Origin of the sequence: Bacteroides sp. OM08-11 (genome assembly GCF_003438665.1) — a bacterium.
Lineage (GTDB): Bacteria > Bacteroidota > Bacteroidia > Bacteroidales > Bacteroidaceae > Bacteroides > Bacteroides cutis.
This window is the reverse complement of record NZ_QSTJ01000002.1, coordinates 472,397-530,067: the sequence shown is the minus strand read 5'-3', so window position 1 is coordinate 530,067 and position 57,671 is coordinate 472,397. Positions and strand designations below refer to the sequence as shown.

Annotated in this window: 50 protein-coding genes, 1 tRNA gene and 1 other RNA gene (2 of these 52 running past the window's edge); 22 read left to right on the top strand and 30 right to left on the bottom strand. The window is 40.8% G+C overall.

The genetic code is table 11. The features are described from left to right. Both DXC10_RS05955 and DXC10_RS05950 read left to right on the top strand, forming a co-directional pair. On the top strand, positions 1–373 hold the 3' portion of the coding sequence (locus DXC10_RS05955; RefSeq protein WP_117737493.1) for an SDR family oxidoreductase. The gene continues 350 nt to the left of window position 1, outside the view; only the last 373 of its 723 coding nucleotides appear in the window; its start codon lies beyond the left edge, outside the window; the stop codon is at positions 371–373. A gap of 84 nt (positions 374–457) precedes the next feature. Further along, entirely contained in the window at positions 458–1,435 is a 978-nt protein-coding gene (locus DXC10_RS05950; RefSeq protein ID WP_117737492.1) for a lytic transglycosylase domain-containing protein, read from the top strand. A 29-nt stretch (positions 1,436–1,464) separates the two neighbouring features. On the opposite strand, the gene DXC10_RS05945 is transcribed toward DXC10_RS05950, so the two are convergent. The 3 genes from DXC10_RS05945 to DXC10_RS05935 all read right to left on the bottom strand — a co-directional run bounded on the left by DXC10_RS05945 (position 1,465) and on the right by DXC10_RS05935 (position 3,942). Next, positions 1,465–2,238: a TIGR03915 family putative DNA repair protein gene (locus DXC10_RS05945; RefSeq protein WP_101543105.1), complete on the bottom strand. Its 774-nt coding sequence runs from the start codon at positions 2,236–2,238 to the stop codon at positions 1,465–1,467. Positions 2,239–2,407: 169 nt separating this feature from the next. Next, positions 2,408–3,673 carry a putative DNA modification/repair radical SAM protein gene (locus DXC10_RS05940; protein ID WP_101543104.1) on the bottom strand — a complete coding sequence of 422 codons (1,266 nt, stop codon included), beginning with the start codon at positions 3,671–3,673 and terminating at the stop codon, positions 2,408–2,410. 95 nt (positions 3,674–3,768) lie between these two features. Continuing rightward, positions 3,769–3,942 (bottom strand): histone H1, encoded by a 174-nt coding sequence (locus DXC10_RS05935; RefSeq protein ID WP_101543103.1) that lies wholly within the window; start codon positions 3,940–3,942, stop codon positions 3,769–3,771. Between the two features lie 149 nt (positions 3,943–4,091). On the opposite strand from DXC10_RS05935, the gene DXC10_RS05930 reads away from it, so the two are divergent. From DXC10_RS05930 to DXC10_RS05910, 5 genes are all read left to right on the top strand, one after another. After that, positions 4,092–4,733, top strand: a complete 642-nt coding sequence (locus DXC10_RS05930; RefSeq protein ID WP_101543102.1) for a helix-turn-helix domain-containing protein — start codon at positions 4,092–4,094, stop codon at positions 4,731–4,733. A 102-nt stretch (positions 4,734–4,835) separates the two neighbouring features. Then, entirely contained in the window at positions 4,836–5,462 is a 627-nt protein-coding gene (locus DXC10_RS05925) for a hypothetical protein (RefSeq protein ID WP_101543101.1), read from the top strand. Between the two features lie 126 nt (positions 5,463–5,588). Further along, the gene (locus DXC10_RS05920) at positions 5,589–7,685 is read left to right on the top strand and encodes a KamA family radical SAM protein (protein WP_117737491.1); all 2,097 of its coding nucleotides are present in this window, start codon (positions 5,589–5,591) and stop codon (positions 7,683–7,685) included. A 52-nt stretch (positions 7,686–7,737) separates the two neighbouring features. Further along, positions 7,738–8,313, top strand: a complete 576-nt coding sequence (locus DXC10_RS05915) for a uracil-DNA glycosylase family protein (RefSeq protein ID WP_101543099.1) — start codon at positions 7,738–7,740, stop codon at positions 8,311–8,313. Between the two features lie 75 nt (positions 8,314–8,388). After that, a tRNA-Trp gene (locus DXC10_RS05910) sits at positions 8,389–8,461 on the top strand. 39 nt (positions 8,462–8,500) lie between these two features. Here DXC10_RS05910 and DXC10_RS05905 read toward each other — a convergent pair. Together DXC10_RS05905 and queD are read right to left on the bottom strand one after the other, a co-directional pair. Beyond that, complete coding sequence (locus DXC10_RS05905; protein ID WP_101543098.1) at positions 8,501–9,046, bottom strand: radical SAM protein; 546 nt, start codon at positions 9,044–9,046, stop codon at positions 8,501–8,503. Continuing rightward, positions 9,033–9,365: a 6-carboxytetrahydropterin synthase QueD gene (gene queD, locus DXC10_RS05900; protein WP_101543097.1), complete on the bottom strand. Its 333-nt coding sequence runs from the start codon at positions 9,363–9,365 to the stop codon at positions 9,033–9,035. The genes DXC10_RS05905 and queD overlap by 14 nt, the downstream gene beginning before the upstream one ends. 187 nt (positions 9,366–9,552) lie before the next feature. On the opposite strand from queD, the gene DXC10_RS05895 reads away from it, so the two are divergent. Next, the gene (locus DXC10_RS05895; RefSeq protein WP_101543096.1) at positions 9,553–9,912 is read left to right on the top strand and encodes a YbaN family protein; all 360 of its coding nucleotides are present in this window, start codon (positions 9,553–9,555) and stop codon (positions 9,910–9,912) included. 11 nt (positions 9,913–9,923) lie between these two features. On the opposite strand, the gene DXC10_RS05890 is transcribed toward DXC10_RS05895, so the two are convergent. From DXC10_RS05890 to DXC10_RS05880, 3 genes are read right to left on the bottom strand one after another with little or no spacing between them, the layout of a single operon-like run. After that, positions 9,924–10,511 (bottom strand): nucleosidase, encoded by a 588-nt coding sequence (locus DXC10_RS05890; RefSeq protein ID WP_101543095.1) that lies wholly within the window; start codon positions 10,509–10,511, stop codon positions 9,924–9,926. A gap of 36 nt (positions 10,512–10,547) precedes the next feature. After that, positions 10,548–10,832, bottom strand: coding sequence for a transcriptional regulator (locus DXC10_RS05885; protein ID WP_101543094.1), 285 nt, complete (start codon positions 10,830–10,832; stop codon positions 10,548–10,550). A 31-nt stretch (positions 10,833–10,863) separates the two neighbouring features. Beyond that, positions 10,864–11,448, bottom strand: coding sequence for a hypothetical protein (locus tag DXC10_RS05880; protein WP_101543093.1), 585 nt, complete (start codon positions 11,446–11,448; stop codon positions 10,864–10,866). Positions 11,449–12,798: 1,350 nt separating this feature from the next. Here DXC10_RS05880 and DXC10_RS05875 point away from each other — a divergent pair. The 4 genes from DXC10_RS05875 to DXC10_RS05860 all read left to right on the top strand — a co-directional run bounded on the left by DXC10_RS05875 (position 12,799) and on the right by DXC10_RS05860 (position 15,938). After that, positions 12,799–13,092, top strand: coding sequence for a hypothetical protein (locus DXC10_RS05875; RefSeq protein ID WP_101543092.1), 294 nt, complete (start codon positions 12,799–12,801; stop codon positions 13,090–13,092). A gap of 14 nt (positions 13,093–13,106) precedes the next feature. Continuing rightward, entirely contained in the window at positions 13,107–13,394 is a 288-nt protein-coding gene (locus DXC10_RS05870; RefSeq protein WP_101543091.1) for a cell division protein ZapA, read from the top strand. A 133-nt stretch (positions 13,395–13,527) separates the two neighbouring features. Further along, on the top strand, positions 13,528–15,066 hold the full coding sequence (gene rny, locus DXC10_RS05865; RefSeq protein ID WP_101543090.1) for a ribonuclease Y: 1,539 nt from the start codon (positions 13,528–13,530) through the stop codon (positions 15,064–15,066). 119 nt (positions 15,067–15,185) lie between these two features. Beyond that, positions 15,186–15,938, top strand: coding sequence for a copper homeostasis protein CutC (locus DXC10_RS05860; RefSeq protein ID WP_101543089.1), 753 nt, complete (start codon positions 15,186–15,188; stop codon positions 15,936–15,938). Between the two features lie 33 nt (positions 15,939–15,971). On the opposite strand, the gene DXC10_RS05855 is transcribed toward DXC10_RS05860, so the two are convergent. Continuing rightward, on the bottom strand, positions 15,972–18,656 hold the full coding sequence (locus DXC10_RS05855; RefSeq protein ID WP_117737490.1) for a transglutaminase domain-containing protein: 2,685 nt from the start codon (positions 18,654–18,656) through the stop codon (positions 15,972–15,974). 357 nt (positions 18,657–19,013) lie between these two features. Between DXC10_RS05855 and DXC10_RS16395 the strand changes: the two genes are divergently transcribed. Then, positions 19,014–19,154, top strand: a complete 141-nt coding sequence (locus tag DXC10_RS16395) for a hypothetical protein (protein ID WP_180949196.1) — start codon at positions 19,014–19,016, stop codon at positions 19,152–19,154. Between the two features lie 87 nt (positions 19,155–19,241). Here DXC10_RS16395 and DXC10_RS05850 read toward each other — a convergent pair whose 3' ends face one another. From DXC10_RS05850 to DXC10_RS05830, 5 genes are all read right to left on the bottom strand, one after another. Beyond that, on the bottom strand, positions 19,242–19,616 hold the full coding sequence (locus DXC10_RS05850; RefSeq protein ID WP_101543087.1) for a YccF domain-containing protein: 375 nt from the start codon (positions 19,614–19,616) through the stop codon (positions 19,242–19,244). A 41-nt stretch (positions 19,617–19,657) separates the two neighbouring features. Beyond that, positions 19,658–21,589: a heparinase II/III family protein gene (locus DXC10_RS05845; RefSeq protein ID WP_180949195.1), complete on the bottom strand. Its 1,932-nt coding sequence runs from the start codon at positions 21,587–21,589 to the stop codon at positions 19,658–19,660. Between the two features lie 105 nt (positions 21,590–21,694). Then, entirely contained in the window at positions 21,695–22,786 is a 1,092-nt protein-coding gene (gene dinB, locus DXC10_RS05840) for a DNA polymerase IV (protein ID WP_101543085.1), read from the bottom strand. Next, positions 22,758–23,483 (bottom strand): murein L,D-transpeptidase catalytic domain family protein, encoded by a 726-nt coding sequence (locus tag DXC10_RS05835; protein WP_101543440.1) that lies wholly within the window; start codon positions 23,481–23,483, stop codon positions 22,758–22,760. The genes dinB and DXC10_RS05835 overlap by 29 nt, the downstream gene beginning before the upstream one ends. Positions 23,484–23,566: 83 nt before the next feature. Beyond that, a complete protein-coding gene (locus DXC10_RS05830; RefSeq protein ID WP_101543084.1) occupies positions 23,567–24,619 on the bottom strand; it encodes a L,D-transpeptidase in 1,053 nt (350 codons plus the stop codon). A 199-nt stretch (positions 24,620–24,818) separates the two neighbouring features. Between DXC10_RS05830 and DXC10_RS05825 the strand changes: the two genes are divergently transcribed. Both DXC10_RS05825 and DXC10_RS05820 read left to right on the top strand, forming a co-directional pair. Continuing rightward, positions 24,819–26,774 (top strand): heavy metal translocating P-type ATPase, encoded by a 1,956-nt coding sequence (locus DXC10_RS05825; protein WP_117737489.1) that lies wholly within the window; start codon positions 24,819–24,821, stop codon positions 26,772–26,774. Positions 26,775–26,785: 11 nt separating this feature from the next. Further along, entirely contained in the window at positions 26,786–27,223 is a 438-nt protein-coding gene (locus tag DXC10_RS05820; RefSeq protein ID WP_101543082.1) for a Fur family transcriptional regulator, read from the top strand. Between the two features lie 628 nt (positions 27,224–27,851). Here DXC10_RS05820 and ssrA read toward each other — a convergent pair. Then, positions 27,852–28,250: a transfer-messenger RNA gene (ssrA, locus tag DXC10_RS05815) on the bottom strand. A gap of 274 nt (positions 28,251–28,524) precedes the next feature. Between ssrA and DXC10_RS05810 the strand changes: the two genes are divergently transcribed. The 4 genes from DXC10_RS05810 (at position 28,525) to DXC10_RS05795 (ending at position 35,064) form a co-directional block, all read left to right on the top strand. Beyond that, on the top strand, positions 28,525–29,781 hold the full coding sequence (locus tag DXC10_RS05810) for an energy transducer TonB (protein WP_117737488.1): 1,257 nt from the start codon (positions 28,525–28,527) through the stop codon (positions 29,779–29,781). A gap of 100 nt (positions 29,782–29,881) precedes the next feature. Beyond that, a complete protein-coding gene (locus tag DXC10_RS05805; protein ID WP_117737547.1) occupies positions 29,882–32,716 on the top strand; it encodes a beta-glucosidase in 2,835 nt (944 codons plus the stop codon). A 71-nt stretch (positions 32,717–32,787) separates the two neighbouring features. Beyond that, the gene (locus tag DXC10_RS05800) at positions 32,788–33,909 is read left to right on the top strand and encodes a lactonase family protein (protein ID WP_117737487.1); all 1,122 of its coding nucleotides are present in this window, start codon (positions 32,788–32,790) and stop codon (positions 33,907–33,909) included. Between the two features lie 87 nt (positions 33,910–33,996). Next, entirely contained in the window at positions 33,997–35,064 is a 1,068-nt protein-coding gene (locus DXC10_RS05795) for a DUF4831 family protein (protein ID WP_117737486.1), read from the top strand. 79 nt (positions 35,065–35,143) lie between these two features. Here DXC10_RS05795 and DXC10_RS05790 read toward each other — a convergent pair whose 3' ends face one another. From DXC10_RS05790 to DXC10_RS05720, 15 genes are all read right to left on the bottom strand, one after another. Then, positions 35,144–35,494, bottom strand: a complete 351-nt coding sequence (locus tag DXC10_RS05790; protein WP_101543078.1) for a PqqD family protein — start codon at positions 35,492–35,494, stop codon at positions 35,144–35,146. Positions 35,495–35,496: 2 nt separating this feature from the next. Continuing rightward, a complete protein-coding gene (locus DXC10_RS05785; RefSeq protein ID WP_101543077.1) occupies positions 35,497–37,161 on the bottom strand; it encodes an MFS transporter in 1,665 nt (554 codons plus the stop codon). A gap of 155 nt (positions 37,162–37,316) precedes the next feature. Further along, a complete protein-coding gene (secG, locus tag DXC10_RS05780) occupies positions 37,317–37,697 on the bottom strand; it encodes a preprotein translocase subunit SecG (RefSeq protein ID WP_101543076.1) in 381 nt (126 codons plus the stop codon). A gap of 4 nt (positions 37,698–37,701) precedes the next feature. Continuing rightward, positions 37,702–38,517, bottom strand: a complete 816-nt coding sequence (locus tag DXC10_RS05775; protein WP_117737485.1) for a tetratricopeptide repeat protein — start codon at positions 38,515–38,517, stop codon at positions 37,702–37,704. Between the two features lie 9 nt (positions 38,518–38,526). Then, positions 38,527–39,051 carry an LptE family protein gene (locus tag DXC10_RS05770; RefSeq protein WP_117737484.1) on the bottom strand — a complete coding sequence of 175 codons (525 nt, stop codon included), beginning with the start codon at positions 39,049–39,051 and terminating at the stop codon, positions 38,527–38,529. Further along, positions 39,038–40,288, bottom strand: a complete 1,251-nt coding sequence (locus DXC10_RS05765; protein WP_117737483.1) for a sigma-54-dependent Fis family transcriptional regulator — start codon at positions 40,286–40,288, stop codon at positions 39,038–39,040. The genes DXC10_RS05770 and DXC10_RS05765 overlap by 14 nt, the downstream gene beginning before the upstream one ends. A gap of 1 nt (position 40,289) precedes the next feature. After that, positions 40,290–41,387, bottom strand: coding sequence for a 4-hydroxythreonine-4-phosphate dehydrogenase PdxA (gene pdxA, locus DXC10_RS05760; RefSeq protein WP_117737482.1), 1,098 nt, complete (start codon positions 41,385–41,387; stop codon positions 40,290–40,292). A gap of 2 nt (positions 41,388–41,389) precedes the next feature. Further along, positions 41,390–42,448 carry a DUF4837 family protein gene (locus DXC10_RS05755; protein WP_101543071.1) on the bottom strand — a complete coding sequence of 353 codons (1,059 nt, stop codon included), beginning with the start codon at positions 42,446–42,448 and terminating at the stop codon, positions 41,390–41,392. Between the two features lie 70 nt (positions 42,449–42,518). Beyond that, positions 42,519–43,559, bottom strand: a complete 1,041-nt coding sequence (rlmN, locus tag DXC10_RS05750) for a 23S rRNA (adenine(2503)-C(2))-methyltransferase RlmN (RefSeq protein ID WP_101543070.1) — start codon at positions 43,557–43,559, stop codon at positions 42,519–42,521. 269 nt (positions 43,560–43,828) lie between these two features. Beyond that, positions 43,829–45,967, bottom strand: coding sequence for a peptidylprolyl isomerase (locus DXC10_RS05745; RefSeq protein ID WP_117737481.1), 2,139 nt, complete (start codon positions 45,965–45,967; stop codon positions 43,829–43,831). 122 nt (positions 45,968–46,089) lie between these two features. Then, the gene (locus DXC10_RS05740; protein WP_117737480.1) at positions 46,090–47,346 is read right to left on the bottom strand and encodes a hemolysin family protein; all 1,257 of its coding nucleotides are present in this window, start codon (positions 47,344–47,346) and stop codon (positions 46,090–46,092) included. Between the two features lie 4 nt (positions 47,347–47,350). Continuing rightward, the gene (gene lptC, locus DXC10_RS05735; RefSeq protein ID WP_101543067.1) at positions 47,351–47,980 is read right to left on the bottom strand and encodes an LPS export ABC transporter periplasmic protein LptC; all 630 of its coding nucleotides are present in this window, start codon (positions 47,978–47,980) and stop codon (positions 47,351–47,353) included. A gap of 5 nt (positions 47,981–47,985) precedes the next feature. Beyond that, the gene (locus DXC10_RS05730) at positions 47,986–49,308 is read right to left on the bottom strand and encodes a lipopolysaccharide assembly protein LapB (protein ID WP_101543066.1); all 1,323 of its coding nucleotides are present in this window, start codon (positions 49,306–49,308) and stop codon (positions 47,986–47,988) included. A 38-nt stretch (positions 49,309–49,346) separates the two neighbouring features. Continuing rightward, positions 49,347–50,609, bottom strand: a complete 1,263-nt coding sequence (locus tag DXC10_RS05725; RefSeq protein WP_101543065.1) for a hypothetical protein — start codon at positions 50,607–50,609, stop codon at positions 49,347–49,349. Continuing rightward, on the bottom strand, positions 50,596–51,327 hold the full coding sequence (locus tag DXC10_RS05720; RefSeq protein WP_101543064.1) for a type III pantothenate kinase: 732 nt from the start codon (positions 51,325–51,327) through the stop codon (positions 50,596–50,598). The genes DXC10_RS05725 and DXC10_RS05720 overlap by 14 nt, the downstream gene beginning before the upstream one ends. 308 nt (positions 51,328–51,635) lie before the next feature. Between DXC10_RS05720 and DXC10_RS05715 the strand changes: the two genes are divergently transcribed. From DXC10_RS05715 to secA, 3 genes are all read left to right on the top strand, one after another. Then, positions 51,636–52,868 carry a DUF4105 domain-containing protein gene (locus DXC10_RS05715; protein ID WP_117737479.1) on the top strand — a complete coding sequence of 411 codons (1,233 nt, stop codon included), beginning with the start codon at positions 51,636–51,638 and terminating at the stop codon, positions 52,866–52,868. A gap of 18 nt (positions 52,869–52,886) precedes the next feature. Next, positions 52,887–54,455: an alkaline phosphatase family protein gene (locus tag DXC10_RS05710; protein ID WP_101543062.1), complete on the top strand. Its 1,569-nt coding sequence runs from the start codon at positions 52,887–52,889 to the stop codon at positions 54,453–54,455. A 143-nt stretch (positions 54,456–54,598) separates the two neighbouring features. Next, positions 54,599–57,671, top strand: the 5' portion of a protein-coding gene (secA, locus tag DXC10_RS05705; protein WP_101543061.1) for a preprotein translocase subunit SecA. 224 nt of this gene lie beyond the right edge of the window; 3,073 of the gene's 3,297 nt are visible here — the first part of the coding sequence; the start codon lies at positions 54,599–54,601; its stop codon lies beyond the right edge, outside the window.

The following is a 57,671-nucleotide window of genomic DNA, read 5'->3' as shown; positions in this document are numbered from 1 at the left end:
CAAGGCAAAAGGAGGAGGGCACATTGCAGTAATCAGTTCCATAGCCGGTACCAAAGGCTTAGGTATAGCCCCCGCCTATTCTGCTACCAAACGTTTCCAAAATACTTATATCGACGCCCTTGCACAACTTACTCATATGGAACATCTGAATATCCGCTTTACAGATATACGTCCCGGTTTCGTTGCTACAGATTTATTGAAGAACGGGAATTATCCGATGTTGATGCAAACAGACCGTGTAGCCCGCTACATCGTGAAAGCACTGGATAGGAAAAAACGTATAACCATCATTGACGGAAGATACCGGATACTCGTTTTTTTCTGGCGCCTCATTCCACGCTGGTTGTGGGAACGGTTTCCTATAAAGAATTAAAAGTGGCATCACCTCTCGCAACCTATTTGCACAATTAATATGAATATCGTACCTTAGACGGCAGAACCAACAAAAAACAGGATAATGAAAAAGAATTCCATCCATATATTGGCTACCGCTGCCATTGCTCTTTGTGCAGGTACTACTCTTCCATTTCTGTTGAGTAATACACAACTCAATGAGCAAGAATCCATAAAATCAGAAGTTCCCTATTGTGTTACTCCCCCTACTGTTCCCGATAAAATTTCTTTTGCTGGACAAGTAATAACCTTCAAGCGTTATGATCATCGCGAAAGAATGGACAGAGAGTTGATGTCATTTACTTATATGCACTCCACAACCATGCTTACCGTGAAACGTGCCAATCGGTATTTTCCAATAATCGAGCCCATACTGAAAGCCAACGGTGTTCCCGACGATTTCAAATATCTCGCCGTCATCGAGAGTAATCTGAATACACTTGCCCACAGTCCGGCAGGTGCAGTGGGTTTATGGCAATTTATGCCCACTACCGGAAGGGAGTTCGGATTGGAAGTCAATGCCAATATCGACGAACGCTATCACGTTGAAAAAGCCACGCTGGCTGCCTGTAAATATTTAAAACAAGCCTACACTAAATATAACAACTGGCTCTGCGTTGCCGCTGCCTATAATGGTGGACAGGGACGCATCTCTTCGGAACTGCAGAAGCAACTTGCCTCACAAGCAGTTGACCTTTGGTTGGTAGAAGAAACTTCACGTTATATGTTCCGGCTACTTGCTGCCAAAGCAGTCATCAACAACCCTCAACGATATGGATTTCTGCTGAAACGTGAACATTTATATCCACCTATTCCTTACCGAAAAGTAACGGTGACTACCGGTATCAGTAATCTTGCCGAATATGCCCGTCAACAAGGTATCACGTTTGCCCAACTGAAAGATGCCAATCCTTGGTTACGTCAACATGAACTACAGAATAAAAGCGGTCGTATGTATGAACTGAAAATACCATCGCAAGCGGGAATGTACTATGACCCGAAACAGACGGTACCCCATAACAAGAATTGGGTGATTAACTAAAAAAGGATTTTTTCTTATCAGACAATAATTTAATCCTGTTTTTCCGTCAAAAACTTCCAATAACGCACCGGCATATCCTGCCGGTGTTTTCGTGGATTAAGACGTTCTTTGATGCAAATAGCCTTGAAGTAGGTTTTCCATAACTGCTGAAAAAGCTTTTCATCCTTGTCCATCAAACTTTCATCCAACATTCCCGTTACAAAATGTCCTTCACGGGTATCTTCATCGAAAGTAACCATACGGATTTCCTTCAAGTCATAATAATAACCATATGCACGTTTGACGTCATAAATCAACCATCGTTGGTCGGCAAAACGGTTACGAAAATGTTCAACAGCAAGTGGAAGAGCATTGAATTGAGGTTCCAATGCCGCAAAAAAAGTACCGTCCGCCGCTTTCTGAAAACGAACGAACTGTAACATGCGTATCCGTTCCCAATCCACCTTTTTCCATATCTTAGAGAGTTCCAATACGTCAGGATCGGCAAAATTCGTTTCAATGGAACGGGGGGTATCAATGGCTTTACGGATGTAACGAAACAATAACATGGGTACCTCAGGCAGTTCGGAAAGCCAACTCTGCGTAAGACAGGCCAAAGCACCGGACGAAAGTTTCTTCTGTAATCCCCGCCATACTCGTCCCGCTTTCCCTTCATCGGTAATCACCGTGAAAACTTCATCATGGAACAAAGGCAGTAGCTCTCCTTCCGGCTGTAATACATCCGGGAAAATACGACGTGCATAGGCTTCGAAAACAGAAGTCAGCAAACCTTCAAACGTATTATCAAAAACAAATATCACCATACATTCATTACAAAAGAGATAAAAGCAGAAACATCGACATACCTCCATTCAATCGTATACTAAATGTCACTCATGCGTATACCCATTGTCTCTTACCCAAACGCCATTAGTTATCAGTAGCATACATATCATACATAAATTATGACAATCTTCATACCCGGCATCAGTTTTAATCCTCTCCGAAATCAAGTGTCAGTTGACGGTCGTCAGCCTTTTTCTTGGGTTTCTGTATCAACAAGTTACGTACCCCCTGTGGGGTCAATTCATTGACTGTGCACATAGGTAGCTCATTACAAGTAATGAAGTATTGCGCTTTCTTCATCACCACCCCTATTTTCTTTAACTGATAAAAACCTAATTTGGAAAAACGACGTGATGCCACTATCAGGCGGGCGGACTTCACACCGATACCCGGAATACGAAGTAACATTTCATAATCAGCCCTGTTCACATCCATCGGAAAGTGTTCGGGATGGCGCAGCGCCCACGATAGTTTAGGATCAATCTCCAAATCAAGATCAGGATAAATGTCATCAACTATCTCTTCCACCTTGAACTGGTAGAAACGCATCAACCAGTCCGCCTGATAAAGGCGATTTTCACGTACCAAAGGCGGTTGTTTCAAAGCAGGCAGACGAGTATCGTATGTATTTACCGATACATAACCGGAATAATAAACGCGCTTCATCGAAGGACCTTTATAGAGAGCGGACGAAAGAAAGAGAATATCCTTATCGGTTTCAGAGGTAGCTCCCACTATCATTTGCGTACTTTGTCCGGCAGGGGCAAAACGAGGCGCATGACGATGTTTTTTACGTTCTTCCGAACTCTCCAATACTCCTTGTTGGATATAACGCATCGGCAGATATACACTCTTATGATCTTTCTCGGGTGCAAGGCGTTTCAAGTTTTCTTCTTTCGGTATTTCCACATTGACACTGAGACGGTCAGCATATAATCCTGCTTCATTCACCAATTCACGGCTTGCGCCGGGAATACTTTTCAGATGAATATATCCATTGAAACGATGTATGGTCCGCAAGTCTTTTGCCACGCGCACCAGCCGTTCCATGGTATAATCGGGATTGCGTATCACACCGCTACTAAGAAACAAGCCTTCGATATAATTACGGCGATAAAACTCCATTGTCAAGTCTACAAGTTCACTGACCGAAAGTGTGGCACGCGGCAAGTCGTTGCTACGACGGTTGATACAATACGCACAGTCATAAATACAATAATTGGTCAACATCACCTTCAACAAAGAGATACAACGACCATCCTCGGCAAAACTGTGGCAGATTCCCCATCCACCCACGGTATTACCTACCATACCTGCCTTGTTGGAGCGCACAGTACCACTGGAAGAACAAGATACATCATACTTTGCCGACTCTGCCAGTATCTTTAGTTTATTAAGTACGTTTTCATCCATATTACTCGTGCCAAATGTAATAATAATACCAATATAAACAAAAAAAGACCGCCTATCGTGGCAGTCTTTCACAGCATTAAATCTGCGTTTTTTCTTTACTTAGCAGCAGCCAAAGATGCTTTGCGGAATTCTTTCATTGCTTTTTCGATTTCCAAAGAAGCCTTACGTGCACGAGTACCGGCTGCCTTGTTACCATTTTCCAACTGTGCATTTGCATCTTTCGCAAATGCTGCATACAATTCTGCAACTTTTTCAACTAATTCTTTCATAATCCTTTTTTAATTACTTCGTTAATAATGTCCGACAAAAATACACTCTTTCTTGAAATAAATACAGAAAAACGATATTTTTTTTGAAATATTGCCCAAATTCGGCGCAAAAAAAAGCTCTTACACGTTTTTTATCTACTTTTGCAGACATGAAAACGTTTACAGATGCCGAATACATACATGCTCTCATAGCCGAAGGAGAGCATCAGCAACAGGATTTCAAATTCGAAATATCCGATGCACGGAAGATTGCCAAAACGTTATCTGCTTTCTCAAATACTGACGGCGGACGGTTACTCATTGGAGTAAAAGATAACGGAAAAATTGCAGGTGTACGCTCAGATGAAGAACAATATATGATAGAAGCCGCCGCACAAATCTACTGCCGTCCGGAGGTCAATTACAGTATGTGTACTTATCAGGTAGAAGGGCGTAGTGTATTAGTTATACAAGTTGCCGAAAGTGACCGTAAGCCAGTATATGCTAAAGATGAAACCGGAAAGTATTTGGCCTATCTCCGTATCAAAGATGAAAATATCCTGGCTACTCCTGTACATCTACGTGTATGGCAACAAAGTAAAAGTCCTAAAGGTGAACTGATGGAATATACGGAACGTGAACAACTGTTGCTCAACTTACTGGAAGAAAACGACCAGTTATCATTGAACCGTTATTGCCGTCTTGCCCATCTTTCTCGCCGTGCGGCAGAACACCTTCTTGCAAAATTTGTCCGTTACGACATTGTGGAGACAGTATTCGAAGGACATAAGTTCCATTTCAAACTAAAGTAAATTACAAGTTACGAATTTTGGTGTAAACCAACTTATTTAGTACTTTTGCATCCGCAACTGCATGGCGGTTCGTAGTTTGTAATTCGTAAATTATAATTCATCATGGGTATATTTACCAAATTATTTAGAAAGAATACCGAAGGAGTTCCTTCAAGGAACGTGGAAGATTTCGTGTCTTTAACACGTGTTTACTTCCAGTCAGTGATAGCTGCCAATCTGGGCATCACCAATATCCGTTTTGTGCCGGATGTAGCCAATTTCAAACGTTTATTCAAAATCCCTACTCAGGGAGGACGCTTGGGACAAGCTGAAAAAACGGCTTCCCGCAAAATGTTGATGCAGGACTATGGTATCAGCGAAAACTTTTTTAAAGAAATCGATATCTCTGTAAAGAAACATTGCCGGACTCAAAATGATGTACAAGGGTATCTCTTCATGTATCAAGGATTTTCCAATGACTTAATGATGTTGATGGGTAACCTTATGCAATGGAAATTCCGTGTGCCTTCTATCTTTAAAGGTGCACTACGCAGCATGACTGCAAAAACCGTACATGATGTATGTACCAAGACTGTTTGGAAAAAAGACGATGTACACAAAACAGCAGCTACGGTACGCCAATACAAAGAACGCCTGGGATACTCCGAAGAATGGATGTCGGAATATGTATATAATGTGGTGATGTTGGCTAAAAAAGAACCGAAGAATAAAGAAATGGAAAAGAAATAATCCCTTATCTATTCTGTTAGTAAAACAAAAAGAACCATAAAGTATTCCACAAGGTAAAAGGCGAGGTAGAAAGACCTCGCCTTTTTTTATTATTTTTATAGGATAATAATAAAAAAACAACTGCTTATGAAACAAAAGAAAATGCTTGCACTCACTCTTTCACAACTGGAACAACTTTATCGGCACGAACTCCCTGAGTTGGTATGTATTGCCACCCAAAGCGACAATGCGGAAACTTTCAGAACCAGCCTTTCGAAATATATTGCCGTACATCCGGAAATGAACAGTGAGGCCGGTAAGCAAATTCGACTCTTGATTGAATTTGACGGACAAGAAGTATATGAGCTTTCTACCGAAAGACAATTGACTATATCAACTTTATCAACTCTCTATTCTTTCCTTATCGGTACTATGGAGGAAGAAACCGAAACAGATTTGTTCATTGATCTATTCCAGCTATTCAAATTCCTCCAACAACCCGCCGTTACTCTGCCCTCACCACAGAAGATCAAAACACTCACTGAACGTTGGGCAACCGGCCTGGATGAGGAAGTACAGCAAGTACGTATCAAAAACAAAGAACGCATCATGCATGCGTTGGTACAAAAGATTGAACATCGCAAAAATCCGGCTTCCCGTTTCAACTTCCCCAAAGGAATCAGTTACGAAGAGAAATTCCGATTGGTGGGTGAATGGTGGAATGATTTCCGCTTTCACCTTGCCATGGCAGTTAAAAGTCCGGCCGAACTGAATTGTTTCCTAGGCAATTCCCTTTCTGCCGAAACCATGTATTTGCTTTCGAAGGCGCGCAAGAAAGGAATGCCTTTCTTTGCCACCCCTTACTACTTATCACTATTGAATTGCAACGGTAACGGATATAACGATGATGCCTTACGTAGTTATATCCTTTATTCTCCCCAATTGGTCGAAACCTACGGACAAATACGTGCCTGGGAACGGGAAGACATCGTGGAACCTGGCAAACCTAATGCCGCAGGTTGGCTACTGCCCGACGGGCACAATATCCACCGCCGCTACCCAGAAGTGGCCATTCTTATACCTGACACCATGGGGCGTGCCTGTGGCGGTCTTTGTGCATCTTGCCAGCGCATGTACGATTTCCAAAGTAAGCGTCTCAATTTTGAATTTGATACTTTGCGACCCAAAGAAACATGGGAAAAGAAACTGCGCCGTTTGATGGCATATTTTGAAGAAGACACACAGCTACGCGACATTCTTATTACAGGAGGTGATGCCCTGATGAGCCAGAACAAGACGTTACACCATATTCTGGAAGCAGTTTATCGTATGGCTGTACGTAAACGGAAAGCTAATTTGGAACGTCCGGAAGGAGAAAAATATGCAGAACTGCAACGCATTCGCCTCGGCTCACGCTTACCGGCTTATCTGCCGATGCGCATCAATGATGAACTGGTGGAAATTCTACGAGAGTTCAAAGAAAAAGCATCAACCATCGGTATCCGGCAATTTATTATCCAAACCCATTTCCAAACGCCCTTAGAAGTAACTCCCGAGGCTGCAGAAGGAATACGTAAATTATTATCGGCAGGCTGGCTCATCGATAATCAATTAGTGTACAACGTAGCTGCGTCACGCCGGGGACACACGACACGCCTGCGTCAAGTACTCAATCAATTGGGAATAATCGGTTATTATACATTTTCCGTCAAAGGCTTTGAGGAAAATCATGCGGTGTTCGCTCCAAACAGTCGTTCTGTACAGGAACAAATGGAAGAAAAACGTTTCGGGAAATTATCCAGAGAAGATGCCCATAATCTATCCGTTGCACTTGAGACATCACAAGATCCGGCTGCCTGTATCCGGCATTTTCTGAAAATCAACCATTTACCGTTTCTAGCCACCGACAGAAACGTACTCAATCTGCCTGCCATCGGCAAAAGTATGACTTTCGACATGGTAGGTATCACCCCGGAAGGTAAACGTATTCTACGTTTCGGTCATGACGGTACCCGACGTCACAGTCCGATTATCAATCGGATGGGAGAAGTCTATATCGTCGAAAATAAGTCTATCGCCTCGTATCTGCGCCAACTTCAAGCTATGGGTGAAGATGTAGAAGAATATGCCACTATCTGGAATTATACAGAAGGTAAAACCGAATCTCGTTTCAATCTTTATGAATATCCGGATTTTCCTTTCCGGATAACCGAAAGGATGAGTAATTTGGAGATAGCGGGATAACATTTCTAAAATATTCCGTACTTTTGCAGATAAAAACCAACCACAGGAAAGTATGGAGATAGAACAACATCCCTTGCAGCCTTTCCTCCCCGGCAATGCCCGTCTGTTGATGCTGGGGAGTTTCCCGCCACAAAAAAAACGGTGGTCTATGGAATTTTATTACCCGAATTGGAACAACGACATGTGGCGTATTGTAGGACTTCTCTTTTTTGGCGATAAAGATCATTTTGTTGATAAAACTCATAAAGCATTTTGTAAAGAATACCTCATCAGTTTCTTACAAGAAAAAGGGATTGCCCTGTTCGATACAGCCTCTGCCATCCGGCGCCTGCAGGACAATGCTTCGGATAAGTTCCTAGAAGTGGTGCAACCTACGGATGTCTCTGCCTTGCTGCATCAACTACCGGAATGCAGGGCAATCGTCACTACGGGACAGAAGGCGACCGATACTCTTTGTGAGCAATTCTCTTTGAAAGAACCCAAAGTAGGAAACTATACGGAATTTATTTTTGAAGAGCGCCCTATGCGTCTCTACCGGATGCCCTCTTCATCCAGAGCTTATCCACTTTCTTTAGAAAAAAAAGCTGCTGCGTATCGCATTATGTATCAGGACTTACAAATGCTGTAAGTAACTTCTACCATAAAATATGCGCACCGGTTACTTGTATATTTGAAAGTTTCCATTACCTTTGCAGCCGCAAACACGGGAGTAGCTCAGTTGGTAGAGCACCGGTCTCCAAAACCGGGTGTCGGGAGTTCGAGCCTCTCCTCCCGTGCAAAAAGAGCTGTAAGCATCTGCTTACAGCTCTTTTTTATTACCGAATATCTATCAGTTTATGTGTCTGCAAACTCAACCGCCATTTTGGATGCCGCATTACACAATCCACCGTCTGGCCGGTATTACTGCAAGAACAAGGCTGTAAAAAGAAATGTTCGGCAGGAAGTAATTCATAAACTCCGATATCCTGCCCCTCATAAACAACCTTCACTTCATCCATACGGGTAATTCCCAATTTTACCCCCTGTTTTGGTGAGCAAGTCACCCAATCTATATTATCCGGCAACGGACGGGTTCCATTTGTTTCAATACAGACATATTTGCCTACCCGGTGCAAACGATCTATAAAACCACTGTCAATCCAAAGAGAGGGTTCACCACCGGTCAATATCACCATCACCGCAGGGTACTTTTTCACTTCCGCCAATATTTCATCATCGGACATCAAAACCCCTTCCTCATGCCGGGTATCACAAAAAGAACATTTTAAATTGCAACCGGAAAAACGGATAAAAACCGCCGGAGTACCCGTATGGTATCCCTCACCTTGAAGACTATAAAATATTTCGTTAATCTTCCTCATAGATGGCGATGTTTGACTCAGACTCCTGAACTTCTACTTTATAGCAAGTAGGTATCTGTTCGCATATCCAACGGGCTATGTTTTCTGCCGTAGGATTAAAAGGAAGCACTTCATTGATATTACGATGATCCAATTTTTCTTTTACTACCTGCTTGATGTAGCTGAAGTCTACGACCATTCCGTCACCATTCAATTCCTTGGAACGACAGAAAACTGTGATTATCCAATTGTGACCATGTAGATTTTCACATTTACTCTGATAGGAAAGTGCCAGGCTGTGGGCAGCCGATACTTCCATACGCTTAATAACTGTATACATACTCTTAATACGCTAATTAATACACTATATAATTATAACCCTGCATCTAATGTCACCTCGATGCAACTGCAAAAATAGAAAAAACTCGTGATTTATCCGTAAGCCTTTTATTTATTCATATACATTCAAAAACCTTAAAAATAAGCTTTCATACCGCAAACATAGTTATTTTTTCTATTTTTGCGATATGAAAGTCCTTTATATTCTGCTTGGAACTCTTTCCTTACTATTAGGCATCATCGGCATCTTTCTTCCGTTGCTGCCTACCACACCATTTCTGCTACTCACAGCGGCACTTTATGTACGAAGTTCGTCGCGCCTATACGATTGGTTACTGAGCCAGAAATATCTGGGTCCTTACATACGCAATTTCCGAGAAAACAAAGCGATTCCACTGAAAGCTAAAATCATATCCGTTTCTCTCATTTGGACAACAATGCTATATTGCATATTTTTCATATTACCCTATTGGTGGCTGAAGGTAATGTTACTACTCATTGCCACGGGAACAACATATCATATTTTGTCGTTCAAGACACTAAAATAAACGGACTATATTTACGATCTCACTACTCCCCCAATTTCTTCAAAAAAACGTCCCAGTCCTTTTCTTGCATCAGCAAGTTTATCTTCCCAATGCTTCACGGAATTTTGCCCGATAATATCCGTCACATACTTCACTGAAATAAACGGCACATTCTTAGCACGGCACACTAATGCTTGCGCATAGGCTTCCATATCGACAACATCACCTTTTACATCCGATAATTCTGTCAAGAAGGTATCTCCCGTGTTACATATCCCCCCACCTTTCCAGTGTAAACAATAACCTTTCTGCACCAACAAGCCGGCTGACTCAATCTCATATTCCACACCAAGATCCACCAGCTTCTGCATGTCACGGTCTATGAAATGACGGCATACCAATATATCTCCTACCTGATGATGAATACTCCCCGCCGTACCCACATTAATAACCAAATCCGGTTGTCCATGACTGATTGCTTCCGAAAGGTAAAACGCAGATTTAGCCTTTCCCACTCCAGTACGGAGATAACCGATTTGTACCTCGTCTTCCCCTATCAAACCGGGAAACTTCAGTTCCGTAAATTCGCCCTGAACGGCATAAGTAACCAAAATTCTCATACTTTCTATTCTTTATCTCATTACTTTCCCCAATAATTATTTCATGATATAACTCTTCAACGCTTCAACATACTCTTCAAAAGCATCTACTCCTTGCGGAGTAATCTTACAAATCGTACAGGGCATCTTCCCCTTGAATGTCTTGGTCACCTCCACATACCCCGCCTTGCCAAGTTTATCTATCTGTACACTGAGATTTCCGGCTGTCGCTCCCGTCTGATGGCGGATATAGACAAAATCAGCCTCTTCGACACTGATAAGCAACGACATCACCGCAAGCCGCAGTTCAGAATGGAGCAAAGGATTCAGTTCTTTAAACATAACAATTGTTTTCTTTCCATATTCTACCTTATCATACCATTGCTTTCCTCGCCTTACCATTCAAATAATATCCCGGTATAATCATCATAAAGACAAAAGCAAATGCGAAAATCAAAATCTGATTCAAACCATGCACACAAACACATCCAGCCGAGGCCAATGCACCCAAGGTTCCACACACCGTCACCACTTTCATCTTTATGATAAGCCCTGTCAGCGCTGTTCCCATCCCCATCATCAGTAAAATGACAAAGAGTACAGACATACTCCAAAAGATGATAGACACACACGACACAAAGAATGCCCCTATACCAAATACCATCCATACATATCCTACTACGCGATCCATATAGGTGAACACTAACTTCTCCTGATTACGTGTGGCCCACAATGTAAAGGGAAGGGCTACCGCAGGAAGCAAAAACCACAGCCATTGCCAATTGTAATCTCCCGTCTCTTTCAGCAAGAACCAAACCAACAAAGATATGATTATTGTCGTATAGCCCCATATTAAAAAAGGAGCTCCAGCATTCTTTGCCATCCTCTGTTTCGTGTTTTGAATCATTTGAGCGATGAGTTCTAAACTCTCTTTCTCATTCAGTCTTTTATCTTCCATAGTTCACTAATTTTATTTTTCCACATCATAGGTGTTCTGTATCAAAAAAAACATCAATGCCCAATTACCAATAAGCAAATACAAAAAACAAGTTTCCATTTTTCATCGCATTAAATTAAACAAATCAAGAAATGATCCACCGTTTTCACAAGCATACTTTTTTAAAACCATATATACTAAAAAACACATCCAGGGTTCGGATTCCGATACAAAGATAAGTAGTTTATTTTATAAACCAAACTATTCAATAAATTAATTTATTAAATAATCAAATAAAGACTCTCTTTTAATCAGGAAATGAGATAAGTGGATACAGTAGAGATTTAATGGGGAAATGCACCTGTTTCAGCAATCCTAAAGAAAACAGCCTCAGCATTACTTGCGTACGTTTTTGACACTTTGCACTTTCCGCATCCCGAGAACAGCGTATTTTCACCCGTTGGCAGGTGCAAGCGGAAATATGCGAACGAAAATCCGTATCTTCCTAATGAATAGCGAAATACAGAAATATATACAACCCTAATAGACGGGAAATAGTCGTTTATCCATGTAAAAGCGCTCTTTTTGCGGAAGAAAAAGAGTGTTTTCAGAAGAAATCTTCATCTTTCTCATGAGGGAAGTCAACATCCCTCACGACGGAAGTTAATATCTCTCGCACGGGAAGTTAATATCCCTCGCGCCGGAAGTTAATATCCTACCTTTGGGAAACACGAAATCAGTGGGCATTCGGTAAAAGAGTTGCATGTTTATGCATTAAATCGTACAATCCCGAACTTTTCGAGAAACGGGCATGTCAGCAAAACAAGTGGTTAGCAAACAAAAAGCGGATGATAAGTAATGTTTTGAGATCAATTTGTCAAATTGATCTCAAAACATATGACCTCAGGCATTTCGTCCGTCCGGTTAAAAATTCCGTAAACACCCATATCTTCTGTAATGAATACGGCTCAAAAGAATTTATCAAGTATATCAAACCAATTACCACTACATATCTACTACCCCGATGTCTCCGATAAACGACCTATCACACAAACATAAATTTCATACGATACAAAATTCCTTTAGAAACAAGACTAATTAAAACAAAGGCACGAAAGGTACTTCAAGCATAAAGGATGTTTATATCAGCATACAGAAGAAGATGGATTTATTCACTACTATACCGGTTATAAGATAAATAGGATTTATATCAATGAAGAATGAAAAACTTTTTGTATTGAAAAAAAGCGGTAAAGAAATGAAGAAATAAAGAAAAAAGCGCAATAATCGGACATTATAGAGATATTTTCCTTGAAAAGCTTTTGTAATCTACAACTAAATTGTATTTTTGTGTACAATTTTGGTGTAGTAATGACAGACGAAGAAAAGAAGCTATTAAGTACCTTTGAAGCCAGATTGCGACATTTAATCTATCTGCATGATGAATTAAAGCGCGAAAATGCTGAACTTAAGCAACTTCTCGAAGATAAAGAGGAAGAATACAAGAAGGTACAGGCGGAATATAAAGAGCTGGAGTTGAGCTACACGAACCTAAAAACAGCTACGACAATCAGCCTTAACGGCAGTGACGTAAAAGAGACGAAGCTGCGATTGTCCAAATTAGTGCGTGAAGTCGATAAATGCATCGCCTTGTTAAATGAATAAAGGAAAATAGATGTATGAACGATAAGATAAAGATAAACCTGCAAATGGCAGGAGCTTCCTACCCCCTTACAATTAAACGTGAGGATGAGGAAATGGTAAGAGAAGCAGCCAAACAGGTAGATATCCGGCTCAATGCGTATCGGGAACATTATCAGAATATATCTCCGGAGAGAATTATAGCCATGGTGGCTTATCAATTTGCCTTGGAGAACCTACAATTGAAGGAACGTAATGATACCGAACCATATACGGATAAAATAAAAGAACTGACGGAAGTATTGGAATCTTATTTTAAAGAATAACAAATAATCTATCTTCTGTTTGGGTTGACTTAAAGAGATAATATTCGCGCACTGTACAAAAGTCTTGTCCATGAATGGATACAGACTTTTATGCAGTGTTTTTTATTTATATACTTAAAAACAAATTAATAAAATGACAGTAGTTACAATAGTAGTATCCATTGCCTGCCTCATCGCCGGAGGATTTGCTTCTTATTTGTTCTTCAAGCACGGTTTGAAGTCCAAGTACGACAGTATCCTGAAAGAAGCCGAAACAGAAGCGGAAGTGATTAAAAAGAATAAGTTGCTGGAAGTAAAGGAAAAATTCCTGAACAAGAAAGCAGACTTGGAAAAAGAAGTAGCCATCCGTAACCAAAAGATACAACAAGCGGAAAACAAGCTGAAACAACGTGAACTGGTATTGAACCAGCGCCAGGAAGAAATTCAGCGTAAAAAAATGGAAGCTGAAGCTGTCAAGGAAAATCTGGAAGCCCAATTGGTAATCGTTGACAAGAAGAAAGAAGAATTGGAACATTTACAGCGCCAAGAGATAGAGAAACTGGAAGCTATTTCCGGGCTGTCTGCCGAAGAAGCAAAAGAACGCATGGTAGAGTCTTTGAAAGAAGAGGCAAAAACGCAAGCTCAATCTTTCATCAACGATATTATGGATGATGCCAAACTAACGGCAAGCAAAGAAGCAAAACGCATCGTAATACAGTCTATCCAACGTGTAGCCACTGAAACAGCTATCGAGAACTCTGTAACAGTATTCCACATTGAATCGGACGAAATCAAGGGACGTATTATCGGTCGTGAAGGACGTAATATCCGTGCTTTGGAAGCTGCTACCGGCGTTGAAATCGTAGTAGACGATACTCCGGAAGCAATTGTATTATCTGCTTTCGATCCGGTTCGTCGTGAAATAGCCCGTTTGGCATTGCATCAGCTTGTTACGGACGGACGTATCCATCCGGCACGTATCGAAGAAGTGGTAGCCAAAGTGCGTAAGCAGGTGGAGGAAGAAATCATTGAAACCGGTAAACGTACTACCATCGACTTGGGTATCCACGGCTTGCATCCTGAACTTATCCGTATCATCGGTAAGATGAAATATCGTTCTTCATACGGTCAGAACTTGTTGCAACATGCTCGTGAAACGGCCAACCTTTGTGCCGTGATGGCATCGGAACTGGGACTGAACCCAAAGAAAGCAAAACGTGCAGGATTGTTGCATGATATAGGTAAAGTGCCCGACGAAGAACCGGAATTGCCGCACGCACTCTACGGCATGAAGCTGGCAGAAAAGTTCAAGGAAAAGCCTGACATTTGTAATGCTATCGGCGCTCACCACGATGAAGTGGAAATGAATACCCTGCTTGCTCCTATCGTACAGGTCTGTGATGCTATCTCAGGTGCACGTCCGGGAGCACGTCGCGAAATCGTAGAAGCCTACATCAAACGTTTGAATGACCTTGAGCAGTTGGCAATGTCTTATCCGGGCGTAACGAAAACATACGCCATCCAGGCGGGACGCGAATTGCGTGTGATTGTCGGTGCAGACAAGATTGACGATAAAGCAACCGAGAACCTTTCAGGAGAAATAGCCAAGAAAATTCAGGATGAAATGACTTATCCGGGTCAGGTGAAGATTACCGTTATCCGTGAAACACGTGCGGTAAGTTACGCGAAGTAAAAAAATGTTCTAAATAATAGACGGAAAAGGGTGGATATAAATTCACCCTTTTTTATTTATTACAGAAGATGCAAAGGTCGCATAGTTTCGTTATTTTTGCACAAAAGAATTTATGATATATGGAAGATTATCTATTTGAAATCTGCGCCAACTCCGTGGAAAGTTGCATTGCCGCACAGGCGGGCGGCGCCAATCGTGTAGAGTTATGTGCCGGTATTCCTGAAGGAGGAACAACGCCTTCATACGGTGATATAATCATAGCCCGGAAAGTTTTAACTACAACGAAACTACATGTTATTATCCGCCCTCGCGGCGGTGATTTTCTTTATTCACCGCTTGAGCAACGTATCATGTTGAAAGACATCGACAATGCACGCCGGCTAGGTGCCGACGGAGTGGTTTTCGGTTGTCTTACGGCAGAGGGTGATATAGATATCACACTTATGGAACAATTGATAGAAGTAGCAGGAGACATGTCCGTAACGTTTCATCGTGCTTTTGATGTATGCCGTAACCCACATAAAGCTATAGAAGATATTATCAGTTTAGGTTGTAACCGTATCCTTACTTCCGGACAACAACCTACGGCGGAACAAGGTATTATGCTATTGAAAGAGCTTAAGAAACAAGCAGCAGGACGTATCACATTATTGGCTGGTTGTGGAGTGAATGAAACAAACATTGCACATATTGCCAAAGAAACAGGTATTCACGAGTTCCATTTTTCAGCAAGAGAGACATTAAAAAGTGGAATGAAATACCACAATGAAATTGTCTCTATGGGAGGAACGATCCATATTGATGAGTACAAACGGAATGTAACAACAGCGGAAAGGGTAAAAAGAACGATTGAAAATTGCAAAACTAGATAATAAATTAGGGGCGTAACGCCCCTAATTTATTATCTATAATCCCTTCACCACCTTCATCAACTGCTCACCCAATCCAATGGTATATCCTTGTGAGACAAACACGACTCGATTGAATGTATCGGCTATGATAAATATCGGCAAGTTGTCTTTGTGTCTCAGCTTCATAGCTTCGGTTATCTGGCCGGAAACACCATCCGTATCTATACCATATATAATGGTAGAGGGAAAATCGGGGAAAGCATCCTTTACAAACTTCTTGGATTGTGTCTCATTTGGGAAAAGCAATACCATCTTCCGACCCCATTTTTCCAAATCCGTTTTGAAAGCAGCAATATCACGCATGGCATGATTGGTGGGTTCTTGATTGACACCCAATATCCCCACTACAAAATAGCCACGTCCACAAGCCTGCAACAAACTCTGTTTAGAAGAAGTATCTGGAGTGAAGTCGTCGGACAACGGAGTGAAGAGAGATTCTGAATTGAAATTCCCGATAACCTGTATCTCATCTTCACTTTCGCGCATTGCCAACTTGACACGAGTGGTTTGTCCTGGCATCACACGGAATGATGTAACTTTGGAAAGTACCCCACCACTAGCAAGACGCGTACCTGTTACCAAAACATAATCACCAGGATCCAGTTCAGTTCCTTTCTTCAATAAATTACTCCATGTGGCACCACCACCCATGTCGATATCACCCTCATCATATGTAAGCAACTGCAAATTACCTTGAGAAGTTATTTTTGATATTGTAAAATGAGAATAATATTTAGGATCATCTAACAACTTGATCGGAGAATACTCAGCAACAAGCTTACCTTTCTGATGCGACTGTTTCTCGGACAATGTTTTATCAAAACTTACATCTATCGCACCTTCATCCGTCATCAGCTGCACCTTCCCAGTCACTTCATCTATACGGGCAGGAATACCCATACTGCGCGCCATGGAAACGAAAAAGATATCACGACTATGCTTATCTGCCATACGTGACTTCCATACCCCCTCGGGAGAGATAGGAGCCCCTCCTAAGTTACAATCTTTGTTCATCCGGATATTCTCTGCCACCCATGCCACCAACTTCATCGGTTCCGCCACGTATGCTTCGGTCTCTTCCTTCGGGACAACTTTACCAAAGAAAGCCTTGTAGGGAGTCAACATTTCATTGCTCACACGCGGATTACGAACATATTTACGGAAATATTCGGCATTCGTACGTACACGAGACAGCATGTGATCTATCAACACTTCCAGACTGACATCACGAAGATCTTTCGCCGATATCCGTTGCAATAGATCAATGCCACCTTTCTTGGATTTATCAGAACGCAAACGTGCCATAAAATCACAAAGAATTCCATGATTACCGCGGGAAGCAACTAAAAGTTTGGATACCGCATCCTCATCCAGTTTATATCGTTTCGCAAAATCACGAGCAGACTTTTCCGACATGAATGTAGCTACATATACGTTACGGACAGAATCCTCATGAGCCAGCCTTTTATCATTCTCAGCACGCTGTTCCGGCGTTATTTCAGGAAGATTTGCACTCTCCACAGGAGGTACAATATCAAAATCTGCCGCAAAAACATCTCCTTCTTTTTTATCAAGCTTCACCACCAGTTCCGTTTGCTTACCGAAGGCAAGCTTGGCAAAGCCGAAATGTCCGTTCTTCGACGCCCACACCAGCATATCGCCTTTACCGGCAGTAAGCCCACAAGTACCATCGATACCTGTATGCTTAGTAGCCACGGTATAAAACTCGGCATAATTATATAACTTAAATTCCACCTGTGCATCAGGAACCGGCTTGCCCTCTTCATCCACTACGTTTACCGTAGCTTTGGCAGTAGGAGCATAATTATCAATTACATTGATTTCCGTATAATTAGGATTGACGGACATCACTTCCTCTACCCCTTCATAGCGTCCGAAAACTTTAGTATGCATCAACATACCTCTGCTGGCAGGAGCATTGAACCAACCCAAATTCAGGACGGGTTCCGGTTCACAAGCTCCAAGAAAATACCATTTACCATCGGCCCATGCTTCGACCCAGGCATGATTATCATCCGTATGTGCCCATCGGGGAGTATAAACCTGCCTTGCCGGAATACCTACCGAACGAAGAGCGGCAACCAAAAACGTAGATTCTTCACCACAACGCCCGTAAGCTGTACGAACCGTTGCCAGCGGAGAACTTGTACGTGAATCGGAAGGAGTGTATATAGCCTTCTCATGACACCAATGGTTCACTTCCAAAATAGCATCGTATAGAGACAGAGACTTTACCCGGTCTTTCAGTTCTTTATAGAACACCACCCGTGTACTATCCAAAGACTCATTATTCACTCGTACCGGAAGCACAAAGTGGCGAAATAACTCTTCGGGAATTGTTCTCCCCCAAGGCATTTCACGGGCAGTCTGCTGCGAAGCACGAACATTCATCAAATGAAACTCTCCAGGATAGTCCGCAATATCCGCCAAAGGCATATAGGCATAGAGAAATTCCAGTGCTTCCCGTTCGTACGTAGACATATCGGTATCGAATATGGCAAACATATCATTACCCTGCGGCATTGATGTTTTTTTCTGTTGGAAGTCTTGTTCCACTCGTTGGCGATAAGATGTATCCGTCATAAAATGGGATTTGCCACAAGAGACAAGAATACATATCAAACAGCCTATCCCAAAGAGTCGTATAGCTCGTTTCATAAGCAAATATTATTAAGGTTGAGCTACAAATTTAGAAAATATATTTGAAAGTCTATTTGAAATGTATCATCAAAGTTGTGTCTACAAAGAAAGTAAAATATTATTTCTTCCAGGTGGAGAAAACCATTACACCTTAATTATATAGTAATTATTTTGCAAAGGCATGTAACATATTTGCAATATACAGATTGCAAAATCGAGAATTTTCTAAGAAAATGAAGAAAGAAATGCATATTTTTATGTTATAGAACATGTTTTTCGTAAACTTTTCGTATCTTTGCAACGTTAATAAGAGAAAACAATAAAAGATGTATAAACCGCTTTCCGAAACGCGGAAGGCAAAAAAAGAAGATGATTATGAAAAAGAATGCTAATGAAATTTTTATGTTACAGTACCGTATCAAACGCTATCAAGCAATGGGAAACGGGACTATGTGCCAAGCTTTAAATGGCAAACTCCAAAAACTGCTTGCAAAGCAAGCTAATGCTACCATGTAAAAAACACCTTTAAATAAAATGAATGAGGGCGGAGAACTGAAAAGTTTCCCGCCCTCTTCTTCTTTTAAAACCACAATCCAATCTTTGTCAGATAGTTACAATATCTTTTCCAAAGGGTGCTAATGCCAGTGATGCCAGTTTGAAATGTTGTAAACCAAAAGGAATACCGATAATCGTGATACAAAGAAATGCGCCAAAGCACAGATGAGACAGACAAATCCAAATGCCACCGAACAAAATCCACACTACATTCATCAACACATAGAGGCACCCGCTCGCACGTTCTCCACTACGTACCTCTTTTCCAAAAGGCCATAAAGCAAGTCCTGCCATTTTCAATGTTTGTATTCCGAAAGGTATTCCGACAATAGTAATCATCATCAGTAAACTGGACATTACATATTCTATTGCAGTAAAAATTCCTCCGAATACAAGCCACAAAATATTCATTAAACACCCCATAGGCTTCTGTTTTTATTGTATAGGTACAAAGATAATATTATTTATTTGATAACAAACTTATAACTTCCTGTCGTCCGTATTTCTTTATCTTTAAAAACTATACGATAAATCTCTCCGCCCCACACTCTTGAAAGGCGAATATCTTTCAACTCTATCGTTTCAAGAGAAACCGAAAGATTACGAGGATAATCTATAACCACTTTTTGTCCTTGCGCTTCAATAGATACCTTTCCGGGTACGGAGATACCAACCTTTCCCCAAGTAAGGAAATTTATTTGATTAGGTATTTTACCCGATTTTAACGAAAAATCATCAGTAACAGTAAGTTGTCTATCTCCGAGGGAATAAGAACGGATCCAACGATTTATCGCAGCTTCCTCCGGATAAGCCTTTGCAATATTTGCAGAGAAGAAACGCCTGCCCGGCCGACAAATAACATCCGTTGCCTTATACTGCTGTCCATAACTTTGAGGAATACCGTTTATCACCGGTAAATTATGATAATTACTTTGCATCGTCCATATAGTATACCGTTCTTTACCAAATGTTTGCCGAGTATACGTGCCTACACCGGCATCAATCAGTATAGGAGTCGTGTTTACATAAAGAGAGAAACTGCCCACATCATTATGATTATGGCTTTCATTGTTAAAGCCTCCCTTAGCAGCCAAAAACCATCCCTCTTTATTTGTCAGATAACAAAATTCCGTTTCCGGATACCAGGTACAAGGAGGAACATCATGACTTGCCACCGTTTTTTCCAATTCATTACAGAAAAGTAAGGTCTGGAAAGAACGGAATGTATCACCACCCAACTGAACAGAAGAACGCCTTCCTTTCATCAGGTAGGCAGCAAAATGCATCATTTCATCACTACCCACCGCACGGCCGTAACGATATATCAATTGAGCGTCTCCCCCACCCTTGGCCGAAGCATCGGCAAAATTGGCCACCCAACCATTACCGATATACGAACGACTAATATATTCACCCATTCTCCGAATCATCGGTTCCTGAAACAAAGATACTTTGCCGGCTGTTCCATCGAAAAGAATTTGGAGATAATCATACAACTTACCGGCAGCATGTTGCCAATAAGAAGGTCCTTCCTCACAAGCCCCATCCTCCTTCACAAAGTTTATGAATTTATCCACTGATTGCATGGTACGCCACACGCCTTTCGTCAATTTATCCAGATCATTCTCCAACAATAAAAAGCACTGCAAGACATTGGAATTACACCAAGGGTTCCAATTATTGATAACAATACCCGGTTTCCAGTTAAAAGCCAGCCACCATTCACTGTCATTATTCATATACGCATCAAGAATACGTTCCTGCAGAGTCTGCCGAAGGTAAATTGAAATAGAAGGATTTACCTTATCAAAAGACTCATGAAAATAATAATATACCCAGGAAAGCATAGCTCCATAACCACCGGCCGAGAGATCAATTACCTGTTCTCTGAAATCAGGAAGAGAACGATGGTTGCTTTGCCTGGACAGATGAGCGGAATATACCCAAGAAGTTATTTCACAACTCAAATAAACACCGTTAATCAACTGGTCTATAAAACGCCCTTTGCCTTCAGCCAATTCCGCAAACATCAGGGAATTGATGGCACTGCGGTTTTTGTTAAGACGATCTTGCATCACATAGCGGTTACCAGTACGTTCAAACTCCAGATAATCGGTAGCCCGAACCAACAACCATTCATAATTCAAAAGTTTTTCTCCCTCACGGATAAGGGCAGTTTTATACTTTTCACCCAATAAAGCATCCCATCCGGCACGATCATTATAAGCAGGATAAGGTATCCACGACTGATTCTTCATCAGTATTTGTTTCAATTGTTCTTCACTGCCAACAGCTTTTTGCAACATATCCCGTTCAGTATATGCACGGACGGAAATTGTCAACATGAAAAGCAAACAAAAGACGAGAGAAATGCGGTAAATCGTGTTTTTCTTCATGATAATTACAATTAGATAATTTATTTTGTGTTGGGACAAAGATATAATCTTTTTGGAAATCATCCTATTTCAACCCTATACAGTTTGATATATTTCTCTTCAAACTTATATCCAATCGCTGAATTCAAAACTCAACTGCTCCCACCCCTTTCCTTTTTCATCATTTTCTTCACGTGGATTGGATACGGAAAGACCTATCAGGCGAATGGGATGATGTTCGTAGTCTACCCCCCTCAATAACTCTTTTGCCAGCGGCAAGATGGCGTCGAGCGTAGTCAATTCCTTCACCTGCGTGATGCTACGTGTTATCTGATTGAAATCGTGGAACTTTATTTTCAACGTCAACGTATTTCCTTTGAAATTCTTCTGCTCCAGTCGCCTCACCAACTCTACAGCCACATGATACAACTCGATAATTACAGACGAACGCTGATTTATATCCTTCTCCAGGGTATGTTCACAGCCAATTGACTTACGTATACGAACCGCTTCCACCGGGCGTAGATCTATTCCACGGGCAAAATCATAATATATGCTCCCCACTTTTCCAAATTCGCGCATCAACATTTCCAGCGAACGTGTGCGTAGCTGTTCTCCATTATGGATACCTAAAGCATGCATCTTCTTTGCCGTAACCGGTCCCACTCCCCAAAAGTTTTCAATCGGGAGACGGGCGATAAATTCCAAAGCCTGATCGGGATGAATGGTACACAATCCGTCTGGTTTACGATAGTCTGAAGCAATCTTCGCTAAGAACTTGTTATAAGATACACCGGCAGAAGCTACCAAATTTAACTCTTCCCTTATTTCCCGTTTAATTTCTTTGGCAATATCCACAGCCAATGGAATAGCAAGTTTATTCTCCGTGACATCCAGAAAAGCCTCATCCAAAGAGATAGGTTCAATTATATCCGTATATTCATGGAAAATTTCATGTATTTGACGAGACACGGATTTGTATTTTTCCATACGCCCCGGAATAAAAATGAGTTGCGGACAGAGACGTTTGGCTTTCTGCGAAGACATAGCGGAACGCACTCCAAAACGACGAGCTTCGTAACTGGCAGCCGCTACCACTCCCCGCTGTTCCGCATGGCCCACGGCAACGGGCTTGCCCCGCAATTCCGGATTGTCGCGCTGTTCTACGGAAGCGTAGAAAGCATCCATATCAATATGTATAATCTTTCGTTCGGTCATCCTCCTGCAACACCGAGCTATGAGCCAGATAATCGGGTGTTTCTGCGTAAATATACATCACACTTCCACCTTTTATGGCATCAATGATGGGACGTGATAATTTTTGAGGAACAGCCGGGCAACCAAAACTTCTGCCTAAACGTCCACCTTTATTTACTACCGAAGGATCGGCATAGACAGCTCCATGCATCACAATGGAACGCTCACGGGCACGGTCATTAATTCCTTTCTCCAGACCATTCAAAATGAGCGAATATCCATTTTTCCCCTGATAAGTAGATTCTGTGAGATAAAAGCCGAGTGAACTTTTATAGGAACCATATTCATTGGAAAAAGAAGTAGCATAATTGTCACCGCTGTTCTTTCCATGTGAAACTACCGATGAAAAAAGTAATTTACGTTGCTTCATGTCGATAACGAACAAACGCTTTTCAGTGGAAGGGCGAGAAAAGTCAATCAGTGTAAGTATATCCTTCCGGCGATTTTCTATCTTATAGTACCCAATCACAGCCTGCCGAAAAGCTTTCCACTTAATCACCCCCTCCAACCGCATGGAACGGTATAAGTCTGCATAAGCCTCCATCTTATTCATAGCGGTGGTATCAGGTTCGTTTGTCGTACGGACCGATGACTTGCCATCCATAAACAGGACACAAGGAACAAACAAGAATAAAACTGATAATAAAAAACGCAGCATAGTATCCAACTGAAAATAACGGTGGCAAAAATACGTCTTTTCTACCATACGCCTATCACACAGATAGTTAAAAAAGTCAAGTATCACTCAATAACCACCACCAAGGAACGTTCTACAGGTGCCCAGTCAAAAACGAACTTGGCATGAGAGGTGGCATTCCGCACACACATGTGCGAGCGGGGGACAGTACCCAAGGACCAACTATATTCTATCATCGATGTACGAGGAACATTGACTGGCACACCGTGGATATAAGCACCATTCGTAAAACGACTTGCATACGGAGCATAACCACCAGTCGTAGTAGAACCGTCCTTGAGAAATATCATGCGTTCCTTCTTTTGTTGCACCAGATACATTCCCAAAGGAGTTTCCTGCCCGTATGGCGGTGCATGCCGCCCGGTAGTCGCAGGGTTCATGCTTCGTATCTTCCACTTACCTTTTCCCACCTGTTCCAACGTAGTAATATTCTGGTCCAAACGGTCGACAAAAACGACACGATCAAAAACCGTACTATCCGCCAACCGCTTTAAATATCGGCGTGGCGCCAACCAATCCTCCTCTAATGTCACAGGATGTATGCGGTCAAAATTCCCCTCCTCTCTTATCAAGTATGCCAAAGTTCCATCCCGCCCATAACGTTCGGGCACTAACGTATCGGCAGGAAGATAGAGCGGTACCGATTGATAACGTTCTACTCCCAACGTATCAGCCACACGACGATAAGCATCCCGTACAAACTTCTTTACCAACGGGGCCTCCCGATTCTGATTTTTATAATTTTGCAACACTACCCATTTCACAGAATCTCGCTGCATATTCTCAATGTATGCCAGACAATTACGAATAACATCCCATTTAAAAGAACGTACGGTATCTTTATAAGGATAAGTATCTTCCAGTGTATATTTATCATAAAGAAATTCTTTGGTAAGGGAAATATCAGCGGCAGTCAACAACTTTTCACGGAAAGGAACTTCCATCCGGACAGTATCCATATGAGCGGTATCAGCAAGAAGGGTATCTGTAAAAATAGAATCCTGTACAACCATCATCGAAGAGATTTCCTGTCGATTATTACACCCGACAAGCATCAAGTAAACTACCATACAGACAAAAATAACGAATTGTTTCATAATCTCAACAAATCCATCTTTGTGGACAAAGATATAATATATTTTGAATTTAATAACGACTCCACCCCTGTAATTGTTGACACACATAGAGTTTTCTTTCTGATGAATGAAAAGAAATTAACAAGCAGCAAATTCACTTTGCAACCAAGTTGCATATCTTTTCCCCTTATCTTTGCATCAGAAATAAAAAAAGAGATTTATGGGACATCATAATTGCAAATGTTGTTGTACTCACAAACGGGAACAAGTAAAAGAAACCACCGTTAAATATGGTCTCCTGAAAAGTTATTGGAGAATATTACTCTCGACTGTCCTGCTATTCAGCGGAATTGTATTGGACGCTACGGATGCCGCTTTCTTCCGCGAAAGATATATTCCTCTCCTTTGGTATATACTGGCATATCTACCTGTGGGATTACCAGTACTGAAAGAAGCCTGGGAAAGTATTCGAGACAAAGATATTTTCAGTGAATTCACACTTATGTCCATCGCCACGCTTGGGGCTTTCTACATCGGAGAGTACCCTGAAGGGGTTGCTGTAATGCTATTTTACTCTCTGGGAGAGCTTTTTCAAGAGAAAGCAGTCAGTAAAGCCAAACGGAATATCAGCGCCTTGCTGGACGTCAGACCGGAAACAGCCACTCTAATCAGAGGTAAAGAAATCATTGTGGTAAATCCCCGGAAAGTACAAGTCGGCGAAATTATCGAAGTAAAAACAGGAGAACGCGTTCCGCTGGATGGAACAATGTTAACCGAATTCGGTTCATTCAACACATCAGCCCTGACGGGCGAAAGCGTTCCCTGTAACATCCGGAAGGGTGAAGAGGTACTTGCCGGAATGATTGTAACGAATAAAGTCATCAGACTGGAAGTGACCAGACCTTTTGAGAAAAGTACTCTCTCCCGCATCCTTGAGATGGTACAGAACGCCACCGAACGTAAAGCTCCTGCGGAACTTTTCATCCGTAAGTTTGCCCGTATCTACACGCCAGTAGTGACCGGGCTGGCCATACTTATCGTACTACTCCCCTTCGTTTACTCTCTAACAAACATACAATTTACATTTATCTTCAATGATTGGTTGTACAGAGCACTCGTTTTCCTTGTAATTTCCTGTCCCTGTGCACTGGTGGTAAGCATTCCGCTGGGATATTTTGGAGGTATCGGTGCAGCATCCCGTTTGGGTATCCTGTTCAAAGGAGGCAATTACCTGGATGCCATAACCAAGATCAATACTGTGGTATTCGACAAAACCGGCACTCTGACCCAAGGAACATTTGAAGTACAATTCTGCCGACAAGCACCGGACATATCCGAAGAAAGACTAATACAGCTCATAGCCTCAGTGGAACGGAACAGTACACATCCCATAGCAAAAGCCGTTGTCAACTATGCCATACAACGAAACGTTACACCCATTACCATAACAGAAGTTACAGAGATTGCCGGTTACGGACTGGAAACCACTCTCAATGGAGAACGTATTTTGGTGGGAAACACCCGTTTACTTTCCAAATCCGGTATAAATTATCCGCAAGAGTTACAAACCATTGTCGGAACAGTGGTGGTCTGTGCTATCGGAAACCGGTATGCAGGTTACTTATTATTATCTGATACCCTCAAAGAAGATGCCAATAAAGCAATAAAAGATCTGAAAGCATTAAATATCAATAATATTCAGATATTATCGGGAGATAAACAAGCCATTGTCACTAACTTTGCAGAAAAACTGGGAATAGCGCAGGCTTACGGCAATTTATTACCCGACGAAAAGGTGAAACATATTGAAGAGCTTCTCCGGAATGCCAATCATCAAGTAGCTTTTGTAGGCGACGGCATCAATGACGCTCCTGTCCTCGCCCTTAGTAATGTAGGTATTGCCATGGGAGGGCTCGGTAGTGATGCTGCCATAGAAACGGCAGATATCGTGATACAGACCGACCAGCCGTCCAAAGTTGCGACTGCCATCCACGCAGGCAGGCAAACCCGAAAAGTCATATGGCAAAACATTTCCCTAGCTTTTGGGGTTAAGTTACTGGTACTCATCTTGGGAGCAGGTGGATTGGCAACTCTTTGGGAAGCTGTCTTTGCCGATGTCGGTGTCGCTCTCATTGCCATAGTAAACGCCATACGCATACAAAAACTAATTAAATAAAGAGATTGAATATGGAAGAAAATATATATCTGGATTTACTGGAAAAGCGTGAAATACAACCTACAGCCAACCGGTTGCTGGTGCTAAAAGCCATGATGCAGGCCAGTCGCTCCGTATCCTTGCTCGATCTGGAAAATATACTTGATACGGTTGATAAATCCACCATCTTCCGTACCATCACTCTATTTCTGTCCCGCCATCTGATACATAGTATCGACGACGGTACCGGCTCCCTGAAGTATGCCGTATGTGGCGAAAGTTGTTCGTGCGAAGTAGAAGACTTGCATACCCACTTCCATTGCAAAAAATGTAACAAAACTTTCTGTTTTAAGAATATACCTACTCCAATAGTTCAGATGCCTAAAGGATTTACACTGGACAGTATCAATTATGTGTTGAAGGGGCTTTGTCCGGAATGTGCGGCGAAAAACTCAAATACTTTTCCATAGTCAGTGTTGGGCAAGTCGCGGCGGTAAGAGACAGTAGAGATATAGCGGGGAAATACATCTGTTTCAGCAATCCCCGAAAAGAACCGCCCCGGCATTGCCTGTGTTCGTTTCTTGACACTTTGCATTTTCCGCATCCCGAGAATTGCGTATTTCCACCCATTGACAGGTGCAAGCAAAAATATGTGAGCGAAAATTCATATCTTACTCATGGATAGTAAAATACAAAAATATGTACAACTCCAATAAACGGAAAATAGCCGGTTGTCCATATAAAAACGTTCTTTTTGCAGGAGAAAAAGAGTGTCCCCAGGAAAAATATTCATTTTTTCCATGAGGGAAGTTAACATCCCTCACGCCGGAAGTTGACATCTCTCACATGGGAAGTTAATATCTCTCGCGTGGGAAGTTAATATCCCGTCTTCGGGAAGCGTGAAACTAGTGAATATTCGGTAAAAACGCCGCATATTTATGCGTTAAATCGTGTATTTTCAGACTTTTCGAAAAGTGGACGTGTCAGCAAAACGGGCGATCCGGAGACAAAAAGTATCTTCCGTGATGAATACAGTATCAAAAGAACTTACCTAAAAAAAGAAAAACCGCCGGATAAACCAACGGTTTCAAAATTCATTCGTGGAGCTGGAGGGAATCGAACCCTCGTCCAAACGAGGAAATCATAAGCTTTCTACATGCTTATCTTTGCCTAAATTTTCGTGTAACGACAGAACCAAAGCCATCAACCGTTACCTTATCCTCTAAAGTTTCATCCGTGCTTCAAGGCAAGCACGAACTATCCCCGATTTAACTGCACCACTGGATCGGAATGCTTCGGAGCAACAGCTTCCGAGTGATGTCACGTCCCAGCACCTGGTGCCGGGATTAAGCTTCAATCTACTATACTTCGATTAAGCAGCGAGAGCGTAATTGTTTTCGCCAGATAAAATTTTGAAGACTGAGATTAAAGTGCAAATCAACGACGCACTGCATGCTTACTCACCATTTCTGCCCGCTGTCAAATCCAGTCAACCCCATGAGTCTTATAATGGAATGATTTTAAAAGATTGCGATGTTTATTTCTAAGCCGGGGGATGAAAAAGGAATAAATAATACATTATTTTTCATGCCCTATCGCTTTCTTTAGCGCAAAGATACAAAATCTTTCATTCAAGCTTCAATTATCAACAAATATTTTTTTTCATCATAACCATGTAAACATGACTAAATGCAGAAAAGAAAAAATATTATCTGCAGTTTTTTTATTTCTTTTTTTCCGTAAATTTGTATCATTACATAAAAAACGCACTATGAACAAGTATCATCTGATAATTTTGTCGCTTTTTCTTTCTTCCTGCAAAATGAATGAAAAAGGAGATACTCCCCACCGTCCAGACTTTATCGGAGGTACCCATCTTGACGTTTTTCAAATGAAGGGAGACACTACTACCACACATAAAAAGTTGGAAAAAATATCAGGAAACGGACAATTCAAAATAGAAGCAACTAACCGCATCAATTATTCTCAAAAACAACTGATAGCTATCCAAGATGAATTGAGTAAACGTTTCCAAGACCTGGAAAATGAAAGTACCAAAAATAATGTTACAGGATTTGGAGTCGGTTTACACTACATAGATATCGACTTGATAGTGAATACTCCCGAAAAACAAAAAGAGTTCAGAGAAAAAATCATGGACTCGCCTGCATTCCGCTTCAACGGACCGGCTATTCCTGTCATCAACGAAAAGACCGGAGTAAACGATACACTCGGCATTTATCTCCGTCCCGAATATTCCGCATATTCGACAGACAGTCATAAAATTAAATTTATTCTCTATAATAATAGTGGTGTAACTATTAAGTGCGGCGAACACTATTACATCACTTATCAGGATGAGAATGGTATATGGAGAGAACTGCCTATCAACTCACTTGCCATTGACATAGCCTATGGCATCAACCATAAAGGAAGTTTTCCTTTTGAAGCATCTCTTTACCCCGACGTCCATCCCAACAGACCGGGACATTATCGCTTCTTTTATAGAGTTTGGATAGGGCGGAGACAGATACTCATGATGAGCGAATTCCAACTGACAGACAAAAGGCGAGAATGGGAACAAGCCTCCAAAACACCTATTCCTCCCAAAATGTTTCAATACGCTTCCGAACAACAAGTAAGATTACTGAAAAAAGAATACGACGAAGCAGTGTATGATGTAGTAGAAGTGATGCCGGAATTTCCCGGAGGAATGCCGGAACTCCTTAAATTCGTAGATAAAAGCCTGCAATATCCTCAAGCTACAACAGAGAACAGTAAAAAAGAAAGAGTCATCGTTCAGGTTATAATAGATAAAGACGGTTCTGTAACAGAACCTGTCATCCTCCGTCATGTCAATCCGGAATTAGATAAAGAAGCACTTCGCATAATAAGCTTGATGCCCAAATGGAAACCCGGCACACAACATGGAAAGGCTGTAAAAGTGAAATATACATTTCCCATAACTTTCGTTCCAGTAAAAAGTGGAAACAAGAAAGAAGAAATACCTATATCAATAGAGGAGTAATGGACAAATAGTACTGATACTACGGACAATTTTATACTTTTCCATAGCTGCAAAATCACTATCTTTGACACCCGAAGAAATTATTGAAACAAACTATACCATGAGAAAATTAATTGTAGCGACTTTGCTACTTGGTAGTGGCGCCATGCTATCAGCGCAAAAAACTACGAAAATACCGGCTGTGTACAAACCGGTAAAGAGTGAGATGTATCGTAAAGGTTGGATAGACTTCAACAAAAACGGAATAAAGGATGTGTACGAAGACCCCACCGCTCCACTTGATGCACGTATCGAAGACTTATTACAACAGATGACACTTGAGGAAAAGACTTGCCAAATGGTTACTCTCTACGGATACAAGCGTGTATTGAAAGATGATCTTCCCACCCCCGAATGGAAACAAAAGCTCTGGAAAGACGGTATCGGTGCCATAGACGAGCACCTGAACGGCTTCCAGCAGTGGGGACTTCCTCCATCGGACAATGAAAACGTATGGCCAGCCTCGCGCCATGCATGGGCGCTGAACGAGGTACAACGTTTCTTTGTAGAAGATACGCGTCTCGGCATTCCTGTGGACTTCACCAACGAAGGTATCCGTGGTGTGGAAAGTTACCGGGCTACCAACTTCCCCACACAATTAGGACTGGGACATACGTGGAACAGGAAACTGATTCACAAGGTTGGACTTATCACCGGACGAGAAGCACGTATGCTGGGATATACCAATGTCTATGCTCCTATCCTCGACGTAGGTCGCGACCAGCGTTGGGGACGTTACGAGGAAGTGTATGGCGAGTCTCCTTATCTGGTTGCCGAACTGGGCATCGAAATGGTACGCGGTATGCAACATAACCACCAGGTAGCAGCAACCGGCAAGCACTTTGCCGCATACAGCAACAACAAGGGTGCCCGTGAAGGCATGGCACGTCTTGATCCGCAGATTTCACCTCGTGAGGTGGAAAATATTCATCTTTATCCTTTCAAACGAGTAATCAAGGAAGCGGGGTTACTGGGTGTAATGAGCTCGTACAATGATTACGACGGCATTCCTATTCAAGGAAGCTTCTACTGGCTCACTACCCGCCTGCGCAAGGAAATGGGATTCCGTGGTTATGTGGTGTCGGATAGTGATGCGGTAGAATACCTCTATACCAAACATGGCACTGCCAAAGATATGAAAGAAGCGGTACGCCAAAGTGTGGAAGCCGGACTAAATGTACGTTGTACTTTCCGCTCACCAGATTCATACGTACTTCCGCTTCGTGAACTGGTGAAGGAAGGTGGACTGAGTGAAGAGGTCATCAATGACCGCGTACGTGACATTCTCCGCGTGAAGTTCCTTGTCGGACTGTTTGACACTCCTTACCAGACCGATCTTGCAGGTGCGGACAAAGAAGTAGAAAAAGAAGAAAACGAAGCTGTCGCTTTGCAGGCATCCCGTGAATCCATCGTTTTGCTGAAGAATGCAGACAATCTCTTACCGCTGGACATCAATTCCATAAAAAAGATTGCCGTATGCGGTCCTAACGCTAACGAAGAGGGGTATGCACTAACGCATTATGGTCCACTTGCCGTAGATGTAACCACCGTTCTGGAAGGTATTCAGGATAAGATGAAGGACAAAGCCGAAGTGCTCTACACAAAAGGTTGCGATCTAGTGGATGCCAATTGGCCGGAAAGCGAGATAATAGAATATCCTTTGACCGCCGACGAACAAACCGAGATAGATAAAGCCGTTGAAAATGCACGGCAGGCCGATGTGGCGGTAGTGGTGCTTGGAGGCGGACAACGTACTTGCGGTGAAAACAAATCGCGCAGTAGCCTGGAACTTCCAGGACGTCAGTTGAAGTTACTCCAAGCTGTACAAGCCACAGGGAAACCGGTAGTGTTGGTACTCATCAACGGCCGCCCGCTTTCCATCAACTGGGCAAATAAGTTCGTACCCGCCATTCTCGAGACATGGTATCCCGGCTCCAAGGGGGGGATAGCCATTGCCGATATTCTGTTTGGAGATTACAATCCGGGTGGTAAACTGACGGTTACTTTCCCGAAGAGTGTGGGACAAATTCCTTTTAACTTCCCCTGTAAGCCTTCTTCACAGATTGACGGAGGGAAAAACCCGGGACCTGACGGAAATATGTCACGCGTCAACGGGGCACTCTATCCCTTCGGATACGGTTTGAGTTACACCACCTTTAACTATTCCGACTTGGAAATCAGTCCTAAAGTCATCACTCCCGACCAGCAGGCAATCGTACGTCTGAAAGTTACCAATACCGGCAAACGCGCCGGTGATGAAGTAGTACAATTATACACGCGTGATGTACTGAGCAGTGTTACTACTTACGAAAAGAATCTCGCCGGCTTTGAACGCGTTCATCTGGAACCGGGTGAAACCAAGGAAGTAACTTTCACCATAGACCGAAAACATTTGGAGCTGTTGGATGCCGATATGAAATGGGTAGTGGAACCGGGAGACTTCACCCTGATGGCGGGCGCTTCTTCCGAAGATATTCGCTTGAGTGGAACTTTAAAAGTAGTAGATTATCAAGAGCGAATCCGGGAATTAGAAACACAAAAGCCGATTAGTCCTGTAACCGCCAATACTAATCAAGAAAGTGCAGGAAATGTACTCGACGGAAAAATCAATACCATCTGGCAAGGAAATAAGGGAGATTATATTACCTTTGCCTTAAAGAATGGAGCTAAAGTAAATAACGTTTCTATCACTTTCGTGCGTGACAACGAACTGCCTGCTGACTTTGAAATACAACTCTCTGGCGGAGGCGGACAATTCCTGACAGTTTATTCAGGTACTGTAAGTGAGTACGGTAAACCTATCTCCTATCCATTCAAAGGAACTACTGCCAGCGATCTACGTATTGTACTGAATGATGACAAAGTGGGGATCGCAGAAGTAAAATATAACAATTAACCGATTAGTGTCTAGTGATTAGCGGTATGCCGTGTATTACTGACCGCTAATCACTAAATATTTATCACTCGATGAAAACACTTCTTTTCTGTATGCTCGGACTAAGTATAACCGCTTGTGCTTCCAAGGATGCGAAGAATGGTAATAAGGACGAGCTCTCTATGCTGATAGGAACTTATACCAATGGTACAAGTAAAGGTATTTATAGTTTTCGTTTTAATCAGGAAACGGGTACTACAACGCCGCTCGACTCTGTGGAAATACCTAATCCTTCCTATCTTATCCCTTCGGAAGACGGAAAGTTTGTCTATGCTGTCAGTGAAATAAACGATAATACAGCTGCACTGAATGCCTTTGCATTCAATCGGGAGACAGGAGAACTCTGCCTGCTAAATACCGAACCGACACTTGGCGCCGACCCTTGTTATGTTTCGACCAACGGAAAAGAAGTATTGACTGCTAATTATAGTGGTGGTAGCATGTCCATCTTTCCTCTACAGAAAGATGGAACCATAGCTTCTGTTGATACTCTTTTTGAAGGTACAGCATCAGGTCCAGACACGACTCGACAAGTGACGCCACATATTCATTGTGCCATTTTTTCACCGGATGGTAAGTATATCTTCGCTACAGACTTCAGTTCCGATCGCATTTTGCGTTTTGTTCTACATCCTAAAGATATTGTACCTCACCTATCTGCCGAAACGACTGACGTCGCACCTGATTCCGGTCCAAGACATCTGATATTCAGCCCGAATGGAAAATTCGCATATCTGATTAATGAACTCTCTGGAAAGGTTATTGCTTTCAGTTATGAGGATGGAAAACTGGAACAAATACAATCTATTGTCGCTGATACAACAGCTGCCCGTGGAAGTGGGGATATTCACCTCAGCCCTGATGGTAAATATCTATATGCCAGTAATCGTTTGCAAGCTGATGGTATTGCTATCTTTGCTGTCAATACAGAAAATGGAACGTTGGCAAAAGTAGGATATCAGTTAACAGGTATACATCCCAGACATTTCAACATTACCCCAAATGGTAAATATCTGTTGGTGGCTTGTCGTGACAGTAATGTCATTCAAGTGTACGAACGCGACAAAAATACAGGAGTCTTGAAAGATATACAAAAAGATATCATTGTAGACAAACCTGTCTGTGTACAATTTGTTCCGCCTTTTAACCATTAGTTAATCTTTCGTAAATGAGTTTCCGGGAATAAAGAACTTCGTTAACTTTGTTTCTTAAATTCATCGTTTTAAACAGATTGGAACATTATGAAGAAAAAAATAATATGGCTTGCAGGCCTTTTAATAGCTACAAACAGTTATGCCCAGACAGATGTCACAGTGGGTGTAATGCGTGGCAAGGACTACGGAGTGACTTATATCCTGCCAAAAACTGAAATAGAAGTAATCATTGAGACAACAAAGCATACTTATACTCCTGGGGAATTTTGTAAATATGCCGACCGCTATCTGCGCATGGGTAGTGTATCTGCCGATCCCGAGATACATTGGACTATTGACAAGATTGAAACTCACGTAGCAGGTATACCAGACAAAAAGAATGTCTACTTTGTGAAATTGAAGGACAAAACAGTAGCACCGCTCATGGAGCTTACGGAAAACGGCATCATACGTTCCATCAATATGCCACTCAGCGAACGTAACAAAGTACAATCTCCCCAAGCAACTGATACCGAAGTACAAGACAATATCGATCCTAGAAAATTTCTGACAGAAGAAATATTGATGGCAAGTTCCAGAGCTAAAATGGCCGAATTGGTAGCCAAAGAGATTTACAATATCCGCGAGAGTAAAAATGCCTTTCTACGCGGCGAAGCTGATAATATGCCGCAAGATGGTGCACAACTCAAAATTATGCTTGATAATCTGAATTTACAGGAACGTGCCATGACAGAAATGTTCTCTGGTCAGGTAAAGAAAGAAACAAAAACCTTCACCATCCGGTTGACGCCCAAAGAAATGGATAATGAAATCGTTTTCCGCTTTTCAAAACGCTTGGGTATAGTTGCTAATGATGATTTAGCAGGTGAACCGTATTATATCAGTATAAGTGATTTAAAGACACCCACCCTTCCAGTAGACGATGGTAAGAAAAAAATGGACGGTATAGCCTATAATGTTCCGGGCAGGGCACACGTAACATTGACAGACAATAACAATAAACGTCTGTTTGACGGAGAACTACCTATTACCCAGTTCGGTACAATCGAATACCTTGCACCAGTATTGTTCAACAAGAATTCAACCGTAAAAGTATTATTTGATACAGCGACAGGAGGATTGATAAAAGTAGATAGAGAAGAAGGAAAATTTTAGTGAACTAAATCCTTAAAAGTTAAAAGATATGAGGCTGCGCAATTAAAGTCATATTTTACATTGCGCAGCCTCATATCTTTTAATTTTTAATTCTTAATTGAATAAATCCATCCTTTTGTAGTTGCATTACATAAGTAGCGACACGTGAAGGATAAGTCTTTTCATCTTGAAAGTATCCGGCAAGCATGGAAATAATCTCCTGTACAGTCCGTTGTCCATCTATTGAACGCCACACCACCGAACCGTGTTCTTCCAACCGGACATGGATATTGGGAGACATACCTTTCGGCAACAAGAAACGACGCATCCATTCATATTTAAATCGGGGAAAGGTGAGTACTGCGCATTCACCTTTCCACTCGGTGGTAATATGTTCACATTGAACTGGAACTGCATCAAGTAGATTAATTTTTCCTTTTATATCCAACATACTTACCCCTTGATATTAGGTTCCTCCAAACCAAGTCCTTTCTTTTTATCGACCACTTTAAGTACTAAACCTAATATCAAAGCAGCAACACCGAGACAAGCAAGCATTACTAATGGTGCAGTGTAGTTATACGAAACAGCAGCTTCTTCTGAAGTGATCAGTCCACTGTTCAAGTCGGCTACAAGTTGTGTATTGGTTTTATCAAGCACTTTACCAATAAGAAGAGGAAAGAGCCAAAGACCAATATTCTGAACCCAAAAGATAAGCGCATAAGCACTACCGATAATTTTGGCGTCGACCAGCTTTGGAACACTGGGCCATAAAGAAGCAGGTACCAAAGAAAAACTCGCTCCAAGAACCAATATAGTAAGATAAGCTATGACAATACCACCAATTGCATTATCTCTAAATATCGGAAGCACAAACGCAAAGGTAAGATGACAAAGAATAAGTAACAAAGAACCGATTACAAGCATAGAAGCAGCTTTACCTTTATGATCGACATAGTTACCAAGTATCGGAGTAATACCCACGGCAAGTAAAGGAAATACAGCAAATACCGTCTCTGCGCTCTGACGCATATATCCCATATAACAGAATACGACCAATAATATACTGGCAAGAGTAAGTAAACTGTATTTCAAACTTACTTTCTTCATAAAGTTACTCGCAAAAGAAGCACCAGCAACAACAAGCATTATACAATATTGAATGATTGTTACCGTATTAGTAGCCCAAAAAGAGTCAGCAGGAACTTCCTTGAATACTAAGTTACACTGTAACATATTTACTGCATACTTCTGAAAAGGGAATATAGCAGAATAATAAAGTACACAAAGAAGGGCTACCAACCAAAAGCCACTACTTGACAGAATTGTACCAAGATCGCTAATCTTAAATGGATCATCTTTCTCTTCAGCTTCACCGGTTTGAGCATCAAGCTTCTTGTCCAGAAAGAAATAAACAATAAACATAATGAGCGCTATGAACAACAGAACAACTCCAAATGCCACCGAACGTGAAACATCAATAACTCCTCCCAATCTAGCAAAAACTGGAGAGAATATCATACAAGTAGCAACCCCCAAACGAGCAAGAGCCATTTCTGACCCCATGGCAAGAGCCATCTCACGTCCTTTAAACCATTTGACAATACCACGAGAAACTGTAATACCGGCCATCTCAACACCACAACCAAAGATCATAAAACCAATTGCTGCAAACTTAGCCGACGCAGGCATACCTTTATAGAACGGAGAAATACCCAACTCATCAAATCCAGGAATATAATTCAGATTATTAGTGAACCAAGTATGAAGTCCACTTCCCTGAAAACTATCAGTCACCGCATACCAATTAATAGTAGCACCAACAAGCATTACGGCACCCGAAAGAATTGCAGTAAAACGTACCCCCATTTTATCGAGGATAATACCAGCAAAGATAAGAAAAAACACAAATACATTAAGGAATGTCTCAGAACCTTGCATCGTACCAAACGCAGTTGAGTCCCAGCCACGCGTAGACTGCATCAAATCCTTAATAGGTGAAAGTATGTCCATAAAAATATATGAACAGAACATAGCAAAAGCTAAAAGCAGTAACACCGTCCAACGCATACCTGCAGAATCGCGCAGTGTTTGATGAATTTTGTCAGTAGTTGTCATTTTAAATAGTATGTTATAGTAGTAAATAGATTCTGAATATAAGTACAAAATTAGCTAAATATAAGTTATATCCGCACATATTCAAAAAAAACAGCGGAACTGGGCAACTTATTATTGCGCAATTCCGCTGGATATGAATACAAATTAATCTATGATTAATTTTCCGCAGAGTCAGAGCCGTTTGTTGTTGCAGGAGCTGTTGTTGCAGGAGTTTCAGCCTGCGGAGCAGTAGTACCTACCGGCATATTATACGGATTTGTTTTTTCTTCTTGCTGGGCTTGTTCCATAATTACATCACCACTCTTATGAGAAGCACTTGGAACTACATAAGCAGAAGCAATGCTCATCACTACCATAAATGCAGCAAATCCCCATGTAGCTTTTTCTAAAAAGTCAGTAGTCTTGCGCACACCCATGATTTGATTGGATGAAGAGAACCCCGAAGCCAAACCACCGCCTTTGGAATTCTGGATCAACACAATGAAACACATCAACAAGGATGCAATCACCATTAAAATAATTAATAAGAAGTACATTTTGTTATTTTGATTTAGCGTTAATAATCAATTTCTCTAAAAATCTGATTTGGTCTGCAAAGTAAGCATTTTTTTTTGGATAATTCAAGCTTAATTTTTTAATTATTTCAAGGGCTTTATCATATCTGCGCTGTTTAACATAGATTTTAGCCAAAGTCTCCGTAAAACAGCTATCGTCTATACTGTTTTCTTCTGTATCCCCCAATGTAAGTTCATCTCCTACGATTTCTGCCAAAGGCATCTTGCTTTCATTGATGAGATTCTCATCTTTCTCTAATCTATAAGGTACAGGTTTCTCAAAAGCAGGTACTTCCATAGTTTCACTCTTTTGGATAAAACCGTCTATTAACTCATGTCCCCGCAATTTAGGGATATCTGTTTCCAAAGTTATTTCTCCTATCCGCCCGTCATCCTGCATCAAGAAAGATGTATAGTCCATCGTATAATCCAGTTCCATGGGTTGTGAATGTTCTTCCGGAACAGTGGCCAAAAAAGCGTCGATCAAGGATAGTGTACGATCTACACTCGGTTCTTCCTCCAAAACTTTGGAAGACAACAAAGAAGATGTCTTGGACTTCAGAGTATACCGGTCACCCTCTATCAAATAGAACAGTACACGACGATCGGCTACATACAGCACCGCCTTGCGTAACTCCGTACCGAAGTTGATATCATGTAACAAATACAGGTTCTTGAGGAACAACAACCTAACTGATTGGAAATAAGGATAACGAGCTACTAAAGTACGTAGTTCGTACAAGGTGTCTCTATTCAACGTTTCAGGATATGATATCCATTGTTGCAGGTGTACAGAAGTCATTTTCTTCGATTACCAATTAGCTACAGTTGCATTAAATATCTGTTCTGTAATATCCTTAATCATTTTGGTTATTAAGCCGTCCTGCACATCGGTCAATAGCAGTGACGAATCGTATGTCTGGAAGGCAGAAAACTGCTGCTCAAAGTCTTCTTCGTGATTGGTATTATTCACAAAGCGCACATTAACAGTCATGGTAACCTTCACTTTGGAAGAGAATCCATCAGCAGCAACAGCCTCATTATATTGATTGTAACCAGTTATTTCACCATCTATTTCCAAGTCACCGTTGGAGTTTACCAATTGTAAACGAGTTTGTTGGATAAACATATCCTTCAACTTCTGGTTAAATTCAGTAGCCATGGGAACATAAACATACTCCGCACGATTGGGAAATTCCGCAATGGAAATAGTCTTCACCTTACTGTAATCAATAGAACTTATCGGAGCAAGTCCCATAGAAATACGGCAAGAATATACCACAAGCACCAGACTCACCAAAGAAACAACCAGTGTTATTTTTTTAATCCAATCCATATTCTTTTATCTTTCTGTATAGTGTGCGCTCAGAGATATTTAAATCCTTTGCGGCACTTTTGCGCTTTCCATGATGTTTTTCAAGGGCTTTACGTATCATTTCTTTTTCCACCTCATCCAGAGAAAGCGATTCTTCTACATATTCCTCCGTATCCTGAATATCATCATCCACTTCGGAAACAGACTTCGCCGACGGATGAATAATAGTCGGCACTACAGCCGGTACCGAAGCTACCACAGGAGGTGTTGGAGTAAGGTACGTAGTAGGAGTAACCGAGGAAGTTCCCACAGAAGAGCCACGTTCCTGCATAATCTCATGTACCAGTTTTTTTAATTCAGTAACGTCATGCCTCATATCAAACAATACCTGATAAAGTATCTCCCGCTCACTTTCAAAACCTTTGTTTTCTTTCATACCTAGTAAAGCGGGAAAACGTTGTACATTATTCTGAACAGGTAAATATCCTTTCAAAATAGAAGCACTTATTTCACGATTAGTTTCAATAATAGAAATCTGCTCCGTGATATTCTTCAACTGACGCACATTTCCAGGCCAAGAGTATACTAACAACATCTGCTTAGCATCTTCTGCAAGCTGAATGGCAGGCATCCGGTACTTCTCGGCAAAGTCGGAAGCAAATTTACGGAATAACAACACAACATCCTCTCCGCGCTCACGCAATGGCGGTACCTGAATAGGAACTGTATTCAGACGATAATATAAATCTTCGCGAAAACGACCGTCAGCAATGGCTTGTGCCAAATTTACATTGGTAGCAGCAACAATACGTACATTTGTTTTCTCCACTTTAGAGGAACCCACCTTGATGAATTCTCCTGATTCAAGAACACGAAGCAAACGTGCCTGAGTGGGCAGAGGTAACTCCCCTACCTCATCTAGAAAAATAGTACCACCATTAGCTTCACCGAAATAACCCTTACGTTCACCGATGGCACCGGTAAATGCCCCTTTTTCGTGCCCGAAAAGTTCTGAGTCAATCGTCCCTTCAGGAATGGCACCACAATTGACAGCTATATACTGCCCATGCTTTCTTCGGCTGAATTGATGGATAATCTGCGGAAAGCTTTCTTTACCCACACCACTCTCCCCAGTGATCAATACCGACAAGTCAGTAGGAGCTACCTGAATGGCAATATCAATAGCACGCATCAATGTCTCGTTATTACCAATGATACCAAATCGTAATTTTACTTGTTGTATTTCCGCTTTCGTCATACTACAAATCTTCTTCTACACTATCGAGTTTCAGTTTATCACTGTCATCACGTTTCTCATAATACTGTTTTCGCAGTGGATTGACATGTGCCACTTTTTCACGCTGACGGTTACGGAACACATCAATAGCCACATAAACAGCCTGACGAAAAGAATCTTCAGATGCTAACCCTTTTCCGGCAATATCGTATGCCGTACCATGAGCTGGCGAAGTACGTACTACCGGTAGTCCAGCAGTATAGTTTACCCCTTCATCCATAGCTAAAGCTTTAAATGGAGCCAATCCCTGGTCATGATACATTGCCAACACACCATCAAAATGGGCAAAATTACCAGCACCCATAAACCCATCGGCAGGATAAGGGCCATAACAAAGTATACCTTTAGCCGCCATTTCCTGAATAGCTGGAATAATTATTTCTTGTTCTTCCGTTCCGAGCAACCCTTCATCACCTGCATGCGGATTTAAAGAAAGTACCGCAATACGCGGCGTACCGATACCAAAATCTTGCTTCAAAGAATGATTAAAAATAGCCAACTTTTCCTGTATCAATTCCTTGGTAATGGTAGATGCAATCTCTCTTACAGGAATATGTCCCGTTACCAATGCTACACGGAAATCATCTTTCATCAATATCATCAAAGCCTTCTCTCCATTCCCCAGTTTCCCTTCAATATATTCCGTATGACCGGGAAATGAAAATTCATTCGACTGAATAGTATGCTTGTTGATGGGAGCTGTCACAATCACATCTACCAATCCTTCTTTATACTCCTCTATTGCCTTCTCAAGAGCGTCAAGTGCAGCTTTACCAGCCTCAAAGTCAGGCTTAGAGAACTCAACTTTCACTTCATCATCTGTACAATTTACCACATTCAGGCGATTGTTGGCTGCTTCCGATGCCGAGTTGACGATACTAAAGTTCGTAGATAAATCAAGAGATTTACGATGATAAGCGGCAACCTTAGGCGAACCATAAATAATAGGTGTACACAACTCTAACATAGTAGGATCTGAGAATACTTTCAAAATAACTTCATATCCCACTCCATTAATATCTCCTTGCGTAATGCCTACCCTTATTTTATTATCTTCCATTCTTATTTTATAATTTTAGTAGTATCTTGTTTCGTTACTCCCAATGGTATTTCAGCTCCCCCATGTTTACTGTTAGGTAATTTCAAAGTATACAATGAAGCTTCCATCTGACGTACCAAGTTACGTTTTAATTTATCAGGTGAATACACAAATATTTCAGATACGATAATACGCTGGTTGGACTTATCCAAACGAGCGTGTGAAACATATGGACCGCCCATATAATCCCCCTTTACACGCCACAATCCACGAGCTTCAAGCGCATAATCACCCTGTACGGAAATAGGACGTACATCGGTCATCAAAGAATCTGTTTCCATATACATACCCTCTCTTGCCCCAGGGATATTCACTTTCATAACGGAGTCACGCTTCTGAACAAAATATTCTTTGGTAAATGTATCCTTATCTGTATAGGGATAAGAGTAGATTACAAAATTCTGATCGCCAGTAGCAGCATTAGTACCTGCCCAGAAAAAGTTTTCACCTTGTTTAGTAGAAGTCAGTTCACCGGGTACCCATACGTCACAGTCGAACATACTCTTTACCTTTGTAGAAATATAGTCACTATGCTTATCTTTCAAAACAGAAATTTGACGATTCATCTCGGCATGAGTAAAGAAATCAATAATAACCTGCTTATTTTCCTCTACAAACTTCTCGAATGAAGCTTCGTCCGGTGCCTGAATAGTCAAGATTAACTGAGGCGCAGCATATACATCCTTTGCATATTTGAACTTAGGTTGCGTATAGAGATCTTTATTCACTTCTACAATAATAATGTTACGAATCAACTTCAACGTTGAGTCATAATTTGCAGGAGAAGTATACATGATACGGAATGAACGTTCAGATTGAGGTAATCCCGGCACATCCGTATCAAGCACATCATAAAGGGCACGACCGGCAGGACGTTCCCATAATCCAGGATCAACCACTACCAGAATTTCATACGCACGACCACTGGAAGTCGGAGTAAACACCCCCTTTTTACCGTTACCACACGCTGAAAACAACGTCATAACGAAAACCATACTTAAATAAAACAGGCGTTTCTTCATATCTCTATGTTTTTTAGTTTCTTACAAAGCTACGAAAAAATCGTATATACAAACCGCTAAAGTTAATAATTTATATTAATTCTTCTTTATTCTCCTCTTGCCTAGCTGTAGACAACATACCGCATGCGGCAAATATATCTTCTCCGCGAGATGCGCGAATTGTGGTGAAAAGTCCGCGGGAAGTCAAATAATCACGGAAAGTTATCATCGTTTCCATATTAGCACCTTCCAAATCTACTCCTGGAATAGCATGAAAACGTATCAAATTTACTCTGCAATCTACACCACGCAACAACTTCAACAACTCCTTAGCATAAAGCAACGAATCGTTCACTCCTTTAAAAACAATATATTCGAAAGATAGTCTGCGTTGTTTGCTAAAATCATAGTTTCTTAACAAATCTACTATTTCAATAATAGAAAAAGCTTTTTCTGCAGGCATCAATTCACGACGTTGCAATACTATTGGAGAATGAAGACTGATTGCCAAATGGCAGTCTGTTTCTTCAATAAAACGTTGTAACCCTTTACGAAGACCGACAGAAGAGAGTGTGATACGTTTCGGACTCCAACCATAGCCATAGGATGAAGTCATAATTTCCAATGCTTTCAACACTTCATCCAAATTATCCAATGGTTCTCCCATTCCCATCATCACAACATTTGTTAGATTATCTCGCTCCGGCAAAGAACTTATCTGATTTATGATTTGGTTGGCAGTCAGATTAGTTATAAAACCTTGCTTACCTGTCATACAGAATTTACAGTTCATTTTGCATCCCACTTGCGAAGAAACACATAATGTAGCACGATCATCATCGGGAATATAAACAGTTTCTACAAAGTGACTACTTCCCACTCGATAAAGGTATTTCACTGTACCATCTACCGACCGCATTTCATCCACCGGAGCTGCAATACCTACCTCATACTGTTCTTTTAACAGCTCCCGATGTTTTAACGACAAATTTGTCATATCATCAACGGAAGCCACTTTCTTATCGTACAGCCACTCTGCAATCTGTTTAGCAGCAAACCTAGGCATTCCCAGTTTTTTTACTACTGCTTGCAATTCGATAAGGGTTAGTCCTAAGAGGGATTGTTTCTGCATATAATCTATCTTTTAGTTTTCAACACATACGATCTGTCATTCTGAAGAATCTATTCCCTTAATGTACGCATTAGAAGATTTTTTCAGCTATACTTAAAATGACAGACAAAATAACAGAATATAAAAGTCCTGTATCTTCTATGGTGAATTAAATGCAAAGGTAGAAATAAAGTTGCATAAAGGCAAAGCGATGCAGTATTTTGATAATAAAAAAGCCGTCCGAATACGTCGGACGGCTTTTTACTATGCTATTTTATTCAACTCACTTTTTAAAAGAACAGATAACGATTATCTTTCACATCTGCATTCAGATACAAGTCGTTAATAAACTGACTTGCCATACGTACATGCATACTTTCCAAAGTACTTTCTTCTGTCTCCTGATTAAATGTCTCATTCAACTTCTCTTTTGCATATGGTTGAAGAACGAATACACCACCATTACCCTTGATAGGAGCGCTCAGTTTATTTAATTCTGCAATAGACGCATAAGCACCTACTAAAGGCTCACTACTACGCAATACCGGGACATATGCCGGAGCTGCGAAAGTAACGTGTTTTACAGAATCACTAACAGCATTAGCCATATTCTTATATTGATCAAATGAAACAGCACCTACAGCCTTCATATCAGCCATAATTTTTTCAGCTTTCTTATCACGAAGAATCTCATTTCTCAACTGGTCTTTTACTAAAGCCAACGGACGATAACCTTCTGGAACAATATTTGCAACACCTACTACCATCATATGATCACTTTCGCCACATTCGTACAGACCTGAAATTTCACCTATTTTAGCAGAGAACGCCCATTTCAAAGCATCTTTTGTACCCTTCACACCACCAATGCCATGTTCTGAACTATAAAGATCAGTTCTATCCAATAATTTATAACCTGCATCTTCCGCATTAGCACTCATCTTATCCAATGTATTATTGACAGCAATAAACTGGCTAAAATCATTATACGCCTTATTATAAGTCTCCTTACTAAATTCAACCGGACGTTTGATAACAGCCACTTTATATTTATCCTTAACAGCTTTCTTGTTAGTAACCTGCAAGATAACATTTGCTTGCCCTAAAGCTAGATTAACCAACTCATTCTGAGCCAAACTTGTAATAGTCTTCACATATTTCAAATTGTCACCATCAATCTGCGCACCCTCATAATTAGCAGAAGAAATCCAGGCAGGTTCGCCTGTTTGACCGTATTTTTTAGCAACTTCTGCAAAGCTTGCACCATCCTTGATAGCACCAAAAATAGAATCTGCCAAAGCTTTAGTTTTGTCAGCATTATCAGCTACAACCTGAATTTGACGATATTCGATAGAGTCCGCCAAAGCAGCAAAAGCCAACTTTTTGAAAGAGTTGATAGTATTGTCGGATACATTGTAGTAGGGACCAAACACACCGCCTACCGTCACAGAATCCAAACGTGCAACCACATCAGCAGGCAAAGATTTTGTTGTATAGAACAAATCAACATACGGAGTAACAGATCCAGTTGAACGAATAAAAGTAGTATAATCTTCATTATTACTACTCATCTGAGTTGTATATTCCTCTACTTCTTCCTGAATAGCAGCCTTATCCTCAGGGCTTGCTGTTACTTGTACATCAATAAATTTAATATTACGAGTTTCCACATATTGTCTGAATTGTTCTTTTTTCTTATCGTATGCCTCTTTCAAGTCCGCTTCCTTAATAACAATTGTAGAATCTACAATAGAAGAATAAGGAATAGCAGCCAACAATAAATCGGATTGATCTACCCTTGCATCGAATGCATCTTGTGCTTCAACCGGATTTGAGAACAATGACTTAATAACCAATGCTTGATATTTTTCCTGCAAACGGGCCTGCACAAGTGATTTTTCGATGAAAGACCAGAACTTATACATAGAGTTATAATATTCTGCATATTGAGCAGGCATCTGAGCCTGATTCATCTTAGAATAATCCACCAAAAACTTCTTTAACATATCCTTATCAAAAGCTCCAGTCTGCGGGTTACGGAACGGAGTCTGCTGCAACATCGGATGTATACCTGCATCAATAATAGCTTGAATTTCTGCCTTAGAAACAGTTAGGCCCAACTTTTCAGCCTCGTTCTCAATCAATTTATTGTTAACGTATGATCTCCATACTTCATCTTTGATTTGGTTAGTCTGTTCATCACTCAATGCGTTCAAACCGCTGGAGAATTTTACGACTTCCGTATATTCTTCTACCAACGCCTGGAAATCCTGAGCGGAAATTGTTTCCCCGTTCACTTCACCTACATCTTGTGATTGATGTGGCTGAAGTACTTTCCACGCGTCTCCCGCGATGAAGGCAAACAGCGCCAAACCAATAACAATCACCAATAAAGGCCCTTTAGACCGAATGTTTTGTAATGTTGCCATTTTAGTTAATATGATTTATTTGTTTATTATTATTTTCCATTCATGTTCATTTTAGCGCACGAAGATACAAAAAATGCTAATACGCATCTATTTATTCTTTAAAAATTTATACCTAAACGAGATTATTCAACGACTTTCAACCGCACCAACTCTATTTTTGTTGCTGTTACTTTGATTATTTTGAACTGATATTGGTCTACCACAACTACCTCATGCAATTTTGGAAAACTCTGATAACGATTCAAAATTAATCCACTTACTGTCAGATATTCATCTGACTCCGGTAATTCCAATCCAAAAGTCTCGTTCACTTTTTCTATTTCCAGACGTGCTGAAAGTACATATTCGTGTTCACCAATCTGTTTACAAACATACGACGTGTTATCATGTTCATCTTCAATATCTCCAAAAATTTCTTCCACCAAATCTTCCAAAGAGACGATACCAGATGTCCCCCCAAATTCATCAACTACAACTGCAATTGTCTTTTTCTGCTGCATAAAAAGTTTCATCAACTTATGTGCCGCCATCGTTTCGGGTACAATAGGAACTTCCTTGACATTATTCCGCCAATCTGCCGGATTGCGAAACATTTCAGAGGAATGAATATAACCTATTACATTATCTATGTTTCCATCATAAACAATAATCTTAGAAATACCCGACTCCACAAACAAGCTTTTCAAGTCTTCCAGCGAAACCGTAACATCCACTGCCACCACTTCTGTACGAGGCACAATACAATCGCGTATCTTAACATTGGAGAAATCGAGAGCATTCTGAAAGATTTTCACCTCCGCATCCAATTCTTCCTCATTAGCGGCATTCTCAATACCCGTTTGAACAAAATAGTCCAAATCAACTTTACCAAAAGCCTTAGCAGACGCTTCCTTGTTTATCTTCATACCCAGCAGACGCAGGAAAAGATAAGAAATACCCGAAGCAAACTTCGATATGGGAAACAGAATGACATAACAAATAAATAGAGGTATAGCACAAACCCTCAACATTAAATTGGGATTGATTTTAAACAAAGTCTTGGGCAGAAACTCTCCTGTTACCAAAATAATAAACGTAGAAATAATAGTCTGCACCAGTACAAGCACAAAATGATTTGAGATAACTCCTGCCAAAAGATTAACTTCAATTATCTGTGCCATCAAAATACCATAAATGACCAATGCAATATTATTTCCCACCAACATAGTAGAAATAAAATTGTTCGGATTGCGAAAAAAACAAACCAGAATATTTGAAATAACCCCCGGTTTCCGTTCCATCTCAAAACGTAGTTTATCAACAGAAACAAAAGCAATCTCCATTCCAGAAAAGAAAGCGGAAAAAGCCATCGTCATCAACAAGTAAATAATCGTATCCATTCTGCTATTTGATGCTATCGTTCTGCAAAGTATCCATTGGAGCTGTATTTTCCTCATCTACATAAAAGATACCCTCCGTCTTAAAAAAGCGATATTTATTCAACTGCTCATCCGATTCAAAACCTATGGCATAAATAACCTGATCAGGTTGTTCAATACGTACCCTTTTATCAGAATATACCTTATGTTTATTCTGATCCCAATATAGTAGTTCCGTATCGAATTTCTCACCTTTCAAATTCTGGATGTGAACATTTCCCATCAACTTCCATAGCCGTTCCTTATCATAATGATAAGCAGTGTCAGCTTTTATACTGGCTTCCACTTGAAACAAAGAATCAAATTTCTCTAGGTATATTCCTTTTTCAAATGCCCAATAAGAAGGTGATTTACGATCAAAAATCAGCCATTCTTCCGTATTAACCCTGTAACGGGTAACTCCCGAGTCTGAAACCAATGTCGTCACCCCCCGGGTATCCATTACAGGTAATGAATCACGTTCAGTAATCGCAGCACCCAAGTCTTTTTTTCCTCCCGAACAGGAAGAAAATAAAAGAAACATAACCATTGCCGTAAGGACAATGGTTATGCTCATATTTTTAAGATTGACAACGTTATCGAGTTGTAACAACATATTCTCTATCGAATGGTTGTAGACTCACCTATCCAACCGCCAATAGTGATACGATCACCGGCTTTATAACCTAACATAAAGAGGTCTTTAGCTTGCGGAGTATGACGTGCATACGTTGATATTAATTCGTTTACTTTATCCGTCACACTCGGATCAACGGCTTTAGCACGTTGCAACTTGTCAATAACCACAAAATACGTACACTTATTTAATGCAGGTTCGTCACTCCAATTAGGATTAGCTCCATACATTTGCGCCAGCAAAATATAGGGTTCACCATAACTTTCATTAAAGTTAATAGCTTTTTGAGCATATGTCCTTGCCTGAGACAACTTCTTGGCCTGCCATAAAGCTGCAGCAGTAGCATATGCCATTTCTGCTTTCTTTTTGCTGTCAGTTTCCATATTCAGAGCCTCATCAAAAAACTTCACAGCATTATCAAAATCATTTTTCTTATAGTACATATATGCTACACCAACAGCTGCGTCAGCAGTCGGATTCACAGCATACAAATATTCAGAAGCCTTGAAGTAAACTTCACTATCATTACACTTTTGCATCTTTAAAATAGCAATGGTTTTCTTCAAAAAAGCAGAATCAGTTTTATTAGCTTCTACTTTCGGCCCATAAATATTCTGTAATGATTCGCAATCGGCAACACCACTATTAATAAACATTGCTACCAAATTATCCTTAATTGCCTGCAAATTAGCTTTTGTAGCAGGTTTAGTTTCTGCTGCAATAGCCTCATCAGCATATTGAGAAGCATTAATATAATCCTGGAAGAACTGATCGGTGAAATTATTATCAGCTTTTACTTTTTGCATAGAAACATCCAAAAAGTAGTGAAGTACAGCACCTTTAGAACCAGCCTTCTCAGCTTCTATTGATTCTTTTAACCATTGATAAGCTTGATCCAAATCTGGTTGCGGGGCATATTGAATATAGTCTACCGCTTTTGCACCCAAAGCATCTGCAACACTCGGTACGCCTTTCATACCTTTCTGAATAAATTCAGGAATGTATTTCATTCTCAAATCATATACATTCATCAATTCATCAAAGTATTTCTTGTAATCAGCAGAATTTCTATCTTTAATCTGATTCAGAAAACCTACTAAAATCTTTTGAGCATCAGTAAAAGTATAATATCTCAATGTTGGACAATCTTTCAGCACAGCCATACAAGGAGCATATGCATCTTTAAAATTACCGGCTTTCACCGCCTCATGAGAAATACTACTGTTTGCATTACAATCATTTTGTGCGAAAGCGCTGTTTACTCCACCCGAAAGGAGTAAAATAGCTACAAGCGTTTTAATTTTCATTGTATCTAAATTTTAGTTGTTATATTGTCTATTCACCATTAATCAACTCTACGTTTAAAGAACCAACGTTCATTAAAAGTCACTCCAATGCAGATACGCAATGTATTTTCATTCACAAAAGTCGCGTTCGTCCCTTCTGTTCTTACGTATTGTGCCGAAAGACTCAACACAGAACGTGTACGCGGAATAGGTAGTCCAAAACCGGCAGTAAGACCATATTCGTTAGCTGCACGTTCTCCTTTTATTTTATAATAAGGTTGAGAATAATAAGCTCCCAAACGATATTTCACATGAGCAAAATAACTTCTCCCCAACGGATTTGGAAGAAATTCCGCACCTACGGATATTTTCGTACGATTACAGAAAGCATCATCTTCATTCATATAAGTCACCGATCCCCAATTCTGATACATAAAATCAGCACCTACCGTCAATCGATTGTCGTACGTATACGTAAGACCAACTCCAAGTGTCATGGGTGTTCCACAAATCACAGTTGTATCTCTTACTGTTATAGTAGACCCAGTATTGGAGTTACCCAATTGGTCTTGAAAATATGTATTATTACTCAAGTCATGTCCCGGTGTAAAAACTGCTCCCACCGTTATTTCATTTTTTTTGCCAAACTGATGTGTATACTGTGCACCAAGATCTAGTTTATAACTCTTTATTGCCACATTAGATACTGTTGTCAGTGGCATAATTGATGAATTAGACGGAAATTGTTCCGCCAAAGTTCGTGTTACATCTCCCCAAAGATACGAAATATTCGCACCTACGGAAAGATTTTTAAATATTTTAAAACCTGCCCCTAAATAAAGTTGATGCAAACCACCTTCACCAGAATATGTCACTGTATTCGAACTAGTCTCCACTTTTGAATTCTCACGATATTCCCCCAAACTATAACCCACATTCGAATATGGTAATAACCCTAAACTCATAGCAGCCCATTTACCCAAACGGAATTGCATAGTAATATAGTCGAAACTGGAATTTTTGGCGTTTTTCTTCACTTTCCCATCGCTAAAATTAGTATTTTGCAATGAGATACCTCCGTCGAAAATAAATGTAAGTGAATCAATCGCCGTATAGGAAGCCGGATTCACGAAATTAGTCTGAAATTTATCTCGCAACCCGTATGCAATACCACCCATGGCCTTGCTATTACCTGAACCTTGGTCTGCTAACTGTCCATATCCATATCGTGTATAAGGAGAGTTTGTATTATTTTGAGCGAAGATCGCTCCGGACACTATTATTAGCAAGAACACCAAGAGTGTTTGTCTATATCCTATCATTATTATAGTTTAAAATTCTATTTAATCCTTTCAACACTAAAAATCTGTCTGCAAAGATGATACTTTTTAAGTTTGTATCAAAAGAAAAATCATCACCGCCCGTTAAAAAAACCAAAACTTCAGCATATTTATGCTTCATAGCCATAATGTAACCTGAAATTTCATGTTCAATACCTTTCAATACCCCTTCGCGAATAGCCGTATCAGTATTCTTACCTATTGATACCCGTTCCCCCTCAGCTGATACCAGCGGAAGCCTTCCTGTAAACTGATGCAAGGCCCTGAAACGCATCTGCATGCCCGGAGAGATATTTCCTCCATGATAACGACCAGTAGCATCAATAAACTCGTATGTAATACAAGTACCGGCGTCAATCACCAGAATATTTTTATCGGGAAATTGTTCATTCGCTCCCACAACAGCAGCTATACGGTCATAGCCCAGCGTCAGTGGAGTTTCATAAAGGTTTTCTATCGGAAGCGACGTTTTTTCATCTAACCAAAGTACTGGAACAGACAATAATTCCAATTGTATCAAAGCTTGTTTGCCAAGATCTATGACGGTAGCCACAATCGCTCTTTCAAATATATATTTACAACAAAAAGCGGATAACTTTTCTAACGTTTTATTAGAATCATATATCACTTCCTGCAATGTATTTCCATTGAACGCCGCAATCTTAGCCACCGTATTTCCTATATCAATAATGAGATTCACTGTCTTATTTTTATCTTTGAGGGGACAAAGGTAGTGTTTTATTATAATAAAGGAGCTATTTTCTATCTAACTTTCTACAAAGACTCTGCAATGACTATATTTAAAACCTTCACATTTACAAAAAATAAAAAATCATATTTCAAAATTCATTATAAGACAAAACAATTTCTATAATTGTATATTAGTATCATCAGATTTAATCAGATTACCCATTCGACAGACTCAAGTGTCTCAAAATAACAATAACAGAAAACTTTTAAGATGAATAAATTCTTGCTATTCCAGAGATTTTCCATAAGTTTGCAGCCATGAAACAGCATTTAATTTTTATCATATACCTGTTCGCCTTCCTAACCTGTTCTTCTGTAAGTGTTGCTCAGACAGGTATTCAAGAGATAGATACGCCCGATTCTACCCGTATCAGTTTACTGACATGTGCTCCAGGGGGGGAAATTTATTTTCTTTTCGGACATACCGCTATTCGATATGAAAATTACACGCGGGACATTGACGTTATCTTCAATTATGGAATATTTAACTTCGACGCTCCTCATTTCATTCTCCGCTTTGCTTTAGGAAATACGGATTACCAGCTTGGAGTGACCGACTATAATCACTTTACCCGTGAATATAACTCACAGGGACGTGACGTATGGCAGCAGGTACTGAACCTCACTCCTCGGGAAAAAGAGAAGTTGATCTCTTTGCTGGAAGAGAACTACCGTCCAGAAAACCGTGTTTATCGCTACAACTTCTTTTACGATAATTGTGCGACCCGTCCACGCGATCAGATAGAAAAAGCCATTGATGGTGTTTTACAATATGCTGACAATATGACCGATAATGATACAGGAGTCACTTTTCGAGATTTACTACATAAATATAGCGAAGGGCATTTATGGTCGCGTTTCGGAATGGACATGTGCATGGGTAGCCAGGCCGACAAACCAATCAATCGTAAGTTGATGATGTTTGTACCATTCTATTTGCAAGAATATTTCAATACAGCCCGGATTATAGACAAAAAAGGACAGATACGCCCACTAGTCTCTTCTGAAGAAAAAATTGTGGTAACGGGGAAAAATGCTATTGATTTCCAATCGGGAGGTATCACGCCAATGCAATCGGCACTATTGTTATTCATCATAGTTACAGTTGCTACTATTTATGGTCTTCGTCAGCAGAGAACTTTATGGGGTATTGACCTCATACTCTTTTTTTCTGCTGGAATAGCAGGATGTATTCTTGCATTCCTCACTTTCCTTTCACAACATCCGGCAGTCAGCCCCAATTATCTGCTATTCGTCTTTCATCCATTGCATTTATTTTGTTTACCATGGATAATAAATAAAATAAGAAAAAGACAAAGAAGTTGGTATATGCAAGCCAACCTTGTAGTTTTAACACTTTTTATACTGCTTTGGGCAATAATACCACAAAAATTTCCAATAGCAATATTACCTTTGGCACTTTGTTTGCTGATACGTTCAGGAAACAACTTAATTCTCACCTCTCGTTCCTCTAAAAAAAATGAAAAATAGTTTTATTTGGATATTTCGATGAAAAAAGGACTGATAACCTCTATACTCGCATTAACATTCAGCGGTTTGCAAGCCCAACCGTTACCTGTTGTTCCTAAATTGGTGGTAACTCTAACCATCGACCAGTTACGCACCGATTATATGGAGGCGTTCTCGTCCCTTTACGGAGAAAAAGGGTTTAAGAGATTAATACGTGAAGGTAAAGTGTTCCGTCAGGTAAAATTTCCTTTCTCCGGAATCGATCGTGCTTCAGCAATTGCTACTATTTATACTGGTACCACACCATCAATGAATGGAATCATAGCTAAACATTGGCTCGATTCCAAAACTTTACGTCCCAAGAATTGTGTAGATGATCCTGAATTTATGGGTAACTACACCGATGAGAACTCCTCTCCTTCACAGTTATTGACCTCTACTGTAACCGATGAGCTGAAAATAGCGACAAGAAACGCAGCTCTGGTATATTCCGTAGCTCCTTTTCGTGATGCTGCCATTCTTTCTGCCGGACATGCCGGAAATGGTGCTTTTTGGCTAAACAACAAAACGGGAAAATGGTGTGGATCTACCTATTACGGTGAATTTCCGTGGTGGGGTAGCCAGTACAATGATCAACAGTCCCTCGACTTTCGTATCAAAGAAATAGAATGGAATCCCATCTATCCTATCACAAATTATACGTTCCTACCAGAATGGCGAACTTCTCCCTTTAAGTATAAATTTGAAATTGAAAAAGAAAACAAATTCAGACGGTTAATAACCAGCCCACTTGTGAATGATGAAATCAATCGTTTTGCCGAGGAAATTTTAGACAAAAGCACTATCGGTAAAGATGATATTACTGACTTGTTGGCGCTGACCTATTACGCAGGAAACTATAATCATCGTAGCATACAAGAATGTGCTATGGAAATGCAAGATACATATGCCCGTCTAGATCGTAGTATTGCCAACTTGTTGGATATGCTGGAACGCAAAGTGGGTTTGCAGAATATACTTTTATGTATCACTTCTACCGGATATGCTGATCCAGAAGGTGCTGATGTAGGGATATATCGTGTTCCTGGTGGAGAATTCTACCTAAACCGGTGTGCTACTCTATTGAATATGTACCTGATGGCAACTTACGGTGAAGGACAATATGTAGAAGGATTTTACGACCGACAAATATATCTCAATCATAAGTTAATAGAGAATAAGCAATTAAACCTTGCCAAACTGCAAGAGAAGTCTGCCGAATTTTTAGTTCAGTTCAGCGGTGTAAATAAAGTATATTCTGCTTATCGGTTGTTATTGGGATCTTGGTCGCCAGAAATAGAACATATACGCAATGGCTTCCACCGCAAGCGTTCTGGTGATTTACTCATCGAAGTACTCCCTGGTTGGACCATCATGCAGGAAAACAGTACTGACAATCGCGTAGTACGTGCTGCAGATATACCAGTACCGCTTATCCTCATGGGCAGAGGTATCAAATCTGAAACTACCCATCTCCCAGTCAGTGCAGATCACATCGCACCGACCTTGACAAATTTCATGCGTATTCGGGCGCCAAACGCCTGTATAGCAACTGCGCTCAATTATTAGAATCGTGATTATCCGTATAATCCATGCTGAATATTCAGAGCGCAATCCTCTAAAATAATCAATGCAAATCTGTATAATCTGTATAGAAATCAGTAACTTTGTACACTCATAAGATTGAATAATATTAAAAACAATTATATAAAATGGGATTTAATGAAATTTTAAGCTCGATTTTCGGCAATAAATCCACTCGCGATATGAAAGAAATCAAACCGTGGGTAGACAAAATTAAAGCCGCTTATCCTGAAGTTGCCAAACTTGACAATGACGCCCTACGCGCCAAAACAGAAGAACTGAAAGCCTATATCCGTGATGCCGCTACTGAACAGCGTACCAAAGTAGAAGAGCTGAAGTCCAGTGTTGAAAGTATTGAATTGGAAGATCGTGAAGAAGTATTTGCTCAGATAGATAAAATAGAGAAAGAAATTCTCGATATTTATGAAAAAGCTCTTGACGATGTGTTACCTGTAGCTTTCTCCATTGTGAAGGAAACAGCTAAACGTTTCGCAGAGAATGAGGAAATCATAGTAACTGCCACTGAATTTGACCGTCAACTCGCTACGACCAAAGATTTTGTACGTATCGATGGTGATAAGGCCATCTACCAGAATCATTGGATGGCCGGCGGTAATGATACAGTATGGAATATGGTACATTATGATGTACAGTTATTTGGTGGTGTAGTATTACACAAAGGTAAAATTGCTGAAATGGCAACAGGTGAAGGTAAAACTTTGGTAGCTACCTTACCGGTATTTCTCAATGCACTGACCGGAAACGGTGTACATGTAGTAACTGTGAATGATTATTTGGCTAAACGTGACTCCGAATGGATGGGACCGTTGTATATGTTTCACGGTTTGAGTGTAGACTGTATTGACAAGCATCAACCCAACTCTGATGCACGTCGCCAAGCCTATTTGGCAGATATTACATTCGGTACGAACAATGAATTTGGTTTCGACTATTTACGCGATAATATGGCTATCAGTCCCAAAGACCTTGTACAACGCCAGCATAATTATGCAATCGTCGATGAGGTAGACTCTGTATTAATTGATGATGCCCGTACTCCGTTAATTATTTCCGGTCCAGTACCTAAAGGCGACGATCAACTCTTTGAACAACTCCGTCCACTGGTAGAAAGACTAGTGGAAGCTCAAAAGAAACTGGCTACGCAATATCTTGCAGATGCCAAGCGTCTCATCGCTTCAGATAATAAGAAAGATATAGAAGAAGGGTTCCTTGCTCTGTATCGTAGCCACAAGTGTTTGCCGAAGAATAAGGCATTGATTAAGTTCCTGAGTGAACAAGGTATCAAAGCAGGTATGCTTAAGACTGAGGAAATCTACATGGAACAGAATAATAAACGCATGCATGAAGTTACCGATCCGCTGTACTTCGTCATTGATGAAAAGTTGAACAGTGTAGATCTGACAGATAAGGGTGTGGACTTGATTAGTGGTAATTCCGAAGATCCAACTTTCTTCGTATTACCGGACATCACTGCTCAACTTTCCGAACTGGAAAATGAGAAAGAGCTGACAGATGAACAACGTCTGGAAAAGAAAGACGAACTAATGACAAACTTTGCCATCAAATCAGAACGTGTACACACTATCAATCAGTTATTGAAGGCTTATACCATGTTTGAGAAAGATGACGAATATGTAGTAATCGATGGTCAGGTGAAGATTGTAGATGAACAGACTGGACGTATCATGGAAGGCCGTCGTTATTCCGATGGTTTGCATCAGGCTATTGAGGCCAAGGAAGGTGTTAAAGTGGAAGCTGCGACACAAACGTTCGCAACAATCACACTACAGAACTATTTCCGCATGTATCATAAGTTGTCCGGTATGACTGGTACTGCCGAGACGGAAGCAGGTGAGCTCTGGGACATCTATAAGCTCGATGTGGTCGTTATCCCGACAAATCGTCCCATTGCCCGCAATGATATGAACGACCGTGTTTACAAAACAAAACGCGAAAAATATAAAGCTGTTATTGAGGAAATTGAAAAGATGGTAGCAGCCGGACGCCCAGTATTGGTAGGTACTACCTCCGTTGAAATCTCTGAAATGCTGAGTAAGATGTTGACTATGCGTAAGATTGAGCACAATGTATTAAATGCGAAGTTACATCAAAAAGAAGCGGATATCGTAGCAAAAGCCGGTTTAAGTTGTGCGGTAACCATCGCTACCAACATGGCAGGTCGTGGTACCGATATCAAGTTAAGTCCAGAAGTAAAGGCTGCGGGTGGTCTTGCCATCATCGGTACAGAACGTCACGAGTCACGTCGTGTAGACCGCCAGTTGCGTGGTCGTGCCGGACGACAGGGTGACCCGGGGTCATCTGTATTCTTCGTTTCTCTGGAAGATGATCTGATGCGTCTATTCTCTTCCGACCGTATTGCCAGTGTAATGGATAGGCTCGGTTTCAAGGAAGGCGAAATGATTGAACATAGTATGATCTCCAAATCTATCGAACGTGCACAGAAGAAAGTGGAAGAAAACAATTTCGGTATCCGTAAACGTTTGTTGGAATATGACGACGTTATGAACAAGCAACGTACCGTAGTTTATACCAAGCGCCGCCATGCCTTGATGGGCGAACGTATCGGTATGGATATCGTAAATATGATTTGGGATCGTTGTGCCAATGCTATCGAAACTCCGACATACGAGGATTGCAAAATGGATCTGTTGCAAACACTGGCAATGGAAACTCCGTTTACAGAAGAAGAATTCCGTAACGAGAAAAAAGAAAAACTGGCTGATAGAGCATTCGATTCTGCTATGGAACTTTTCAAACGTAAAACTGAGCGTATGGCACAGATTGCCTATCCAGTTATCAAACAAGTTTACGAAAACCAAGGGCATATGTACGAAAATATTCTTATCCCTATCACAGACGGTAAGCGTATGTACAATATTTCCTGTAACCTAAAGGCTGCTTACGACAGTGAATGTAAGGAAGTGGTAAAATCATTTGAAAAATCCATTCTGTTACATGTTATCGATGAGGCTTGGAAAGAAAATCTGCGTGAACTGGATGAGCTGAAACATTCCGTACAAAATGCCAGCTATGAACAGAAAGACCCATTGTTGATCTATAAGTTGGAGTCTGTAAATCTGTTTGATGTCATGGTTGATAAGATTAACAACCAAACAGTTTCTATCCTGATGCGTGGACAAATACCAGTACAGGAGCCTC

What these genes read in the sequence shown, in the direction of transcription:
- DXC10_RS05945 (WP_101543105.1), bottom strand. Translation starts at nt 2,238, where the DNA reads ATGGTGATATTTGTTTTTGATAATACGTTTGAAGGTTTGCTGACTTCT.
- DXC10_RS05745 (WP_117737481.1), bottom strand. Translation starts at nt 45,967, where the DNA reads ATGGCAACATTACAAAACATTCGGTCTAAAGGGCCTTTATTGGTGATT.
- DXC10_RS05885 (WP_101543094.1), bottom strand. Translation starts at nt 10,832, where the DNA reads ATGTTTAAAGAACTGAATCCTTTGCTCCATTCTGAACTGCGGCTTGCG.
- DXC10_RS05755 (WP_101543071.1), bottom strand. Translation starts at nt 42,448, where the DNA reads ATGAAGAAACGCCTGTTTTATTTAAGTATGGTTTTCGTTATGACGTTG.
- DXC10_RS05920 (WP_117737491.1), top strand. Translation starts at nt 5,589, where the DNA reads ATGAAACAAAAGAAAATGCTTGCACTCACTCTTTCACAACTGGAACAA.
- pdxA (WP_117737482.1), bottom strand. Translation starts at nt 41,387, where the DNA reads ATGGAAGATAATAAAATAAGGGTAGGCATTACGCAAGGAGATATTAAT.
- DXC10_RS05935 (WP_101543103.1), bottom strand. Translation starts at nt 3,942, where the DNA reads ATGAAAGAATTAGTTGAAAAAGTTGCAGAATTGTATGCAGCATTTGCG.
- DXC10_RS05805 (WP_117737547.1), top strand. Translation starts at nt 29,882, where the DNA reads ATGAGAAAATTAATTGTAGCGACTTTGCTACTTGGTAGTGGCGCCATG.
- DXC10_RS05730 (WP_101543066.1), bottom strand. Translation starts at nt 49,308, where the DNA reads ATGAAAATTAAAACGCTTGTAGCTATTTTACTCCTTTCGGGTGGAGTA.
- DXC10_RS05930 (WP_101543102.1), top strand. Translation starts at nt 4,092, where the DNA reads ATGAAAACGTTTACAGATGCCGAATACATACATGCTCTCATAGCCGAA.
- DXC10_RS05715 (WP_117737479.1), top strand. Translation starts at nt 51,636, where the DNA reads ATGAAACAGCATTTAATTTTTATCATATACCTGTTCGCCTTCCTAACC.
- DXC10_RS05810 (WP_117737488.1), top strand. Translation starts at nt 28,525, where the DNA reads ATGAACAAGTATCATCTGATAATTTTGTCGCTTTTTCTTTCTTCCTGC.
- DXC10_RS05940 (WP_101543104.1), bottom strand. Translation starts at nt 3,673, where the DNA reads ATGGATGAAAACGTACTTAATAAACTAAAGATACTGGCAGAGTCGGCA.
- DXC10_RS05775 (WP_117737485.1), bottom strand. Translation starts at nt 38,517, where the DNA reads ATGACTTCTGTACACCTGCAACAATGGATATCATATCCTGAAACGTTG.
- DXC10_RS05905 (WP_101543098.1), bottom strand. Translation starts at nt 9,046, where the DNA reads ATGAGGAAGATTAACGAAATATTTTATAGTCTTCAAGGTGAGGGATAC.
- rny (WP_101543090.1), top strand. Translation starts at nt 13,528, where the DNA reads ATGACAGTAGTTACAATAGTAGTATCCATTGCCTGCCTCATCGCCGGA.
- DXC10_RS05850 (WP_101543087.1), bottom strand. Translation starts at nt 19,616, where the DNA reads ATGGGGTGTTTAATGAATATTTTGTGGCTTGTATTCGGAGGAATTTTT.
- DXC10_RS05740 (WP_117737480.1), bottom strand. Translation starts at nt 47,346, where the DNA reads ATGGATACGATTATTTACTTGTTGATGACGATGGCTTTTTCCGCTTTC.
- DXC10_RS05880 (WP_101543093.1), bottom strand. Translation starts at nt 11,448, where the DNA reads ATGGAAGATAAAAGACTGAATGAGAAAGAGAGTTTAGAACTCATCGCT.
- DXC10_RS05820 (WP_101543082.1), top strand. Translation starts at nt 26,786, where the DNA reads ATGGAAGAAAATATATATCTGGATTTACTGGAAAAGCGTGAAATACAA.
- DXC10_RS05925 (WP_101543101.1), top strand. Translation starts at nt 4,836, where the DNA reads ATGGGTATATTTACCAAATTATTTAGAAAGAATACCGAAGGAGTTCCT.
- DXC10_RS05790 (WP_101543078.1), bottom strand. Translation starts at nt 35,494, where the DNA reads ATGTTGGATATAAAAGGAAAAATTAATCTACTTGATGCAGTTCCAGTT.
- DXC10_RS05825 (WP_117737489.1), top strand. Translation starts at nt 24,819, where the DNA reads ATGGGACATCATAATTGCAAATGTTGTTGTACTCACAAACGGGAACAA.
- rlmN (WP_101543070.1), bottom strand. Translation starts at nt 43,559, where the DNA reads ATGCAGAAACAATCCCTCTTAGGACTAACCCTTATCGAATTGCAAGCA.
- secG (WP_101543076.1), bottom strand. Translation starts at nt 37,697, where the DNA reads ATGTACTTCTTATTAATTATTTTAATGGTGATTGCATCCTTGTTGATG.
- lptC (WP_101543067.1), bottom strand. Translation starts at nt 47,980, where the DNA reads ATGTTGTTACAACTCGATAACGTTGTCAATCTTAAAAATATGAGCATA.
- DXC10_RS05895 (WP_101543096.1), top strand. Translation starts at nt 9,553, where the DNA reads ATGAAAGTCCTTTATATTCTGCTTGGAACTCTTTCCTTACTATTAGGC.
- DXC10_RS05710 (WP_101543062.1), top strand. Translation starts at nt 52,887, where the DNA reads ATGAAAAAAGGACTGATAACCTCTATACTCGCATTAACATTCAGCGGT.
- DXC10_RS05765 (WP_117737483.1), bottom strand. Translation starts at nt 40,288, where the DNA reads ATGACGAAAGCGGAAATACAACAAGTAAAATTACGATTTGGTATCATT.
- DXC10_RS05950 (WP_117737492.1), top strand. Translation starts at nt 458, where the DNA reads ATGAAAAAGAATTCCATCCATATATTGGCTACCGCTGCCATTGCTCTT.
- DXC10_RS05830 (WP_101543084.1), bottom strand. Translation starts at nt 24,619, where the DNA reads ATGAAACAATTCGTTATTTTTGTCTGTATGGTAGTTTACTTGATGCTT.
- DXC10_RS05835 (WP_101543440.1), bottom strand. Translation starts at nt 23,483, where the DNA reads ATGCTGCGTTTTTTATTATCAGTTTTATTCTTGTTTGTTCCTTGTGTC.
- DXC10_RS05870 (WP_101543091.1), top strand. Translation starts at nt 13,107, where the DNA reads ATGAACGATAAGATAAAGATAAACCTGCAAATGGCAGGAGCTTCCTAC.
- DXC10_RS05795 (WP_117737486.1), top strand. Translation starts at nt 33,997, where the DNA reads ATGAAGAAAAAAATAATATGGCTTGCAGGCCTTTTAATAGCTACAAAC.
- DXC10_RS05890 (WP_101543095.1), bottom strand. Translation starts at nt 10,511, where the DNA reads ATGAGAATTTTGGTTACTTATGCCGTTCAGGGCGAATTTACGGAACTG.
- dinB (WP_101543085.1), bottom strand. Translation starts at nt 22,786, where the DNA reads ATGACCGAACGAAAGATTATACATATTGATATGGATGCTTTCTACGCT.
- DXC10_RS05915 (WP_101543099.1), top strand. Translation starts at nt 7,738, where the DNA reads ATGGAGATAGAACAACATCCCTTGCAGCCTTTCCTCCCCGGCAATGCC.
- DXC10_RS05875 (WP_101543092.1), top strand. Translation starts at nt 12,799, where the DNA reads ATGACAGACGAAGAAAAGAAGCTATTAAGTACCTTTGAAGCCAGATTG.
- DXC10_RS05860 (WP_101543089.1), top strand. Translation starts at nt 15,186, where the DNA reads ATGGAAGATTATCTATTTGAAATCTGCGCCAACTCCGTGGAAAGTTGC.
- queD (WP_101543097.1), bottom strand. Translation starts at nt 9,365, where the DNA reads ATGTATACAGTTATTAAGCGTATGGAAGTATCGGCTGCCCACAGCCTG.
- DXC10_RS05845 (WP_180949195.1), bottom strand. Translation starts at nt 21,589, where the DNA reads ATGAAGAAAAACACGATTTACCGCATTTCTCTCGTCTTTTGTTTGCTT.
- DXC10_RS05725 (WP_101543065.1), bottom strand. Translation starts at nt 50,609, where the DNA reads ATGATAGGATATAGACAAACACTCTTGGTGTTCTTGCTAATAATAGTG.
- DXC10_RS05855 (WP_117737490.1), bottom strand. Translation starts at nt 18,656, where the DNA reads ATGAAACGAGCTATACGACTCTTTGGGATAGGCTGTTTGATATGTATT.
- DXC10_RS05785 (WP_101543077.1), bottom strand. Translation starts at nt 37,161, where the DNA reads ATGACAACTACTGACAAAATTCATCAAACACTGCGCGATTCTGCAGGT.
- DXC10_RS05800 (WP_117737487.1), top strand. Translation starts at nt 32,788, where the DNA reads ATGAAAACACTTCTTTTCTGTATGCTCGGACTAAGTATAACCGCTTGT.
- DXC10_RS16395 (WP_180949196.1), top strand. Translation starts at nt 19,014, where the DNA reads ATGAAAAAGAATGCTAATGAAATTTTTATGTTACAGTACCGTATCAAA.
- DXC10_RS05770 (WP_117737484.1), bottom strand. Translation starts at nt 39,051, where the DNA reads ATGGATTGGATTAAAAAAATAACACTGGTTGTTTCTTTGGTGAGTCTG.